The organism is Geomonas ferrireducens, assembly GCF_004917065.1.
In the GTDB taxonomy this organism is placed as follows: domain Bacteria; phylum Desulfobacterota; class Desulfuromonadia; order Geobacterales; family Geobacteraceae; genus Geomonas; species Geomonas ferrireducens.
Window position 1 is genome coordinate 56,623 of record NZ_SSYA01000002.1, and the last position, 55,694, is coordinate 112,316.

At 63.0% G+C, this 55,694-nt stretch carries 57 protein-coding genes (2 of these 57 only partly in view); 16 read left to right on the forward strand and 41 right to left on the reverse strand.

Going from position 1 to position 55,694, the window contains the following annotated elements; genetic code table 11:
• The 6 genes from E8L22_RS09115 to E8L22_RS09140 all read right to left on the reverse strand — a co-directional run.
• Positions 1-742: the 5' portion of a DmsE family decaheme c-type cytochrome gene (locus tag E8L22_RS09115; protein ID WP_136524898.1), read on the reverse strand. Its footprint begins 266 nt before the window's first position; the window shows 742 of its 1,008 coding nt (coding positions 1-742); it begins with the start codon at positions 740-742; its stop codon lies beyond the left edge, outside the window.
• The gene (locus E8L22_RS09120; RefSeq protein ID WP_135870805.1) at positions 743-1,576 is read right to left on the reverse strand and encodes an ABC transporter ATP-binding protein; all 834 of its coding nucleotides are present in this window, start codon (positions 1,574-1,576) and stop codon (positions 743-745) included.
• Positions 1,577-1,872: 296 nt separating this feature from the next.
• A complete protein-coding gene (locus tag E8L22_RS09125) occupies positions 1,873-2,277 on the reverse strand; it encodes a CoA-binding protein (protein ID WP_136524899.1) in 405 nt (134 codons plus the stop codon).
• A 140-nt stretch (positions 2,278-2,417) separates the two neighbouring features.
• Positions 2,418-3,362, reverse strand: coding sequence for a hypothetical protein (locus E8L22_RS09130; protein ID WP_136524900.1), 945 nt, complete (start codon positions 3,360-3,362; stop codon positions 2,418-2,420).
• Between the two features lie 22 nt (positions 3,363-3,384).
• Positions 3,385-4,191: a hypothetical protein gene (locus E8L22_RS09135; RefSeq protein ID WP_136524901.1), complete on the reverse strand. Its 807-nt coding sequence runs from the start codon at positions 4,189-4,191 to the stop codon at positions 3,385-3,387.
• Positions 4,169-5,326 (reverse strand): acetoin utilization protein AcuC, encoded by a 1,158-nt coding sequence (locus E8L22_RS09140; protein ID WP_136524902.1) that lies wholly within the window; start codon positions 5,324-5,326, stop codon positions 4,169-4,171. The genes E8L22_RS09135 and E8L22_RS09140 overlap by 23 nt, the downstream gene beginning before the upstream one ends.
• A gap of 237 nt (positions 5,327-5,563) precedes the next feature.
• Between E8L22_RS09140 and E8L22_RS09145 the strand changes: the two genes are divergently transcribed.
• Together E8L22_RS09145 and E8L22_RS09150 are read left to right on the forward strand one after the other, a co-directional pair.
• Positions 5,564-6,784, forward strand: coding sequence for an ammonium transporter (locus E8L22_RS09145; RefSeq protein ID WP_136524903.1), 1,221 nt, complete (start codon positions 5,564-5,566; stop codon positions 6,782-6,784).
• Between the two features lie 136 nt (positions 6,785-6,920).
• Positions 6,921-7,766: a response regulator gene (locus tag E8L22_RS09150; protein WP_136524904.1), complete on the forward strand. Its 846-nt coding sequence runs from the start codon at positions 6,921-6,923 to the stop codon at positions 7,764-7,766.
• A gap of 56 nt (positions 7,767-7,822) precedes the next feature.
• Here the strand turns inward: E8L22_RS09150 and E8L22_RS09155 are convergent, their stop codons facing one another.
• Entirely contained in the window at positions 7,823-9,124 is a 1,302-nt protein-coding gene (locus tag E8L22_RS09155; RefSeq protein WP_136524905.1) for an aminotransferase class III-fold pyridoxal phosphate-dependent enzyme, read from the reverse strand.
• Between the two features lie 198 nt (positions 9,125-9,322).
• Here E8L22_RS09155 and E8L22_RS09160 point away from each other — a divergent pair, with 198 nt between their 5' ends.
• Entirely contained in the window at positions 9,323-9,595 is a 273-nt protein-coding gene (locus tag E8L22_RS09160; protein WP_129126860.1) for a PilZ domain-containing protein, read from the forward strand.
• A gap of 56 nt (positions 9,596-9,651) precedes the next feature.
• On the opposite strand, the gene hypE is transcribed toward E8L22_RS09160, so the two are convergent.
• The 15 genes from hypE to E8L22_RS09235 form a co-directional block, all read right to left on the reverse strand.
• Positions 9,652-10,662 (reverse strand): hydrogenase expression/formation protein HypE, encoded by a 1,011-nt coding sequence (hypE, locus tag E8L22_RS09165; RefSeq protein WP_136524906.1) that lies wholly within the window; start codon positions 10,660-10,662, stop codon positions 9,652-9,654.
• 69 nt (positions 10,663-10,731) lie between these two features.
• On the reverse strand, positions 10,732-11,823 hold the full coding sequence (hypD, locus tag E8L22_RS09170; RefSeq protein ID WP_136524907.1) for a hydrogenase formation protein HypD: 1,092 nt from the start codon (positions 11,821-11,823) through the stop codon (positions 10,732-10,734).
• Complete coding sequence (locus tag E8L22_RS09175) at positions 11,820-12,050, reverse strand: HypC/HybG/HupF family hydrogenase formation chaperone (protein WP_136524908.1); 231 nt, start codon at positions 12,048-12,050, stop codon at positions 11,820-11,822. The genes hypD and E8L22_RS09175 overlap by 4 nt, the downstream gene beginning before the upstream one ends.
• 72 nt (positions 12,051-12,122) lie before the next feature.
• Positions 12,123-14,399, reverse strand: a complete 2,277-nt coding sequence (gene hypF / locus E8L22_RS09180) for a carbamoyltransferase HypF (protein ID WP_136526070.1) — start codon at positions 14,397-14,399, stop codon at positions 12,123-12,125.
• A gap of 21 nt (positions 14,400-14,420) precedes the next feature.
• A complete protein-coding gene (gene hypB, locus E8L22_RS09185) occupies positions 14,421-15,269 on the reverse strand; it encodes a hydrogenase nickel incorporation protein HypB (protein WP_136524909.1) in 849 nt (282 codons plus the stop codon).
• 18 nt (positions 15,270-15,287) lie between these two features.
• A complete protein-coding gene (locus E8L22_RS09190; RefSeq protein ID WP_129126854.1) occupies positions 15,288-15,461 on the reverse strand; it encodes a twin-arginine translocase TatA/TatE family subunit in 174 nt (57 codons plus the stop codon).
• A gap of 38 nt (positions 15,462-15,499) precedes the next feature.
• Positions 15,500-15,985, reverse strand: a complete 486-nt coding sequence (locus E8L22_RS09195; RefSeq protein WP_136524910.1) for a HyaD/HybD family hydrogenase maturation endopeptidase — start codon at positions 15,983-15,985, stop codon at positions 15,500-15,502.
• A gap of 270 nt (positions 15,986-16,255) precedes the next feature.
• Entirely contained in the window at positions 16,256-17,935 is a 1,680-nt protein-coding gene (locus E8L22_RS09200; protein ID WP_136524911.1) for a nickel-dependent hydrogenase large subunit, read from the reverse strand.
• 41 nt (positions 17,936-17,976) lie between these two features.
• Positions 17,977-19,311, reverse strand: coding sequence for a Ni/Fe-hydrogenase cytochrome b subunit (hybB, locus tag E8L22_RS09205; RefSeq protein ID WP_136514529.1), 1,335 nt, complete (start codon positions 19,309-19,311; stop codon positions 17,977-17,979).
• Positions 19,311-20,237, reverse strand: coding sequence for a hydrogenase 2 operon protein HybA (hybA, locus tag E8L22_RS09210; protein WP_136524912.1), 927 nt, complete (start codon positions 20,235-20,237; stop codon positions 19,311-19,313). The genes hybB and hybA overlap by 1 nt, the downstream gene beginning before the upstream one ends.
• A complete protein-coding gene (locus tag E8L22_RS09215) occupies positions 20,221-21,327 on the reverse strand; it encodes a hydrogenase small subunit (protein WP_135870766.1) in 1,107 nt (368 codons plus the stop codon). The genes hybA and E8L22_RS09215 overlap by 17 nt, the downstream gene beginning before the upstream one ends.
• 215 nt (positions 21,328-21,542) lie before the next feature.
• Complete coding sequence (gene hypA, locus E8L22_RS09220; RefSeq protein ID WP_136524913.1) at positions 21,543-21,875, reverse strand: hydrogenase maturation nickel metallochaperone HypA; 333 nt, start codon at positions 21,873-21,875, stop codon at positions 21,543-21,545.
• Positions 21,876-21,941: 66 nt separating this feature from the next.
• Positions 21,942-22,862: a sensor histidine kinase gene (locus E8L22_RS09225; protein WP_136524914.1), complete on the reverse strand. Its 921-nt coding sequence runs from the start codon at positions 22,860-22,862 to the stop codon at positions 21,942-21,944.
• 358 nt (positions 22,863-23,220) lie between these two features.
• Positions 23,221-24,594 (reverse strand): sigma-54-dependent transcriptional regulator, encoded by a 1,374-nt coding sequence (locus E8L22_RS09230; protein ID WP_136524915.1) that lies wholly within the window; start codon positions 24,592-24,594, stop codon positions 23,221-23,223.
• A gap of 22 nt (positions 24,595-24,616) precedes the next feature.
• Positions 24,617-26,446 (reverse strand): MEDS domain-containing protein, encoded by a 1,830-nt coding sequence (locus E8L22_RS09235; protein WP_136524916.1) that lies wholly within the window; start codon positions 26,444-26,446, stop codon positions 24,617-24,619.
• Positions 26,447-26,662: 216 nt separating this feature from the next.
• Between E8L22_RS09235 and E8L22_RS09240 the strand changes: the two genes are divergently transcribed.
• Positions 26,663-26,944 carry a hypothetical protein gene (locus E8L22_RS09240; protein ID WP_136524917.1) on the forward strand — a complete coding sequence of 94 codons (282 nt, stop codon included), beginning with the start codon at positions 26,663-26,665 and terminating at the stop codon, positions 26,942-26,944.
• A gap of 28 nt (positions 26,945-26,972) precedes the next feature.
• Here the strand turns inward: E8L22_RS09240 and E8L22_RS09245 are convergent, their stop codons facing one another.
• Both E8L22_RS09245 and rsgA read right to left on the reverse strand, forming a co-directional pair.
• Positions 26,973-27,695 (reverse strand): spermidine synthase, encoded by a 723-nt coding sequence (locus E8L22_RS09245; RefSeq protein WP_136524918.1) that lies wholly within the window; start codon positions 27,693-27,695, stop codon positions 26,973-26,975.
• A gap of 4 nt (positions 27,696-27,699) precedes the next feature.
• Entirely contained in the window at positions 27,700-28,635 is a 936-nt protein-coding gene (rsgA, locus tag E8L22_RS09250; protein ID WP_136524919.1) for a ribosome small subunit-dependent GTPase A, read from the reverse strand.
• 278 nt (positions 28,636-28,913) lie between these two features.
• Between rsgA and E8L22_RS09255 the strand changes: the two genes are divergently transcribed.
• Positions 28,914-29,351 carry a GSU0071 family protein gene (locus tag E8L22_RS09255; protein ID WP_136524920.1) on the forward strand — a complete coding sequence of 146 codons (438 nt, stop codon included), beginning with the start codon at positions 28,914-28,916 and terminating at the stop codon, positions 29,349-29,351.
• Here the strand turns inward: E8L22_RS09255 and E8L22_RS09260 are convergent.
• From E8L22_RS09260 to E8L22_RS09285, 6 genes are all read right to left on the reverse strand, one after another.
• Positions 29,348-29,962: an HAD family hydrolase gene (locus tag E8L22_RS09260; protein ID WP_136524921.1), complete on the reverse strand. Its 615-nt coding sequence runs from the start codon at positions 29,960-29,962 to the stop codon at positions 29,348-29,350. The genes E8L22_RS09255 and E8L22_RS09260 overlap by 4 nt on opposite strands.
• Positions 29,963-29,976: 14 nt before the next feature.
• Positions 29,977-32,178: an alpha/beta fold hydrolase gene (locus E8L22_RS09265; protein ID WP_136524922.1), complete on the reverse strand. Its 2,202-nt coding sequence runs from the start codon at positions 32,176-32,178 to the stop codon at positions 29,977-29,979.
• Positions 32,175-32,936 carry a glycerophosphodiester phosphodiesterase gene (locus E8L22_RS09270; protein ID WP_136524923.1) on the reverse strand — a complete coding sequence of 254 codons (762 nt, stop codon included), beginning with the start codon at positions 32,934-32,936 and terminating at the stop codon, positions 32,175-32,177. The genes E8L22_RS09265 and E8L22_RS09270 overlap by 4 nt, the downstream gene beginning before the upstream one ends.
• An 88-nt stretch (positions 32,937-33,024) precedes the next feature.
• Positions 33,025-34,509 carry a phosphate acyltransferase gene (locus tag E8L22_RS09275; RefSeq protein WP_136524924.1) on the reverse strand — a complete coding sequence of 495 codons (1,485 nt, stop codon included), beginning with the start codon at positions 34,507-34,509 and terminating at the stop codon, positions 33,025-33,027.
• Positions 34,493-35,578: a butyrate kinase gene (gene buk / locus E8L22_RS09280; protein WP_136524925.1), complete on the reverse strand. Its 1,086-nt coding sequence runs from the start codon at positions 35,576-35,578 to the stop codon at positions 34,493-34,495. The genes E8L22_RS09275 and buk overlap by 17 nt, the downstream gene beginning before the upstream one ends.
• A gap of 17 nt (positions 35,579-35,595) precedes the next feature.
• On the reverse strand, positions 35,596-36,060 hold the full coding sequence (locus E8L22_RS09285) for a pyridoxamine 5'-phosphate oxidase family protein (RefSeq protein ID WP_136524926.1): 465 nt from the start codon (positions 36,058-36,060) through the stop codon (positions 35,596-35,598).
• Positions 36,061-36,396: 336 nt separating this feature from the next.
• Between E8L22_RS09285 and E8L22_RS09290 the strand changes: the two genes are divergently transcribed.
• Positions 36,397-36,891 (forward strand): chemotaxis protein CheW, encoded by a 495-nt coding sequence (locus E8L22_RS09290; RefSeq protein WP_136524927.1) that lies wholly within the window; start codon positions 36,397-36,399, stop codon positions 36,889-36,891.
• A 340-nt stretch (positions 36,892-37,231) separates the two neighbouring features.
• Here the strand turns inward: E8L22_RS09290 and E8L22_RS09295 are convergent, their stop codons facing one another.
• From E8L22_RS09295 to E8L22_RS09330, 8 genes are all read right to left on the reverse strand, one after another.
• On the reverse strand, positions 37,232-38,953 hold the full coding sequence (locus E8L22_RS09295) for a methyl-accepting chemotaxis protein (protein ID WP_136524928.1): 1,722 nt from the start codon (positions 38,951-38,953) through the stop codon (positions 37,232-37,234).
• A 237-nt stretch (positions 38,954-39,190) separates the two neighbouring features.
• The gene (locus E8L22_RS09300; protein WP_136524929.1) at positions 39,191-39,829 is read right to left on the reverse strand and encodes a response regulator; all 639 of its coding nucleotides are present in this window, start codon (positions 39,827-39,829) and stop codon (positions 39,191-39,193) included.
• A 142-nt stretch (positions 39,830-39,971) separates the two neighbouring features.
• Positions 39,972-40,622: a response regulator gene (locus E8L22_RS09305; RefSeq protein ID WP_136524930.1), complete on the reverse strand. Its 651-nt coding sequence runs from the start codon at positions 40,620-40,622 to the stop codon at positions 39,972-39,974.
• A gap of 3 nt (positions 40,623-40,625) precedes the next feature.
• A complete protein-coding gene (locus E8L22_RS09310; protein ID WP_136524931.1) occupies positions 40,626-41,711 on the reverse strand; it encodes a PAS domain-containing sensor histidine kinase in 1,086 nt (361 codons plus the stop codon).
• The gene (locus E8L22_RS09315) at positions 41,704-42,591 is read right to left on the reverse strand and encodes a Rossmann-like and DUF2520 domain-containing protein (protein ID WP_136524932.1); all 888 of its coding nucleotides are present in this window, start codon (positions 42,589-42,591) and stop codon (positions 41,704-41,706) included. Before E8L22_RS09315 ends, E8L22_RS09310 begins: the two co-directional genes overlap by 8 nt.
• Before the next feature lie 161 nt (positions 42,592-42,752).
• Positions 42,753-42,977, reverse strand: coding sequence for a hypothetical protein (locus E8L22_RS09320; protein ID WP_136524933.1), 225 nt, complete (start codon positions 42,975-42,977; stop codon positions 42,753-42,755).
• A gap of 99 nt (positions 42,978-43,076) precedes the next feature.
• Positions 43,077-43,361, reverse strand: coding sequence for a DUF3553 domain-containing protein (locus E8L22_RS09325; protein WP_136524934.1), 285 nt, complete (start codon positions 43,359-43,361; stop codon positions 43,077-43,079).
• 233 nt (positions 43,362-43,594) lie between these two features.
• Positions 43,595-44,464, reverse strand: coding sequence for a L,D-transpeptidase (locus E8L22_RS09330; RefSeq protein ID WP_136524935.1), 870 nt, complete (start codon positions 44,462-44,464; stop codon positions 43,595-43,597).
• 326 nt (positions 44,465-44,790) lie between these two features.
• Here E8L22_RS09330 and E8L22_RS09335 point away from each other — a divergent pair, with 326 nt between their 5' ends.
• Positions 44,791-45,351, forward strand: coding sequence for a hypothetical protein (locus tag E8L22_RS09335; protein WP_198420141.1), 561 nt, complete (start codon positions 44,791-44,793; stop codon positions 45,349-45,351).
• 91 nt (positions 45,352-45,442) lie between these two features.
• Here E8L22_RS09335 and E8L22_RS09340 read toward each other — a convergent pair whose 3' ends face one another.
• The gene (locus E8L22_RS09340; RefSeq protein WP_136524936.1) at positions 45,443-46,360 is read right to left on the reverse strand and encodes a PLP-dependent cysteine synthase family protein; all 918 of its coding nucleotides are present in this window, start codon (positions 46,358-46,360) and stop codon (positions 45,443-45,445) included.
• Positions 46,361-47,019: 659 nt separating this feature from the next.
• Here E8L22_RS09340 and E8L22_RS09345 point away from each other — a divergent pair.
• Positions 47,020-48,195, forward strand: a complete 1,176-nt coding sequence (locus tag E8L22_RS09345) for a peptidoglycan DD-metalloendopeptidase family protein (RefSeq protein WP_162604813.1) — start codon at positions 47,020-47,022, stop codon at positions 48,193-48,195.
• On the opposite strand, the gene E8L22_RS09350 is transcribed toward E8L22_RS09345, so the two are convergent.
• Both E8L22_RS09350 and E8L22_RS09355 read right to left on the reverse strand, forming a co-directional pair.
• Complete coding sequence (locus E8L22_RS09350; protein WP_136524938.1) at positions 48,160-48,852, reverse strand: MarC family protein; 693 nt, start codon at positions 48,850-48,852, stop codon at positions 48,160-48,162. The genes E8L22_RS09345 and E8L22_RS09350 overlap by 36 nt on opposite strands.
• A 54-nt stretch (positions 48,853-48,906) precedes the next feature.
• A complete protein-coding gene (locus tag E8L22_RS09355) occupies positions 48,907-49,371 on the reverse strand; it encodes a DoxX family protein (RefSeq protein ID WP_136524939.1) in 465 nt (154 codons plus the stop codon).
• 236 nt (positions 49,372-49,607) lie between these two features.
• Between E8L22_RS09355 and E8L22_RS09360 the strand changes: the two genes are divergently transcribed.
• From E8L22_RS09360 to E8L22_RS09395, 8 genes are all read left to right on the forward strand, one after another.
• On the forward strand, positions 49,608-50,018 hold the full coding sequence (locus E8L22_RS09360) for a YbjN domain-containing protein (RefSeq protein WP_162604814.1): 411 nt from the start codon (positions 49,608-49,610) through the stop codon (positions 50,016-50,018).
• A gap of 40 nt (positions 50,019-50,058) precedes the next feature.
• A complete protein-coding gene (locus E8L22_RS09365; RefSeq protein ID WP_136524941.1) occupies positions 50,059-51,165 on the forward strand; it encodes a dipeptide epimerase in 1,107 nt (368 codons plus the stop codon).
• Entirely contained in the window at positions 51,162-52,331 is a 1,170-nt protein-coding gene (locus E8L22_RS09370; protein ID WP_136524942.1) for a DUF819 family protein, read from the forward strand. Before E8L22_RS09365 ends, E8L22_RS09370 begins: the two co-directional genes overlap by 4 nt.
• The gene (locus E8L22_RS09375; RefSeq protein ID WP_136524943.1) at positions 52,328-52,657 is read left to right on the forward strand and encodes a hypothetical protein; all 330 of its coding nucleotides are present in this window, start codon (positions 52,328-52,330) and stop codon (positions 52,655-52,657) included. The genes E8L22_RS09370 and E8L22_RS09375 overlap by 4 nt, the downstream gene beginning before the upstream one ends.
• Before the next feature lie 20 nt (positions 52,658-52,677).
• Positions 52,678-53,340, forward strand: coding sequence for a carboxypeptidase-like regulatory domain-containing protein (locus tag E8L22_RS09380; protein ID WP_136524944.1), 663 nt, complete (start codon positions 52,678-52,680; stop codon positions 53,338-53,340).
• 122 nt (positions 53,341-53,462) lie between these two features.
• Positions 53,463-53,861: a hypothetical protein gene (locus E8L22_RS09385; protein ID WP_136524945.1), complete on the forward strand. Its 399-nt coding sequence runs from the start codon at positions 53,463-53,465 to the stop codon at positions 53,859-53,861.
• Between the two features lie 221 nt (positions 53,862-54,082).
• Complete coding sequence (locus E8L22_RS09390) at positions 54,083-54,565, forward strand: nucleoside 2-deoxyribosyltransferase (RefSeq protein WP_136524946.1); 483 nt, start codon at positions 54,083-54,085, stop codon at positions 54,563-54,565.
• Positions 54,566-54,626: 61 nt separating this feature from the next.
• Positions 54,627-55,694, forward strand: the 5' portion of a protein-coding gene (locus E8L22_RS09395) for an MFS transporter (protein WP_136524947.1). The gene runs 174 nt beyond the window's last position; the window shows 1,068 of its 1,242 coding nt (coding positions 1-1,068); the start codon lies at positions 54,627-54,629; the stop codon falls past the right edge of the window.

Here is a 55,694-nt window from a genome sequence, read left to right on the forward strand (position 1 = left end):
GCTTCTCCATGTGGCACCTGGTGCAGGTCTCCTTCGGGGTGTTCCCCTTGAGCAGGCGGTCCTGCGTGGAGCCGTGCACCTCGTGACAGTCGACGCAGAACATCTTCTTCTCGCGGATGGGGTGGTGCGAGAAGAGCGAGTTCTCTGCCTGGACCTCGGGATGACAGGTGAAGCACATCTCGGACATCTGCTGCGGGCTCACCTTCTGCTGGGGTCCCTGGTGCAGCTTGTGGCAGTCGAAACAGCTCACGTCGTGCAGCGCGTGCGCGCTCGCCTTCCAGTGGCTCAGCACGGGGATCGAGGCGGCGGCGTGGCATTTGAGGCAGATGAGGGACTGGGCCTGGGCCGGAAGATGGTTGATGTCGAGGAACTTCGAGGTGTCGCACTTCCTCTTTTCCCGGGTGTTCTCCTCGCGGTCGTCGCTTAGGTGCGCGATGGCGAGGCTTCCCGGTCCGTGGCAGGACTCGCAGTTCACCAGGGGGAGCCCGGTTTCCGGCTTGATCTGTTCTCCGTGGAGGCTGTGGCTGAAGTCGTCGCTGATCTTGTCGTGGGCGTGACACTTGGAGACGCAGTTACTGGTACCGACGTACTCGGCGTCCAGGCGCCCGACAATCATCTTCTCGTATTCGCGGGTGGGGAGGATGGGCTTGCTTTGCTTTAGTTCGACACAGGAAACGGAAAGAAGGGGAACGAGCGCCAAGAGGATCGCGACTTTCATGCGGCGCAACGGATGAACGTTCATCTATTCCCCCCTTATCCCCTTCGTTGTCGTGTAGATGAAACCGCGGACGATCGGGTTTTCGCTATTCTTGATCTCGCGCGGCGTGCCGATCTCGACCACGGAGCCGCCGTGCATCATGGCGATCCGGTCCGAGATGTAGAGCGCGAAGTTCAGGTCGTGCGTCACGATCACCGTGGTGTTCTTGGTGCTTTCCTTGAGCTTCAGGATCGTGTTGGCGAGCTCGTCCGTGGTGACCGGGTCTAGCTCGGCGGTCGGCTCGTCGTAGAGGATCAGGTCCGGGTTCATGGCGAGGGACCGGGCGATCGCCACGCGTTTTTTCATCCCGCCGGAAAGCTCCGAGGTGCGCAGCTCCTCCTTGCCGACGAGCCCCACCATCTCCAGTTTCTGCTTGATGATCTCGCGGATCTGCTGTTCCTTGCAGACACGCTTCTCCCTGAGCCACAGCCCCACGTTCTCCCCTACGGTGAGGGAGTTGAAGAGGGCCGAGGACTGGAACACCATGCTATAGCGGTAGTCTCTGGCGGCCGAGTCGGGCTTCGGGCCGAACAGGGGCAGGTCGTCGATGTAGATCTCGCCGCTGTCCGGGGTCTCCAGCTTGACGATGTGCTTTAAAAGGACGCTCTTTCCGGTACCGGAAGGTCCTATGATGCAGAAGGTTTCGCCGGCGCGGATTTCCAGGTTCACGTCCTTTAGCACGTGATTCGGGCCGAACGACTTGTTCAGTTGGTCGATCCTGATCCCGACGCCCCTGGTGTCCTGCAGATCGACGGGGCGATTGCCGTTTTCAGGGTGAAAGAAGGAGCCGGGCAGGCCGTGTTTTAGCTTCTCGAACATCCGTATCCTTTTGAGAGCGATTCTGCGTGATTGAGGCGCCGCACAGAACACCGGCTTTGCCAGTAAATTCTGTCATCTGCCGTCGCGAAGAAGCGCGCACATACTACCAGAGATGTGACTGTGCTGGCAAGGGGGAATATTTGAACACACTTAACGTTTACACAAGGTCCGAGCCCCTGTTCCGGCTCGGTGAAGGCGGGGGCAGTGACGTCAGGAAATACGAAGCGGACGGGCAGGTCGTTGAGCGACGTGCATGGCCGCGGGCAGGAGGCGACGCCCCCCGCCCGCCGCGATTTTCAGCGTTTCATCGTCTTTACGTGTTCCTTCAGCATGCAGCGGTCCATCACCACGAGGAGCCCCGCCTCGCGGGCGCGCTTGGCGGCCTCCTCATGAACCACCCCTTCCTGCAGCCAGAGCACCTTCGCCCCCTTGGCAATCGCCTGCTCGACGATCTCGGGGACGAACTCGGAACGGCGGAAGACGTCGACGATCTCCACCGCTTCCGGGATATCGGTGACGCTCGCATAGCTCTTCTCACCGAACACCTCGGGGACCGCGGGGTTCACCGGGATGATGCGATAGCCGGCCCGTTTGAGGTAGGCGGCCACCTCGTGACTTGGCTTGCCGCTATCGGGGGAAAGCCCGACGACGGCGATGGTGCGGTACTTGGTCAAGATCTCTTTGATGTCAGGAACCTGCATGAGCACCTCCCTTAGAGCTGTATTTTTACCGCTTACGCATCCCGCTCACGGCGACGAAGAAGAAGATCACCCCCATGACGCCGGCGATGAATATCCAGTCTGCCGCGCTGAATCCGAACATAATGCCTCCTTGGCTGTCTCTATGGTTCCAGCTGTTCCAGGGCGGTCTGCGCCTCGGAGAATTCCGGGTTGATCCTGAGCGCCTGACGCAGGTAGAAGCGCGCGTCCGCTGCGGCCCCCAAGTCCTTGCAGCAAAGTGCCAGGAGGTAGGGGATCTCCGCCATGGGGAACTCCAGCGCGAACCAGGCGTCCGCCATCACGTCGTTCAGGATCGCCGTCGCCTCCTGGTACCCCCCCTCTTCCCTGAGCGCCATGGCGCCCGCGATCGCCTCGAGGTAATCGACGGCAGGCACACGCGGCACCTCTCCCCTGTCGATCCGCTCCAGGCGTGCCTTCAGCTCGGCCTTCGCCTGCTCCTCGACCTCCGGGAGCAGCGCGCGCCACAAGGAGGCCGCCTTGTCGTATTTCCCCAGCAGGAAGGAGACCTCCGCCAGGGTGGTCAGGCAGCGCGGCTGATCACCTGCCAGCTCGCGGGCACGGTCCAGGTACTGTTCCGCCCTGAAAAGGGCCGCAGTGGAAAGGTGCAGGGCCGAGAAACGGCACGCCTGATCGAGCAGGGTGACGCCGATCTCCAGCGGGAAGTGGGCGTTTTCCGGCTCGAGGAGCGAGAAGATGCGCAAAAGCTTCACCCTGCGCTCCAGGTAGGGAACCTCGACATCCTTCTCGCCGAGCATCAGGATGTAGCTCGCGAGCTCGGAGACGTAATGGGGGTACCCCTTCAGCATCTCGGCGTAGCGCTCGCAGTAGCGGCACCCGGGATCCTGGCGCAGCGCATGGTAGACGCCGCGTCCCACCGCGTCGTACCCGGGCACCTGCCCCGCGAGGGCGCGGTAGTCCTCGTCCAGAAGCGGGATCGGTTCGGGGCCAAGCGAAAACACCACCTTGCCGTCCAGGCCGCTCACCTCGCTCCCTGAGGGGGGGCGATAGTAGGTAACACCATTGATGGGGGTCATATCCCTTTCCATTAAGCGCACTCCTTTTCCCTTGTTACCGCTCCCGATGCGGGAACGTGTCCACACCGGCATGCACGCCGATAGTCTTGTAGATCCTCACGTCGTCCCACGGCTCATCCATGATGCCATCGTGGATCGCCCAACTGCGCCCGAGGACGCTCTTTTCCATACCGGGGCGCCTGAAGGGGGTGGAGCCGTCCAGCCTCCGGAACAGCACGCCCCCCGGGGCGAACCCGGCGTCGATCTCCTGCATGAGACGCTTTCCCACCACGTAGTCGAAACCGTACCCCTCGTAGCGGATCGCGTTGTCGTAGGTTAAGGGCTCGGCCACGATGAGCTGCATGCCGAGCCCCGCGACCAGGCGCTCAAGCAGGGGGAGGAACTCCCCGAACATCCTCAGGCCGCGCCGGGTCTGGTTCGGGAAGAGCCCCGCCTCCATGGCCCGCACCTCCTCGGGGAGGTTGCGCCCGAGCGTCGCGAACAGGTTGTTGCGCCCCTTTTCGTCGAGGTCGACGTCGTAGCGCGGCGCCGTCGGGTCGGCGATGGTGCAGTAGGAAAGCTCCATCTGGCCGTGATGCGTGTCGCACAGGTCCAGGATGAAGGCGGGATCCTGGTCGTCCGGGCTGCAGCGCGTCACGAGGCGCAGAAAGCGCAGCCCCTCCGGCGCGATCACCTCGATTACCCCGCCCCCTTTCGCCACCATGGACAGCAGACGCTCGGGGAGTAGCGACCGGTAAATCGCCTCCTTCTCCGCGGAGGGCAACCGGTTGATGTCGTTCAGGGAGAAGAGCTGGCTTCCCCCCAGGTCCCTGAGCGGCTCATGTGAGGTGTCGTTTGCCATAGTCGCCGATGAGGACGGGGAAAACGTGTTTGCGCACGTAGGCGATGCTCTTCTCCACCGCGTCGAGCGCACGGTTGCGGTCGTCATCCTGGGCCCAGTGCATCGCGTCCAGGAGCATCCGGTGCGGGTAACCAAGCTGCGCGATGAGCTTCACGAAGGAGGCGGGGAGCCTCGGGGAGACCTCCCGGTCATTCATGATACCCCAGGCGATGGTCCAAGCCCTGGCGACGTTCATCTGGTCGTACCCTCCACCACCTACCCCTACCCAGGGGATCTCCAGGGCACGCAGCTTTCTCATGATGTAGGAGTAGGCATGCGTGGTGACCTCGAGCCTCGTTAGCGGGTCGGTCCTGAAGGTATCGGCACCGAGTTGGGTCACCATGACGTCCGGGTTGAAAGCGGCGATGAGCGGGAAGGCGACCTCGTCGAAGGCCTTCATGAACAGCGCGTCGTCGGTGTGCGCCAGAAGCGGCAGGTTCACCGAGTACCCTTTCCCCCTCCCTTCGCCGGTCTCGTTCTCGAAGCCGGTGCCGGGAAAGAAGTAGACCCCGCTTTCGTGCAGCGAGATGGTGAGCACCCGGTCGCAATCGTAGAAGGCGTTCTGGACGCCGTCGCCGTGGTGGGCGTCGAGGTCCAGGTAGACCACCCGTTTACCCCGCTCTCGCAGGTAATTGATGGCGACCACGGCGTCATTCAAGTACGAAAAGCCGGAGGCCCTTCCCTTCTGGGCGTGGTGATACCCGCCAAGGAGGTTAAAAGCGGCGGTGAAACCTTCCTCGGTCACCAGGCGCGCCGCCTCCAGGGTACCGGACACCCCGAGACAGGCCCAATCGTAGACCCCGGGAAAGATGGGATTCTCAACGTCGCCAAGTCCGTAGCGGAAGTCGGCCCTCGGTTCCTGGGCTTCGCTGAACTCGCGCAACCGGTCGAGGTACTCGGCGGAGTGCGCCCCAAGGAGCTCCTTTTCGTCCACCGGGCGAGGACGCACCTCGGACATCCCCGGGAGATCCAGAAGCCCGTACGCCGCCATGAGATCGCGTGCCAGACGGTAGCGCTGCACCTTGAATGGGTGCTGTTCGCCGTAGCAGAACCCGCTTAGGTCTGCGCAGGCGATGAGAGCGGTTTTGCGGGACAACAGCCACCTCCGGCCGAAATTCTGCACAAATTTACCCGCTGGCCGTTTACAGGTCAACAGTTAATCCTGCCTATCCCTTGGGCAGCGTCGCCCATTAATTGGGCACCAAGGGGCATCCTTTTCATTAGACCCGTGAGGCGACCAACGTAATTCCAAGCAGATATGGATTTGGCAGAGACCTTGCTATGACTCGGCGTTCTCCAACGAAGGGGGGCATTTACCAACGGAGGTAATGGAATGAACGGGATGTCGACGATGACAGGTCTTGTAAACAGCAGCGATGTGCTCTTCCTCATGTTAGGCGCCGTCATGGTCTTCGCCATGCACGCCGGCTTCGCCTTCCTCGAGGTGGGAACGGTACGCAAGAAGAACCAGGTGAATGCCTTCGTGAAGATCCTGACCGACTGGTCCATCTCGACCGTGGTCTACTTCCTCGTCGGTTTTCCCATCGCCTACGGCATCAGCTTCCTGAAGCCTGTTAAAGAACTCCTGGGCTCCAACCAGGGGTACGACATCACCCACTACTTCTTCCTGCTCTGCTTCGCCGCCTGCATCCCCGCCATCATCTCCGGCGGCATCGCCGAGCGCGCCAAGTTCTGGCCGCAGGTGATCGCCGGCGCCGTTTTCGCCGGTCTCACCTACCCCCTCTTCGAGTCCCTCATCTGGGGGCAGAACTCTTCCGCGCTGCAGGGCCTCTTCAAGTCCATCGGCGGCGCCGAGTTCCATGACTATGCAGGCTCCGTTGTGGTTCACTCCATCGGCGGCTGGCTCGCCCTCCCCGCGGTCATCATCCTCGGGCCCCGCATGGGGCGCTACGTAAGGGGCAAGTCCCACCCGATCCCGATCAGCAACATCCCCTTCCTCGCCCTGGGCTCCTGGATCCTCGCCGTCGGCTGGTTCGGCTTCAACGTGATGAGCGCCGGCCACCTCGAGAAGATCTCTGGTCTCGTGGCGGTGAACTCGCTGATGGCCATGGTGGGTGGCGTGCTCGCGGCCCTCATCGCAGGCAGGAACGACCCCGGCTTCGTGCACAACGGCGCCCTTGCCGGCCTCATCGCCGTCTGCGCCGGCTCCGACATCATGCACCCGCTCTTCGCTTTCGTAACCGGCGCCGTAGCGTCGGTCATCTTCGTCTACGGCTTCCACCTCGAGCAGGAAAAGCTCAAGATCGACGACGTCTTAGGCGTTTGGCCGCTGCATGGCGTGATCGGCTCCTGGGGGGGGATCGCCGCGGGCCTCTTCGGCGGCGAGGCGCTCGGCGGCCTGGGCGGGGTGACCTTCCTCTCCCAGCTTCTCGGCTCCCTCTCCGCGATCGTCTTCGCCCTTGTGAACGGCTTCGTCATCTACGGCATCCTCAGCAAGACGGTAGGGATCAGGCTGAGCCAGGAGGAAGAATTCAACGGTGCCGACCTCTCCATCCACAGCATCGGCGCATACCCGGAAGACCATATCCGCTAGGTATCGAATCTCACTTCTCAGAAAGATCAGGAGGCCCGGAAACGGGCCTCCTTTTTTTTATTTTGAAATTTCCTACGAAGTATGTATTATTTGCGATGTTAAAAGCTTCTCATTACCGTTAAAGGCGTACTCTATCATGAAGATACCCTTGGGACAGTTGCTGGTTCGATCCGGCATCATAACGGTAAAGACCCTGGAGCGGGCACTGGCGCGTCAGGCAACTTGCGGCAAGAGACTTGGAGGGGTGCTCCTTGAGATGGGGGTGCTGACCGAGGACGAGCTGCTGGAAGCGCTGGGGCAGCAGTACGGCCTCGACACGGTCCCCAGGCTCTTCACGGGACAACTCCCTGCCGAGCTACTGGCACTGGTGCCGGCGGACCTAGCCATCACGAGACCGCTTCTGCCGCTGCGGCTGGAAAACGGTGCGCTCTTTGTCGCGGTCAGCGACCCGCTCGACGGGGAGACCGTGGCGCTTCTGGAGCGGCACGGCTCCGTGAGGGTAACTCAGTTGCTTTGCCGCCCCGGTGAGCTTGCCGCCGCTGTGAAACAGCAATACCACCGTGACCAGGGGGGGAGCGACATGAAGATCCTCGTGGTCGATGACCCTGCCGCCATGAGCGATGTAGAGGGAGCACTCCGGAGGGAAGGTTACCAGGTGTTCACGGCGCGCGACGGGGTGGAGGGGTTGAGGATCGCCTTCTCCCAGAAGCCCGACCTGATCCTGTGCGACGCCGCGACACCCAGGATGGACGGCTACGCCCTCATGCGCGCCGTCAAGGCGAACCCGTCGAGCGCGGGAACGCTGATGATCCTGCTCACCTCGAAGGCCTCACCCGAGGAGGAACACCGGGCGCTCAAGGCCGGTTTCCACGACTTCATCGGCAAGCCCATGATGACGATACGCGTGGTCTCGCGCGTGAGGCGCGCCTTCGAGATCATTGATAAAGTGCGGGTACAGCAGCCGTCGCCCTCATCCGCCTGATCCCAACTTACCAGCCCGGCGGCACCAGCACTGCGATGCCGCAGCCCGCGCCCCCCCTACATTCTCACCTTGCCGGAGAGTTCGTGCAGCGCGTCCGCGAAAATCGCCATCCCCTCGTCAAGCTCAGCATCGGTCACGTTTAACGGCGGAATCAGGCGCACCACGTTTCGCCTCAGTCCGCATCCGACCAGGATGAGCCCCTTCCCCAGACAGTTGTCGATCAGTTCCTGACAGAGCCTGCCGTCAGCCGCCCCCGCCTCGTCGACGAATTCGACGCCGATCATGCACCCCATACCCCTGACCTCGCCGATACGCGGGTTCTGCATGGCAAGTTCCTGCAGGGAAGTAAGCACGCGCGAACCGGCAGCCCGTGCCGCTTCCAGCAGCCCTTCTTCCTTGATCACCCTGAGGGTTGCGCGGGAGGCGGCACAGGAGACGGGGTTCCCTCCGACGGTGGAGCCGTAGACGGGCGGACCCCATAGCCGCATGAGCCCCGCAGGCGCGAGCACCGCTCCCAGGGGGAAGCCGGAGGCGACCGCACCGGCAACGGTCACGATATCGGGACGCACCCCGGCATGCTCGCAGCAGAACCATCTCCCGGTCCTCCCCACCCCGGACTGCACCTCGTCGAAAATCAGAAGGATGCCGTATCGGTCGCAGATCCTGCGCAGCCCTTCCAGGTAGCTCTTGGGCGCCGGGTAGTACCCACCCTCGCCCAGAAAGGGCTCGACCAACACGGCGCAGACGTCCTCCGGGGGTACTTGATACTGGAACAGCCTTTCTATTTCCTCGAGACAGCGGTCACCACACGCCTCGGGGTTCATCCCGCACGGGCATATGAAGCAAGCCGGGTAACTGACGTGGTGCACGAAGGGGAGCAGCGGTTGGTAGCGGCTGCGGCATGCCGATGAACTGCTGGTGAGGGAAAGAGCACCCAGGGTGCGCCCATGAAAACCGCCGGTGCAGGCAATGACGGACTGGCGGCCGCTGGTGTAGCGCGCAAGCTTGACGGCGTCCTCCACCGCCTCGCTCCCCGAGTTGCCGAAGGAAAGCATGTCCAGCCCATCGGGCGCGATGGAGAGCAGTTCCTCGGCGGCAGCCACCGTCACCTCGCTGTAGTAGATGCCGCCGGCATGGACATGACTCTTCAGTTGCTGCTGCACCGCCTCCATCACCTTCGGGTGGTTGTGCCCAAGGTTTAGGACGGCGAGCCCGGAGGTGAAGTCGAGGAAGCGTCGTCCATCCCTGGAGGTGACCACGGTCCCCCTTCCCCGCCCGATCATGATCGGGTAGCAGGGATGCGCCGGCGGCGCGATGACAGCCTGTGCCCTTTGAATCAGTCTTTCGTCCTCGTCCATGGCGCACCCCAAAGCGTTAGGTTTTACACATGAACAAAGGATGGTATCACCGACTTGAATGCCTGCAAGGATGTGGATCGAGAGGAGCTTTGGAGAAGTTTTTCCACGGTTCTTGCAAACAAAATGGATTAGATTACACTAATGCCTGTTTTGCAAAACGCCGGTCAAAAAACCAGGGCAGGACACAAAGGAGGGGCGATGTACAAGGAAAAGAGGAACTTCGCCAGACTGGCCTTACACGCGAAAGCGAACATCCACCAAGGGGAACGGACCATCGAGGGGGAAGTCGAAAATCTGAGCATGAAGGGGGTTTTCGTGACGGCAGCGCGGCGGCTGGAGATCAACGACACCGTCGCCGTGACCATCTACCACACCCTCACGCCGCAGGTGCTCTGCGACCTGAGGGCCAAGGTGGTACGGGTCACCGACCACGGCATGGGGCTGCAGTTTGAGAAGACCCTCCTCGACTGAGAAGGGTCCCGCAGTACCCACCTGAAAACGGTGAACGGCCCGGGGCGACCGGGCCCTCAGCAGATGCGCGGAAGCTGCTCTCCCGCGAGCATCTCCACTCCCCTCATTCCACCAACGAGGGTTTCCATCTGCACCTTGCCTGCCGAGGTTTCGGTGACCTCGCCGATGACGGCAGCATCCCTTCCAAGCGGATGACGGCGCATGATTTCCAGCGCCTCATCCGCCCTCTCCGGCGCAACCATCGCAAGAAGTTTACCTTCGTTAGCAACGTACAGCGGATCGAGCCCCAGGATGGAGCAGACCCCTTTCACGCCCGGGTTTATGGGGAGGCTCTCCTCGTTCAGGGTGACGGTGACACCGGACTGCAGGGCGATTTCCTTGAGCGTCGTGGCGACACCGCCGCGGGTGGGGTCGCGCAGCACGTGCAGCGCGGGGCCGAGCGTCAGCAGGCCGGTGACCAGGCCGTTCAGCGGAGCGGAATCGCTCTTTATGCCGCTGTCAATCTCGAGGCCCTCGCGGGCGGAGAGGACCGCGATGCCGTGATCGCCGATGCAGCCGTTGACGATGATCTTGTCGCCGACACGCGCCGAGGCGCCGTCGATCTGCAGGTTATGCTCGAGTGCGCCGATCCCCGAGGTGTTGATGAAGATGCGGTCCCCCTTCCCTTTCGGGACCACCTTGGTGTCGCCGGTGACGATGGCGACGCCGGCTGCATCGGCGGCCTGCCGCATCGAGGCGAGGATGCGGGAGAGTTCCTCCTTGGAGAAGCCTTCCTCGAGGATGAAGCCGACCGAGAGGCACAGCGGGCGGGCGCCCATCATGGCAAGGTCGTTCACCGTGCCGTTGATGGCGAGGTCACCGATGTTCCCGCCAGGGAAGAAAATGGGGTCGACCACGTAGGAATCGGTGCTGAAGGCGAGCTTGACGCCGCCGATGTTGAGCAGAGCCGCGTCGTTTTGCCCCTTGACCGGGACACTGGAGAGCTGCGGTATGATCAGGTCGTCCAGGAGCTGGTGTGAAAGCCTCCCGCCGCTGCCGTGGCCAAGGAGGATGAGATCGTTGTTCAAAGGGTTCTCCTTTTCTGTCGGACCGGTCTGACTAGTCTGACTGATCTGACGTCGGACGGTTTGTTTTGCCTAGCGCCCGTACTTGTAGGCGGCGGCGCAGGTTCCTTCGGAGGAGACCATGCAGGCGCCGACCGGGGACTCGGGGGTGCATTTGCCGCCGAAGAGCGGACAGTCGAAGGGCGCCACCTTCCCCTTCAGGATCTCGCCGCACAGGCACCCCTTGTGCTCCTTGAGTTCCTCTACCTGCACCGGTATGGCCAGCTCGGCGTCGAACTCGGCGTATTTATCCGCGATCCTAAGCCCGCTCCCGGGGAGCACGCCAATGCCGCGCCACGGTGCGTCGAATGGGGTGAAGACGTCGGCAAGCATCGCCTGAGCCTTGGCGTTTCCTTCCCAGCGCACCACGCGCGAATACTGGATCTCCACCTTGCTCTCGCCGGCGATCGCCTGGCGCACCAGCATCTCCACTCCCTGCAGCACGTCGGTCGGCTCAAAGCCGGTCACCACGCAGGGGACCTTGTACTCTTCGCAGAGGAATCGGTAGGCATCGGCGCCGATGATCGCGCTCACGTGGGCCGGGCAGATGTAGCCGTCCACCTGGAGCTCCGGGTCCGCGGAAAGGATCGCCATCGGCTGCGGCATGGTCTTGTGCGAGGCGAGCACGAAATAGTTGGAAAGCCCCTGCGCCTTCGCCGCCAGGATACTACCGGCGATGGTCGGCGCGGTGGTCTCGAAGCCTACCCCTAAGAACACGACGCGCTTATCGGGGTTCTTGGCGGCAAGCTGCACGGCGTCGAGCGGCGAGTAGACCACCCTGATATCAGCCCCCTTGGCGCGCTCCTCCATGAGCGAGGAACTGGAACCGGGGACCCGCAGCATGTCGCCGAAGGAGGCGATGATCACGTCCGGGAGGCGGCAAAGTGCGACGGCGCAGTCGAGGTAGCTGTTGGGGGTGACGCAGACCGGGCATCCCGGCCCGGAGATCAGCCTCACCTCGGGGGGAAGCAGGCTTCTCAGGCCGAACTGGTAAATGGCGTTGGTGTGCGTACCGCAGACTTCCATGAAGACTAACGGCTCGGTCCGCCCCCGGGTCAGTTCGGCGATGCGCTTGGCGAGCCCCTGGACCAGTTCCTTGTCGCGAAAGACGTCCGAGTAGTTCATCCCATCAACTCCGGCGAATAGACTTCGCGCATCAATTCGAGCGTCGCCTTGGCCTCTTCCTCGTCGAGCTTGGAGATGGCGAAACCGGCGTGGACGATGACGAAGTCGCCGACCTTGACCTCCTGGTCCAGCATCATGAGGCTCGCCTCGCGCTTTACGCCGTCCACTTCGGTCATGGCGAAATCACCATCAACGCTGACCACCTGCATCGGTACACCTACACACATCTTCAGACTCCTTTGAGATAAATCACCATCTCTGTTTCACATGTCCCCTCCCCCCTCCGGGGGGAGGAGAAATTAAAGTCCCTTGGTGAAGGCCCGCCCGGCGATCACCGCCTGTCCCAGGGCGAGGCCGCCGTCGTTCGGGGGCACGAGCCGGTGGCAGTAGACCTGGAAACCTTCCGTCGCAAGTTCTCCAGCCACGTCCTCGGTCAAAAGCCGGTTCTGGAACACGCCCCCCGACAGGACCACGCGCTCCTCACCATGCTCGGAGCGGATGCGCCGGCACACCTCTACGATCCCGGCGGCCACGGTCCGGTGGAAGGCGCGCGCGATGTCGGCGCGGCTTTTCCCGGCGGCGAGATCTGCGCAGATCGCGGCGACGGCTGGGCCGAACTCGAGGACGTGACTCCCTTCCCCAGCCACCAGGTACGGATACGCTTCCAAGGCGGCGCCCGTTTCGGCAAGCGCCTCCAATTCGATGGCGGCCTGCCCCTCGTAGCTGATCCGGTGCCGGACGGAGAGAAGAGCGGAAACGGCATCGAAGAGCCTTCCGCAGCTCGAAGTGAGCGGTGCGTTGATCCCCTTCTCCAGCATCTTCAGGAAAAGAGGACGATCCCCTTCCTGCACCTCTTCGCAGACGGCGAGCGGCTGACGGAACAGCTCTGCACCGTGCAGGCGATACAACGCGGCTAGCGCCATGCGGAACGGCTCGCGCACCGCGGCGTCGCCCCCCGGCATGCGCATGAGCCCGAAGTGCCCGCGCCTCGCAAATCCCGCGTACCCACCGACCAGGAACTCGCCGCCCCAGATAGTGCCGTCGCTGCCGTAGCCGGTGCCGTCGAGGATCACCCCGATCGCCTCGCCATCGAGGCCGTTCTCAGCCATGCAAGAGGCCATGTGGGCGTGATGGTGTTGCACCGCGACGCAGGGGAGACCGAGCCCCTGGCCGTAAACCGTGGAGAGGTAATCCGGGTGCAGGTCGTGCGCCACCACCTCCGGCGTGATCTCCAAAAGCCGCCCGAGATGGGCCGCGCTCTCCTCCAGCGAGGTGAGGGTCGCCGCGTTCTTCAGGTCGCCGATGTGCTGGCTCATGAAGCCCTGGCCGCCCCGGGTAAGGCACAGGGTCGCCTTCAGCTCAGCCCCCACAGCGAGCACGCGCGCCTGCTCGCCCGGAAGCGCCACGGCACGCGGCACGTAACCGCGCGAGCGCCTGAGAAAGAGCGGTTCCCCACGGTAGAGACGGATGACGGAATCGTCGGTCCGGGTATGGATCTCACGGTCATGGGTGAGGAAGAAGTCCGCGATGTCCGAGAGCATGCGAAGCGCCTCGTCGTCACGGTAGGCGATCGGCTCGTCAGAGAGGTTCCCGCTGGTCATCACCAGGGGACCATCGACGCCGCGTGCCAAAAGGTGCTGCAGCGGGTTTCCCGGAAGCATGAAACCGAACCAGCCGTTCCCCGGCGCCACCAGGGGACTGACCGGGCTCTCGGGCCGCCTGCGCATGAGGACGATGGGGCTCTCCACTCCCGAAAGAAGCCGCCCCTCGAGCTCCGAGCAGTGGACGTGGCGGCGCACCGCGTCGAGGTCGGCGGCGAGCATGGCGAAGGGCTTTTCGTCCCGCTTCTTGCGCCGCCGCAACAGCGCGACCGCCTCCTCGTTCGAGGCGTCGGCCGCGAGATGATACCCCCCCACTCCCTTCACCGCAACGATGCGCCCGGCCTTCAAGGCGGCGAGCGCCTGCTGCAGCGGGTCCCCGGCTACGGGCGCACCATCGGCATCGAAGAGCGAGAGTCTCGGCCCGCACACCGGGCAGGCGTTGGGCTGGGCGTGGAAGCGGCGGTTCAGGGGATCGTGGTACTCGGCCAGGCAGTCGTCGCACATGGGGAAGCCGGCCATGGTGGTGGCGGGACGATCGTAGGGGATGCCGGTGATGATGGAATAGCGCGGGCCGCAGTTGGTGCAGTTGATGAACGGGTAGAGGTGGCGCCGGTTGGCCGGATCGAAGAGTTCCTTCAGGCAGTCTGCACAGACGTCGCAGTCCGGGGAGACCTCGCCGCCGTGCCCTTTTTTCGCGCTGTCGAGGATGACGAACCCTTCTTCGCCCACCACGTCGAGATGGGTCAGGCGGAGCGCGGCGATCACCGCCAGGGGCGGCGCTTCCTCGCGCAGGGCGCGGCTGAAGGCGGCAAGCGCTTCCGCCTCCCCCTCCGCCTCGATCTGCACCCCCTGGCCGGTGTTGCGCACCCAGCCGGAGAGCCCCAGACGCAGGGCGAGCCGGTACACGAAAGGGCGGAACCCAACCCCTTGCACGATGCCGTCGATCTCGAGACTTGCGCGCTGCCGTGTGGTCATCCGGTTACCGTCGATCACGCCCTAGCTGCGGGCCTTTTCCATCCCTTCCTGGAGCCAGGCGTACCACTGGTCCATCCCCTCGCCGGTCCTGCTGGAGACCTCGAAGATCCTGATGCCCGGGGAGACGCGGCGCGCCATCTCCTTGCACTTCTCGACGTCGAAATCGAGATGGGGAAGGAGGTCGACCTTGTTGAGGAGCATGATGTCGGCGGCATGGAACATTTGCGGGTACTTGAGCGGCTTGTCCTCCCCCTCGGTGACGCTCAGCACCACCACCTTGTGGTGTTCGCCGAGATCGAAGGAGGCGGGGCAGACCAGGTTCCCCACGTTCTCGATGAGAAGGAGGTCCAGGTTGTCCAGGTCGAAGTGTTCCACCGCATGCAGCACCATGTGGGCGTCCAGATGGCACCCGGCGCCGGTGTTCACCTGCTTCACGGGGACGCCGGTGGCGGCGATGCGCACCGCGTCATTGTCGGTCTGCTGGTCGCCTTCGACCACGGCGCAGCGGCAGGACCCGGCGAGATCCTTGAGGCTCCGCTCGAGGATGGTCGTCTTCCCGGATCCCGGCGACGAAACGAGGTTCAGCACGAAGAGCCCCTTCGCGCGGAAAAGCTCGCGGTTGCCCGCTGCCATACGGTTGTTCTTGGCCAGGATATCCGTCTCGATCACCACCTTCTTGGCCGGCTTCTCGGCGGCTTCCTCGTGGTGATGGTGCTTGTGCCCATGATGATGATCGTGGCCGTGATCATGATCGTGGCTATGGCCGTGATCGTGATCATGGTGATGATCGTGGTCGTGGTCGTGGTGATGATCGTGATCGTGGTCGTGATCGTGCTTATGGGTCGGGCCGCAGCCGCAGTCTACGCACATGTCGCTTGAACCTCCGGGCTAGACTTCCTTCTTCTCTTCGATCTTCACGGCGTCGTCGCCGTTCAGCGCCTTCTTGAACCCCCTGATGCTGCTCCCGAGGGCCTGGCCGAACTGCGGCAGCTTGCTGGGACCTGCGACCACCAGCAGGATGACCGCCACTATGCACAACTCAGGTAAACCGAATCCGAACATGTCTTCTCCTTTTATCCGCTGACCACTCCGTGGCGCAATCAGGCTTCCTTACGTTTCAGCTCGATACCAACCTTGTCGAGTTCCTCGACCACCATTGCCGCCACCTTCTCGAGCCCTGCCTGCAGCGGCGGGGTGAGCTGGTCGCCGGGATCGAGCGACTGCGCCACGATGCCGAAGAAGGTGAGGTCGGGCTTCGGTGCGTCGCGCATCTCCGAGATCAGGAGCATCTCCTGGAGCCCGATCTGGTGCGGCGACATCTTCACCGGGATGTTCTTCAACATGATATCTTCGCGCTCGTAGCGGAAGATGTCGCCCGGCTCTCCCTTCGCCTGCACCACGTCAACCAGGATGACGCGATCGGCCTCCTCGAACTTGAAGTGGACCATGATGCCGAGGGTCCCGCCGTCGTACAGCTCGACGTTCTCGGGGATGTGGTAGTGCTTTTCCAGATGACGTACGAAATGGACGCCGAACCCCTCGTCGGAAAGGATCAGGTTGCCGGCGCCATAGATGAGGACCTGCATGTAACCTCCAAAAAGAAAGGGGCCGGGGGAAAATCAGGGCTAGGAAGCAGGACCGGGGGCTAGCAAAACAAGGCTATAAATTAAACGACTACCGGCGGCGGCACAAGCTTTTTTCACCCGCGTTCGCCCCCAAAGCCCGAATTGTTGCGACCCCCAAACCTCACATACCAAAACCGCTGTTATCCAGTACCGGCCCCTGATTCGGGGAGAGGGACCGGGAGCGAGCCGCCGTAATCCAGCCGAAGCCCCCAGCCCCTTGAACTTCTCTTTCTACAGCACCTTCACCTTGGTGATCTCGGCGCCTTCCGGGTCCACGGTGTGGACGGCGCACGCGATGCACGGGTCGAAGGAGTGAATGGTACGCAGCACCTCGAGGGGCTTGCTCGGGTCGGCGATCGGGTTCCCCATGAGGGATGCCTCGTAGGGGCCCATTTCGCCCTTGTCGTTTCTCGGCGCCGCGTTCCAGGTGGAGGGAACGACGGCCTGGTAGTTCTCGATCTTCTTGTCCTTGATCACGATCCAGTGGGACAGGGTGCCGCGCGGCGCCTCGTGGAAGCCGACGCCCCTGTACTCCCCTTTCGGGATCACGGTGTGGTTCGCGTAGGTCTGGTCGCCGGAACCGATGTTGGCGATCAGCTTGTCCAGGTTCTCAAGGGCCAGATCCGCCATGACGTGGGCGCGAGCGCCGCGGCAGTAGAGACGGCCCATGGTGGAGTGGATGTCCTTCATGGAGATGCCGAGGGTGGAGACCGCGCCGTCGACGAGCTTTTTCACCTTCGGGTTGCCAGCAGCGTATGCCGCCATGATCTGGGCCGGCGGACCAACCTGGACCGGCTTGCCATCGAGGGTCGGCGCCTTGCACCAGGAGTACTTGCCGTTTTCCTTGAAATCGGTGTAGTCCGGCTTGGTCTCGCCGTCCCACGGGTGCAGCGTGCCGTTACCTTCGTACCAGGCGTGGGTGACGTTTTCCTTGATGTTCTTGATCAGGTAGTCGTCGCGGTGATCCTTCACCATCCTCATCCCCGCGATGTTGCCCGCCATGACGATACCGCCCGGCAGCTGGAACTTGGTGTTCTTGGTGTCTTCCGGGAACTCCGGCACCGCCATGTAGTTGGTGACGCCCGCGCCGTATTTGAACCAGTCCTTGTAGGCGCCCGCGATGGCGAGGAGGTCCGGGTAGTACACCTTCTGCACGAAGTCGCGGGTCTCTTCCATGAGGGTCTTCAGGTAGATGAGACGCTCCACGTTGAGGGTCGCGATGTTTTCGGTGTTGATGGCGGTGGCAACGCCCCCCACGACCAGGTTCTGGATGTGCGGGTTCTTGCCGCCGAGGATCGCAGTCGCCTGGGAAGCCTTCCTCTGGTAATCGAGGGCCTTCAGGTAGTGGGCGACCGCCATCAGGTTGACCTCCGGGGAGAGCTTCATCGCCGGGTGACCCCAGTAGCCGGTAGCGAAGATGCCGAGCTTGCCGCCGGCGACGAACGCCTTCAGCTTGTCCTGTACCGCCTTGAACTCCTTCTCGGAGTTCCCCGGCCAGTCGGAGATGCTCTGCGCGATCGCCGCGGTCTTCTTGGGATCTGCCTTCAGCGCCGAGACGATGTCGACCCAGTCGAGCGCCGAGAGGTGGTAGAAGTGGACGATATGGTCCTGCACCGAGTGCTGGGCGATCATGATGTTACGGATGTACTGGGCGTTCAGCGGCACCTCGACGTCGAGGGCGTGCTCGACGGCACGGATCGAGGAGATGGCGTGCACCGTGGTGCAGACGCCGCAGAAACGCTGCACGTAGCTCCAGGCGTCCTCCGGGGCGCGCCCCTTGAGGATTACCTCGATGCCGCGCCACATCTGGGCGGAGGACCAGGCGTTGGTTACCTTGCCGCCGTTTGCTTCGACATCGATCCTCAGATGTCCTTCGATTCGGGTGATGGGATCAAGCGTGATTCTAGACATTTATTCCTCCAAAAGGCTAATTGCTTAATTAAATCGTTGGATTAGTGTGCCGCGGCCTCGGACTGCGGGAGCGGCTTGGACTGCTCGCCCTTGTGCTTCTTCGCGTGCCCCTTTTTCTTGTGCGCGCCGTGCAGATCCATGTTCGGCAGGACCGGGAACAGGGCGACGAACACCTTGTAGCCCAGGATCTCCAGGGCGACGATGCCGACCGTTATCATGATCTCGGCGAAGGAGGGGAAGTACTTCCACCCCTGGCCCGGGTTGAAGCCGATGAGATACACGTTGAAGCGGTAGAGGGCACCCCCGAGGACGATCATCGAAGCGGAGATGAAGAGCCAGCGTGCCGACCTTCTGCATTTTTTCACGAAGAGGATGAGCGAGCCGCCGGCTACCAGCACGAACTCGGTCATAAACCACCCGGAGTAGAAGTCACCCTTCAGCGCCGCGGCGATCTGGTTTCTGTGCGCGAGATCGCCGATGACGACGCTCAGCCAGATCACGGTCACGAACGGGATCAGGCTGGCGAGGCCCGAGAGTTCCTCGATCTCGAAGGGACGCTTGAAGGAGTAGCTCGAGATGATCGACTCGAGGATGGCGATGGAGTAGCCGATGAAGATGCAGTTCAAGAGGAACAGAAGCGGCAAAAAGCCCGTGTGCCAGAGCGGATGCAGCTTGGTCGAGGCGATGAGGAGGAGGCTCCCCAGCGAGGACTGGTGCATGGTCGGCAGCGTGATGCCCAAAACGATGAAGAAGATGAGGACCTTGTTCAGGCGCGGCTTGAGCCAGAGCGCACCGAGGCGCACCATCTCCAGTTTGTCCTCCATGGTCTTCTTGTCCGGCGCGAAACGCGGGTGGAGCCAGTTGCGGATCGCGTTCATACGGTCCCACTTGCTCTGCTCGATCGAGGTGAGGATCGCCGGGAGGAACTCGAGGATGAGCACCGTCGAGTAGGCCATGACGCAGAGGGCGACCTCGAACATGGCGGAGTTCGCCTGCCACTTGCTCGGGATGAAGAAGTTGTACGCGTTCCAGGGGCGGCCCAAGTCGACCATGACCGAGAAGCCGGCCAGACCGTAGCCGAACATGGAGGTGAGGATCGCGGAGCGGATCATCGGGTGGTACTGCATCCTGTTACGGATGTAGACGAGGATCGCGACCGCGTAGCCGCCGCAGGCGATTGCCGTGCCGGTGGCGACGTCGTAGGTGATCCAGATGCCCCAGGGGTAGCCGTCGCTCATGTTGGAGACGGCGCCGATCCCTTTGACGTAGCGCACGCCCACGAAGTAGAAACCTAAGAGCACCACGGAAAGGAGGATGAAGAAGGATTTGGTAAAGATCTTACCTTCCAGCTTTTGATATTCTTCGCTGTGACCCATTACTTGTCCCCCTTCTTGTGATCGTCGTCGTGGCTTTCGTGCTTCTTCATGTTCTTAACCGCGATGAAGCAAAGGGTGCTGTAAAGCGCCACCGGGGCGATGAACCCCTTGTAGATGGTGTGCTGGATCTTCTCGGAGAACTCGGCCGGCGCTTCCGGCTTGATCTCGGGGAGACCTAGCTTGTTGAACGGCATGGAAGCGAGGTAGAGGTGGTTGGTCCCCCCCCCTTCGTGCTCGCCGTAGACGTGCTGCACGTACTTGTCCGGCGCGTCCTTCAGGCGCTGATGCGCCTCGTCGAGGAGATCCTTTCTCTTGCCGAACTTGATGGCGCCCGCGGGGCAGACCTCGGCGCAGGCGGAGATCCCCTTCTCGCGCAGGTTGGTCGACTTGCAAAGGTCGCACTTGACGATCTGCGGCACCGCTTTCTCCCACTGGAACTTCGGGATGTTGTACGGGCAGGCGATCTGGCAGTAACGGCAGCCGATGCAGGTGTTCTTGTTGTAATCGACGATGCCGGTGATCTTCTCCTTGGTCATGGCCGAAACCGGGCAGACCGAAACGCAGGAAGGCTTCTGGCAGTGCATGCAGGAGTACTTCACGTAGCTCCAGCGCTGCTCGCTCTCCTTGAAGAGCTTGATGAGGGTACGGGTGGAGCCGGAGAGGTCGCTCGGCGCATCCCACAGGCCGTCCTCGTCGAACTTCGCCTTCTCGTAGGAGAGTGAGCCGTAGTCGTGGTTCACCCTCTTGCAGGCGGACATGCACGCCTTGCAGCCGACGCACTTGGTGGCGTCGTAGAGCATGCCGAGCTCCTCGTTGTTCACCTGGAGCCCCTCGTTGGCAAGAGCGCTACCCGCGCCGCAGGCCAGAAGACCCGCGCCGGTGGCTCCGGCCAACTTGAGGAAATCGCGTCTACTCGTCTTTTTCATGGCCACCCTCCTGCGCATCCCCCGGAAGCTTCTTGGCGAGCATCGCGCCGGCGCCAAGAGCCGCACCGGCGGCAAGGCCGACAAAGCCGGTGGTAAGCGGATCCGGCCCTTTACCTTTCTCTTTCAGATCGACCGGAGCATAGCTGTCGAACGGGGTCGGCTCGTGGATCTGGACCTTCTCGGCGATCGCCGTCTTGAAGAGTAGATCCGGCTCGGTGCAGCCGATGCAGGGGTGACCGATGGACACCGGCCAGACGCCGACGTCGTTGAAGCGCTGCACGGAGCAGTTGGCGTAGGTCGCGGGTCCCTTGCAGCCGAGTTTGTAGAGGCAGTACCCCTGGGCGTGGGTCGGGTCGCCGTAGGCCTTCGCGAAGCGGCCGGCGTCGAAGTGCGGACGCCTTTCGCAGTGCTCGTGGATCCTCCTGCCGTAGGCGAACTTAGGACGCCCCAGGGCGTCGAGCTCGGGGAGCTTCTTGAAGGTGAGGTAGTAAAGGACGGTGGAAAGGAAGTTGTACGGGCTCGGCGGGCAGCCGGGGATGTTGATGATCGGCTTGTCCTTGATGATGTCCCTGACGCCGACCGCGCCGGTCGGATTCGGGGAGGCAGCCTGGATGCCGCCGTAGGAGGCACAGGTACCGATGGAGATGATCGCGGCGGCGCCTTCAGCCGCGTGCTGCAGCGACTCGAGTGCGGTCTTGCCGGAGACCTTGCAGAAGATGCCGTTCTGCTTGGTCGGGATGGCCCCTTCGACGACGAGGATGTACTTGCCGTGGTTGGCCTTCATGGAGTCATGTAGGGCCTGCTCGGCCTGGTGACCGGCGCCGACCATGAGCGTTTCGTGGTAGTCCAGCGAGATCATGTCCAGGATCAGCGACGCGATGGTCGGGTGGGAGGAGCGCAAAAGCGACTCCGAACAGCCGGTGCACTCCTGGAAGTGCAGCCAGATCACCGCAGGGTTGCCGTTTTTCTCAACAGCCTCGGCCACCTGCGTATGCATGGCGAAGGGGAGCCCCATCATCGCCGTTGCGGTGACACAGGCCTTCATGAAGTCCCTGCGGGTTACCCCATCGCAAAACATCTCTTCTTTCATAACAACCCTCCTCGAGATAAATCGAACCGGCACGTATACGGCAACACCCGTGCCAATCCAGTAAACATTTTTCGCGAGGAGAAACTTCCGAAATCATTGAACAAAAAAAAGGGCGCCCGCGATACCCTCTCGCGCGGCGCCTCCTTTTGCTTCATTTTGTTGGGTACTTCTGTCCCGACTTTGTATCATTTTGACCCAACGCATGTCAAAACGGATCACTCGATCTCGAGCTCCTTCACCCTCAACTCCTCGCCGGAAACGACGGTTAGACCGAAGGCGCCGCAGTCGGGGCACGGGGCGAAAAGGCTTAACATGGGGAACTCGCCGTGGCAGTCCGGACAGCTCCCGCGACCGGCAACCCTCTCGATGCTGAGCTTCGCCCCTTCAAGGAGCGTACCCTTCGTGCACGCCTCGAAGCAGAACTCGACGCTCTCCGGCACCACCCCCGAGAGTTCCCCGATCTCGAGGACCACCTCGACCACCTTGCGCCCGGTCGCGTGAACCTCGCATATTTCCACCATACTCTGGGTTATGCTCATCTCGTGCATCGCCCGCCTCCCGTTTAAAAGTGCAAGGACTATAGCAGATCGTGTCGGCGCACAAAAGGGGTCTTTTCAGGTGGTGCAGGCCTGGAGGGTGAAGTAGAAGATGGCCCCCTTGTCCACCTCCCCTTCGGCCCAGATCTTGCCGCCGTGCCGGTTTATGATGCGCTGCACCGTGGTGAGCCCTATGCCGTTGCCCGGGAACTCGCTCGAGCTGTGCAGCCGCTGGAAGGCGTGGAACATCCGCTCCGCATTGGCCATGTCGAAGCCGATGCCGTTGTCCTTGAGGAAACAGGTGCCGTCCTCGCCCCCCTCCCATGCGCCGAACTCGATGCGGGTGACTTCCCGCATCTGGGTGAACTTCCAGGCGTTTCTCAAAAGGTTCTTCATGGCGATCTCAAGGAGGTTGTGGTCGCCGAAGGTGCGGATCATCGGCTGGATCACGAACTCGACACGACGCTCGGGATTGCCCAGCTGCAGATCGGTGGCGGTCTCTCTCATGATCTCGGAGAGGTCCACCACCTCCTGCTTCAGGTTCTGGTAGGAGAGCTGGGAGAGCTGCAAAAGCGCCTCGATCAGGTCGTTCATGTGCTGCGACGACTTGAAGATCCGTTCGAGGTAATCCATCCCGTCCAAGTCGAGCCTGCCGGCGTACTGTTCCTGCAGGGCACGGGTGAAGCCGCAGATCCTCCTTAAGGGGGCGCACAGGTCGTGGGCCACCGAGTAGTTGAACGCCTCCAGGTCGCGGTTGATCGACTCGAGCCTCTCGGTCTGCTCGGTCAAAAGACGCTCCACCTGCTGGGTCAGGAGGCTGATCTCCTCGTTGTTCGGACGGTCGAGGAGCATGTTGCGGATCGTTTCCAGCGAGGTGTGCACCGCGGACTTCAAGTCGACGGCGTACGACGCGTTGAGCATGCTCGATGCTATTTCCTTGTCTATCGTCAAAAACCGTCCCTCCCCGTTATGCCTTTTATCCTTGAACATGTCGGTCATGGGGCACCCCCTTTATGACCCGGACCCGGGCGGCTACCAGGCCCCCAAGCCCCCAAGCTTACCCGACCGGTTGCACCGAAGCCTTCGCTTCCCCCCGCCGGATGTTTCCCGTTTCCCAAGCGGTTCCCGCCGCAGCGCGAGCGGTCCGCTTCTTTCATACAGCAGCAACCATGCCCAACCTCTACGCATGCGGATTTCCCTGTAGTTCCGATGCGATGCGAAGAGGCGGGTCAAAAGAGATGTGATTGTCCCCCGCAACAAAGGTTTACTTCAATAGTGCTGGTGCCCCGGAACCTTTGCCGGAAGCGCTTTGCGGGGGACAACTTTCGTGGCAGGTGCAACGTCCATTGCAGGCGGATCACGCGGAGGTCGGCTTTCTTCTCAGCCGATTGTTCAGGGCCTGCCTGGAGATGCCGAGCAGGGTGGCAGCCTCACCCTGGTTGCCGTTGGACATGCGCAGCGCCTCGCTGATCAGCTGGCTCTGCGCCTGCTTGATGCTCGGAAAACCGTTGAAGGTCACCGTCACCACCTCCTGCTCCTCATCCGTGCGCAGTTCCGCCGGCGGGAGGTCGATCCTGGAGCGGAACCCGTTGAGGGAGAGGGCCCCCTTCTCGTGGAGCGCCACCGCGTCGTAGACCATGGCCTGCAGCTCCCGCACGTTGCCGGGGAAATGGTACTGCTGCAAAAGGCGCGACAGCTCCACCGGATACCATGGCTTCGCCTTCCCCATCTCCCGCGCCGCGAGGGTGACGAAATGCTCCAGCAGCATGGAGATGTCCCCTTTCCTTTCACGCAGGGGAGGGATGTGGATCCGGTGGCAGCTAAGCCGGTAGAAGAGGTCCTCGCGCAGCCTTCCCTGCTCGAGAAGGAGCTTCGGTTCGCGGTTCGTGGCGACCACGATGCCTGCGTCGGACTTGGCGGCGCTGTCACTTCCCAGCGGAAGGTACTCGTGTTCCTGGATCAGCCTCAAAAGCTTCACTTGCGAGCTCTCGCTCAGATCACCGATTTCATCCAGAAAGAGGGTTCCCCCCGAGGCCCTGCGGATGAGCCCCTCGCGGTGCTCCTGAGCGCCGGTGAAGGCCCCCTTGCGGTGCCCGAAAAGCGTGTCGGAAAAGACGGCGTCGTCCACCCCGGCCACGTTGACGGTGACCATGAGCCCCTTCTTCCCGGAGCAGCGGTGTACCGCCTCCGCGAAGAGCTCCTTCCCCACCCCGGTCTCGCCGGTGATGAGGACCGGCTGGCCGCTGTGCGAGATGGCCTGAACCCGCTTCAGGAGCTTCAGCATCTGGCGGTCCTCGGTGACGATGTCCGGGAAAGGCATGCGCCGGTTGCGCAGCCGCGTCTCGTCCGCAGTGATGCCCAGGGCGCGGTCGATGGCACAGAGGAATGTCGCGTTGTCGAGCGGCTTCAACAGGTAGTCGCAGGCCCCCGCCCGCATGCAGGCGACTGCTTGACCGATCTCGGCCACTCCGGTGATGATCAGCACGGGGAGGTGCGGAAACTCCTCGACGAGATTTCGCAACAGCTCGGCGCCGTTCACCGTGGGAAGCGCCAGGTCCAGCACCACCGCGGCCGCATCCGCGCGCCGCAGGAAGGGGACCAGCGCGTTTCCGTCCTCGAAGACGACCACAGACCCCACACCGTGCCCTTGGAGCAGGGTGCGATACACCTGCAGCATCTCCCGGTCGTCATCCACCACCACTACCGGTAGCGTTGCGTCGTTGCTTTTCATGACGATCCTCTCGCGAGCGTCGCTAGACCTGGAAGTAGAGGGTGCCCCCTTTTCCGGCCTGCTCCGCGCTCCAGATCCTGCCCCGGTGGAGGTTTATGATGCGCTGTACCGTGGCCAGACCGATGCCGCAACAGATGCGCTCTCCCTGTCCTTTCCCGTCCGGCTCTCCCGGCGCCTCGGCGTCCCTCGGGCCGTTGTCGCTCACGTAAATGCTCCGCTCGCCGCGCACCTGCGCCGTGCCGAACCTGATCACCGGATGCTTGACCCCCAGGGTCGAGTGCCAGGCGTTCTCGAGGAGCTGCTCCATGGCGAGGCGGAGCATCTCCTTGTCGCCGGTCACGGTCACCCCGTCCTCGATGCGGAAATCGACGGGGCGGCGGGCGGCACCGGATAGCTGCGCCGCGATCTCGGCGGCCATAGCGCTCAGGTCGACCTCGACGGGGCGGATGCCGGTCGCGGTCAAGGCGGTCATGCGCTGCAGCGCAGCGATCGGGCCGGCAAGCTCGGCTGCGGCTTCCTCGATGTCCAGCAGGAGCTCCCGGCACCCCGGCGCCAGTTGGGGAGCGTGAAACTGCTTGAGACGGCCGCAGTCACCGCTGATCCTCGTGAGCCTGCCGGCGAGATCGTGGCTGACCGCCTGCCCGAAGGCCTCCAGCTCCGCGGTCCGCACTTCCAGCTCCTCCCTTACGGTACGCAGGGCCGGCTCCGCCACCTTCGGAGTCACGTCGATGCCGAGGATCCAGTTGGCCCAGCCGTTCACCGGGACGTAACGGGAGATGTTGGACCAGGAGACAAGCCGCAGCGAGCCGTCCTTGCAGTGCAGGCGCCACTCCCTCCCCCGGTAGTCTCCCCCCTCGCGGGGGTGATGGGCGACTACCTCCTCACGCTGCTCGGCCTCGACGTGAAGCAGCTCCAGCATCGCCTTTCCCATCACCTCTTCGCCGCGAAACCCGGTGACCCGCTCGAACTCGTGGTTGCACGCGGCAAGGCGGTCGCCGCTGTCGAAGGCGAGCATGATGGCCGGGAGATGCTGCAGGATGGTGTACTGGCGCCTGCGGTTGGCAAGGAGCGCCTCGTCCTTCTCCTGCATCTCCTTCTCGGTCGCCCTCAGGGTGTCCTCTTCCTGCCAGTTCTCGTAGATCTTCTTGGCAAGGGCGGAGTAGGACTGTTCCAGCTCGCTCTTCAGCCTTTCCCCGTCGTCGATGACCGCGGTCAGCCGGTGCGAGGCGGCGAGAAAGGTGTCGAGCTCGCTGAGAACCGTGCTGCGCATCCGATCCGGGAGGTGGAGCGGATTTTCGCAGACCCTGCCGCTGTAGATGAGGGACGGGTGTATCCGGGCCAAGTCGAGCAGCCGCTCGTCGCCGAAGCTCCTGCGGTCGTACAGGCAGAGCAGCGCCGTCTCGTTGGCCGCGGCGAAGGCGGTGAGGTTGCGCTCGAAGTGGTGCAGCATCTGCTGCGACTTGGTGTCCCTGAGCGCCCAGGTCATATCGCACACGATGCGGGTTCCACTGAAGCCGTCGGAGGCCGCGCCGGAGCAGATATCCCTCAGAAGTTCCATGATGCGGTCCTGCTTCAAGGCAGCACCACGGAGCCAGGTCTGCCTGAGCGGCAGCAGGATCAGGGCCCCGGAGTCTTCCTTGTTGCCATCCACCGCGTTTTGCAGGACCTCCTCGAGCCGCTTCTCGGCGGCGTGCATGTAGACGCAGCGCTCACCGAGCGACAACCCGCCCTGGATGAAAGGGAGCACCGCGCCCAGCAGTTCCTCATCGTCGCGGTACATGAGACAGAGGTGGTCATGCACGTTGACGACGCCGATATCGGTGATTTCAACAGGGGATTTTTCTTCTTCCATCCCGGTCATCTCCTCGTGCGTGGCATACATTAAAAAACACCAACACAATATACTGGAATCGTCCGGCATTGCAATAACGCAAGCGGCGTTTTTCGCACCGCTTGCGGGCGAAAGGCCTATGACAAGCGCGGTTTTTTGACCGAGATCAAGGATGCGGTACGGCAGGCGTGGTAGCGTGCCCCTCGCGTTTCAATATAAGGCGACACGGGAGGAAGGATGTGCGATTGCGGATCGGGTAATTCCAGAGGGGGTGGGCCCTACGCCACCGGCAGGGAGTTGGTGGAGTTCGTGCTGGCGGCGCACGGCGGACGGGTGGCATGCTCGCCGCTGCCGAGCGCGCTCCAGGTGGAGTGCCAGGAGTGCGGCAAAGACTTCGTGCTGCGGACCTTCGTGCAGGGGTGTCCCTCCTGCGGCGGGGTGCACGCGATCTCCCCGCCGAGGGCGAACGACCCGGCGGCGGTGCAGTATGCGGGCGCTGATTTCGGCGCCGCGGCCTAAGGCGAGATAAAGGAAGAGGGTGCCGGCCTTAGCGGCGCGGCGCCCGTTTCCGCCCCCGCTGCGGCACCCCCTCGGGACGGGCCTCAAGGCGCGCCAGGTACACCACGTGCCTTAAGCCGCCGCGCCCGGGACGCTCGCAGCTAACCGCGAAGCCGGCCTGGCGCAGGCGCTTGTCGAAGCCCTGGTCGTAGTTTTCGCCCCAGACGGCGAAGACCCCGCCCGGCTTCAGCGCCCCCTTGGTGAGCTCTATGGCGATCTCGCCGTAGAGGGGGTCCATGATCTTGTCGGTCTTCGCGTGCGGGCCGGTGTACAGATCGAGAACGATGGCGTCGAAGCGGCTTTTACCCATGGCGCTTCTCCTGATCACGTCGGCCACGTTGGCGATCTCCACGGTGACGCGCGGATCGGAGGCGGCCCCGGCTGTGATCGGCGCAAGCGGGCCGCGGCACCACTCCAGCACCACGGGATTGAGCTCCGCCACCAGGACGTCGGCCCGCTGCGGCATCTGGTCGAGGACCGCCCGGAGCGTGATCGCCATGCCGAGCCCTCCCACCAGCACCTTCGGTGCCTGCGCCTCCTTCAGGTGCCCGCAGGTCACCTCCCCCAGTGCCACTTCGGAGCGGTGCAACGAGCTGTTCATCAGCACGAGGCCGTTTACCGTTATAAGAAAATCGCGCTCACCGCGCTGCCTCAGTTCGAGGGTACCGTCCGCGGTCTGCACGCTCTGCAATACTTTCCATGGCTGCGCCATCTGTTTACCTCTTCTCCTTGTTGCTTCTCCAACTGCGCTTAAGCGCCTCTTCCTCCAGGGCCTCCACCTCGGTCAGGAGCACGAGGTAGGTGCGGTAGCGCTCCTCGCTGATCCCCCCGCTCTCCATCTCCTCCCGGACCGCGCACCCCGGTTCCTGCCGGTGCCGGCAGTCGTTGAAACGGCAGTGGTGCGCCTCCAGGGACTCGAAACCTGGGAACCGCACGGCAAGCTCCGGGACGGTGATGTCCACGAGACCGAAATCGCGAAAGCCCGGTGTATCGACCAGCTCTCCCCCCTCGGGAAGTGCGTGCAGCGAAGAGACGGTGGTGGTGTGCTTGCCGGTCCAGTTGTAATCGGACAGCTCCCCGACCTTCAGGTTCAACTCCGGGCAGAGGGAGTTCATAAGCGAGCTTTTCCCGACACCGGTGGTGCCGACGAAGGCGCCGCGGTGCCCGTCGCTTAAAAAGGCGCGCAGCGGGGCGATCCCCTCGCCGGTCGCCGCGCTCAGCGTGAAAAAGGGGAGTATGCCGCCGTAGACGGCGCGCACCGCCTCACCCAGTTCCCGCGCCTCGGGTAGATCGCACTTGTTGATGACGATGAAGGGGGAGAGCCCCGCGGCCCGGGAGGCGACGATGGCACGATCGAGGAATCCCGGCGGGGTGCCGGGTGCGAGGACCACGCCGAGGACGTCCAGGTTGGCGGCGACCAGGTGGATGCCGCCGCGGGCGTCGCGCCTTGAGAGCTCGGTCTTCCGGGGATGCCGCGCCAGCACCTCACCCTCGACCGTCACATGGTCGCCCACCACGTGGCCCGAGTTGCGCTTCACCTTCACCATGCGGCGCTCGCCGCTTTCGAAGAGCACCTCGACCGCCACGCCGAAATGGGAGACTATGAGGCCTTCTTCGCCCCTTTCCCTCCCCTGTTTTCCCTTGCTCCCCATACCCCTCCAGTGCGCCGTTCCGGGCAGTTGTCCCGGCTTTGCCGCCCGGGCCGAGGCCGAGAGTACGGCAGGAGGCGGATGATTGTCAACAAAAGCGTGGAACAGCCGATAAGTGGAGCAACGCACTGTTGACAGCGTGCGGCTTATGAACGATATTTTCCATTATGTGAAAGCGTAGCAAACAGGTACACAAAGCTCGTTTCCCTACAGGATCAAGGGGGTCTTCAATCCCACCAAAAACTGGAAAGGGGGCGCCGGTGCGACCGGAGGTGGCAGCCATGAGCAAAGAGAGCGTGGACGAAGCGATCAGCATGTACATAGAGGAACGGATGGCGAAGGGAAGGGAGCTGGCGATTACCCATTTCCTGGCGAGCCTCTACCTGAAGGAACACAGCGAAGGGATCATCGAGTGCATGCGCCGCGTGCGCGGGCTCACCCGCTATTACATCGACCTGACCAAGGTGATGCTGAACCCTTTCAAGGGACCGGAAGTGGCATGGCTTTTCTCCATGCTCTTCATCGCGGTCTACGCCTGTTTTCTCATCTCGGTTGACGAACAGCGCCCCTTGGGGATTGCCCTGCTCTCCGGGACGCTCGTGAACGGCGCCTATCTGGTGCGGAACATGACGAAGAAGTGGTGCGACCTGCACGTCATGCTTGCGATCTACGACGAGATCGTGCAAATAGCGGATCACGAACTGGAGGGACTTGCCTAACGCAGCGCGAGCGCGAGCTCCGCGAGGCTCCCCACCGCGAGGTCGGTGAGCTCGGGCCAGCGGAAGGTGCGCGCGGGATCGACATGGATGGTGCCGGCCCCGGCAGCGCGGCCGGTGAGAAGATCGAAGGCGTAATCGCCTACCATTACCAGTGCCGCTGGGGATACCCCCCAGCGGCACGCTAGTTTATAGATGCCATCAGGGTCCGGCTTCGCCAGGGCGTCGTCCCTGCCAAGGACGTCCTCCGCCGCTATGTAGGGCAGAAGGCCGATGCGGTTAAGCGTGGCGAGCGCGTTTTCCCTGGTGTTCCTGGTAAGTATCCCCATCCGGGTGCCGCGGCCGTGCAGGAGCTCGACAAGCTCCAGCGCCCCCTCGGCCGGCTCGGTCCGCCCCGCCAGTTCTTCCTCTATCGCCTGCAGGATGGCCCGGGCCCGCGCCGCCTCCCCTTCGGGAAGGGCGTCCAGATGCCCCAGTATGTCGCTCCCCTCCGGGACCCCGAGCACGCTCCTTATGTGGGTGAAATCGTGGATGGCGACGGTGAGGGTGCCGTCGAGATCGAAGATCCAGTGCCTGCTGCGCAGCATGTCGTTGCAATCACGCGTTTTTTCCATGGGTAAGAAAACCTCTACTTTGCCTGGGCGGTGTCCCGCACCGGTGCCGGCCTGGGCGCCTCGGCGCCCCCCTTCATGATCCCTTCGATGAATTCCCACACCGCGGCGTGCACCTCGCCCGCCCCCTCGCCGGCCAGGATGCCGTGGCGCTCAAGTGGGAAGCGCCGATAATCCTTCCGGGTGCTCCCCAGCATCTCGAACAGACGCTGCGAACCGCGCGGGTCGACCACCGGGTCCCCCTCCGCCTGCAGCACCAGGGCGGGAGCACAGATCGTCGCAAGCCTCGGTTCCAGCTCGGCCATGAAGCGCTCCATCGCCCGCAGCGCGGCGATCGGGATGCGGGCGTAGTTCAATTCCGGCCGCTCCGGGACGCTCTCGACGAACTCCTTCTTCGCCCACTGATAGCTGAAGACGTCCATGACGCGGTTCCAGACCGTGACTGCGGGGGCGAAGCGGGAGGAGACGTCTAGGAGCCGCTGCGGCGGGCAGACGGCGAAGGCACCGGCCACCTTGCCGACCCGGCCGGCGCAGTCAAGCGCCACGCCGCCGCCGAAGGAGAACCCCCCCACCACGACGCGCTCACAGATGGTGCTCAAAAGGGCGTAGCCCAAATCCACCGACTCCACCCAATCACCACCGCTGCGCCGGGCGAGGTCCTCCGGAGAGGTGCCGTGCCCCTTCAGGCGCACAAGGTAGACCCAGAGCCCCTTTCCCTGCAGGTAGCGGGCAAGCTCCATCATCTGTGCCGGGACCGAGAGGAGACCGTGCACGAGCACCACGCCCAGGGCGCGCGACCTTCCTTCCAAAAGGGCGGGTGCGCCGACCTCGATCCCCTTGCTCTCCCCCTCACGGAAGAAGGTGGCGTAATCCTCCCGGTATTCCTCCAGCGCCTGCTCCTCGAGCAGTCCCGCCACCCTCCTGCGCACAAGCCACGCGGGATGCCACGCCATGAGGTGCACCTCGCGCTGCAGCGTGGTGAGCGGGAGCACCTCGTTGGCGATGACCCCGACCGGGTTGTCGATCCGCGCCCGCTGCATCTCGAAGGGGGCCGAGAACTTGCTCCTGTCCTTCACGAGCGTCCCGTCGCGGCGCACCGCCACCCCCTTCTCGATGGCGAGCTCGCTGAACTCGCGGTACTTGTGGTAGCGGTCGTCGGTCAAAAGGGGAACCTGCCCGGTCCTGAGGCTTTGGTGCAAATGGCAGGTGGTCTCCTGAAGGCATTGCGTCGCGAGCAGGAAAACCCGGCGGCGGAAATCGTCCTCGTTGATGCTGAGGAAGGGGTAGGCCCGAAGCATGGAGGCGAACAGGTGGTCGTGGTTCACCGTGGTTAGATCGTAAATACTGCTCATGCAGCGCTGCACGAGTCGGTTCGCCTGCCGCTTCATCTCGGGCAGCGAAGGGAGCTGATCGTCGAAGCCGTAGCTCGCCGTGGAGAGTATGTCCGACTCGATCTCCCGGCCGGCCAGGTAGGCGGAGGGATCGATGGCCCTGCCGAAGCGGATGTCGATGTCCACCCCGGAAAGGAGCATGCTCCCCTCGGTGAGGATCTCCTCCTTAAGGCGCGGGGAGGCATCCGAGAGGAAGAGCTCGGAAAGCCTGCTGAGGGCGTTCTCCCTGGCCCTCAGAGGATAGTAGGTGATGTTCACCGGGACGATGTGGCACGGCCCCTTGGCGAGGGGAGCAAGCCCGGTAAGCTGGAACATCCCCTGCAGGCGCGTCACCTCATCCGGGGCCACCTGTTGCAGCCTCAGCATGCGCTGCCGGTAGAACTCAGTGCGCAGGGCGAGGGTTGCAGCCCCCGAGCGCGGGCGCACGCCGCTGGAGGGAAGGAGCACGCGCTTTCTGAAGAGCTCCTTGTCCTTCACCATCCTCCCCTCGGGGAAGACGATCCAGCTCGCCTCTCCGGTCAAGAGGGTCTTCACCATGACCCGGTCGCGGTCGGGATTCTTCGTCGAGACCGCCCCCATCATGTCGAGAAAGCGCCCGAGAGGTCCGGAAAAGAGCGAGGCGTCGGCGAGCGACCAGACCGGCACGCGGGTCAGGCGGTGGATATGGTAGGGGAGGAGCACCGTCTCGATGCGGGTGAAGTGGTTCACCACGAAGATGACCGCCCCCCCGGGGATATTCTCCTTGCCGTGCACGTTCACGCGCAGCTTGGAGAACCCCTGCAGCATGGCGATCATCCGGCCGGTGGCTAGGTAAGCCTTGCGGTTCATGATCGCTCCATCCGGCGCTCAAGTGCGCCCCTTAGCCAACCGGGGCGGTTGGTCATGATGGAGTCGACGCCGAGACCGCAGAGCCTTTGGGCGGCGCGGGCAGCGTCCACGGTCCAGACGTGGAGCTCGAGCTCCCGGTCGCGCAACTGCCGAACGAAGGGGGCATCCAGAATGGCGCGGTCCCTGCTCGCGAGGCCGTCGGCGCCGATCTCTTCGAGGGTCGCAAGCACCTCGCGCTGCGAAGGGTGCCATGCTCCACGCCAGCGGTAGTCGCACAGCCAGCAGGTACGGTAGGCAGGGAGACGCTCTCTAAGGGATACGACGAGGTTGCGGTCGAAGGTCAAAAAGCGGATCGCTTCCGGGGAGACTTGGGCGCGTTCGAGGTCGAGCGCCAACTCCTCGATGATCTCGGCGCCGCACTTTATCTCGATGAAGAGCCTTTTACCTGGGGGAAGGAGCGCGAGCACGCCGGCGAGGGTCGGGATGCGCTCGCCGCGCCAGGCCTCCCCCTTCCATGCCCCAAGGTCGAGACGCTCCAGCTCGGCAAGCGAGGCGCCGGCCACGGTCAAATCGCTCCCGGCGGTACGGGCGAGCCCGGCGTCGTGCAGGCAGACGACCCTGCCGTCGCGGGTGAGGCGGAAATCGGCCTCAATGCCGTCGGCACCCTGTTCGAAGGCCAAGCGGAACGAGGCGAGGGTGTTCTCGGGTGCGTCGCGGGAGGCGCCGCGGTGGCCGATGATGAGCGGGGTGGTGGGCATGGCGTTTCTCCGTCGTGGTCAGGACGTTCATTAGCATACCCGGCTGTGAGCGACAACGCAAACGGGAAAGGCGACCGATTCCCGCCCTTTAGACGGTCCGCTGCAGGTAATGGCTGTAGAGCGAGCTCGCGCAGATGGTGAGGAACTTGGTGAGGTCGCTGTCGCTTCTGGAGGTGAGGATGATGGGGGCCTTCGCGCCGAGCACCACGTTGGCCACCTCGGCCCCCATGGTGAAGACCCAGCTCTTGTAGAGGAAGTTCCCCCCGGAGATGTGTGGGACGACGATGATGTCCGCGCGCCCGGCCACGGGATTCCCTTCGAGCCCCTTCTTCGCCACCGCGTCCGGGTAGAGCGCGAGGTCGTAGGAGAGCGGGCCGCTCACCTCGGCATGCGGCCACTGCCGGTTCGAGAGCTCCTGTTCTAAGAGCGTGGTCGGGATGTTCTCGGAGGGGACCTCGTTCGCCTCGAGGAGCGCCACCTTGGGGCGTTCCACGCCCAGGGCGCGCGCCACCTGGACCGCGTTGTCGATGATGTCGATCGCGGAAGACGCCTCCTGGTGGGCGAAAAGCTCGGGGTTAATGGCGGGGTCGGTAAGGAAGATGAGACGCTCGACGCCGGGGAGCTCGAAGATGCTCACGTTGGAGAGCCGCCTGCCGGAACCGATCCCTTCCTTCCTGGAGAGCACCGCCTTCATGAGGACTGCAGTGTTGAGCGCCCCCTTCATCAGGAGGTCCCCCGTGCCGGAGGCGATGAGCTCGACGCCGCGGCGGGCCGCTTCGCGCTCGACATCGTCGCCGGTGACCGGGACGAACCGGTACTGCTTCTCGAAGATAAGAAGCGACGCGCAACTCTCGCGCACCCGTGCGGGGTCCCCCACCAGGAAAACCCGCTCCAGGATCCCTTCCTCGATCCCCTTGTTCACCGCCTTCATCGAGGCGGCGTCGGGTGAGACGAGCACCAGGCTGCGGCGCGGGGCGAGCCTTGCCGCCTCGATCACCCTCTTCATGCCGTGCCCCTTGGTGAGCTGCAGCATCGACTCGCCCTTGTAGAACGCGGCAACCATCCGGCAGTGCTCGCTCAGGGATACCAGCGCGTGGGGCAGCACCGAGTCGAAGTAGAGCGAGTCTCCCTCCTCCAGGTGAAAGACCTCCCCGTCCACGGTGACCTGCAGCGTCCCCGACAGGACAAAGAGGAACTCCTCGCCGGGGTGGCGGCTCACCTCCGGGGGGGCCTGGGCGCGGTACAGGTCGACCACGAAAGGTTCGATGTGGCGTCCCGCGAAGGCATGCGCGAGGCTTTCGTAGTGGAGAAACTCGCGCCGGTCCACACCGACCCGTTCGTTCCTGCCGGTCTTCACCGCCCGCCTGGCGCGTTCCTCCTCTTCGCCGAGGAGGCGCGAGATGCCGACGCCGAGCCAGGTGGCGAGCCGCAAAAGCTCAGAGATGCCGGGAGAGAGCCGGTCCGAGAGCACCCGGTCCAAGGTGTCGGCGTCCCACCCGAGCGCCTCGCGCACCTCTTCCTGCGCCACTCCCTTCGCCGCGAGAACCGCCCTCAGATTAGCCCCGATGTTCATCGGTTCCTCCCGCGTAGCGCCGCGCCGCCTCCACCCCGGAGAGGACCCGGAGCGCGCCGTCGACGAGCGCCTCGATCTCGAACTCCCCCGGCCGCACGAAAACCGGGGCGATGAACTCCACCCTCCTGCGCACCCCTTCCACCACGGCGGCACCGAAAGCGAGCCCGCCGGTCAGCACGATGCCGTCGACCGCACCGGAAAGCGCTGCGGCAAGCCCGCCGATCTCCTTGGCGATCTGGTAGATCATCGCCTCCTGCACGAGGCTCGCCTCGGCGTCCCCCTGCTGCGCCCGCGCCTCCACCTCGCGCATGTCGACCGTGTTCAGGTAGGAGTAGACGCCGCCGCGGCGTGCCACGATCCCCTTCAGTTCACCGGTGGTGAAGGCACCCCGCTCCACGAGCTCGAGCACCCCGACCACCGGGAGCCCCCCGGTCCGCTCCGGCGAGAACGGCCCGTCGCCGTTCAGTCCGTTGTTCACATCAACGACGAGCCCCTTTCGGTGTGCGCCCGCGGTGATGCCGCCCCCCATGTGCACCACGATCAGGTTTAATTCCGCGTAGTCCCGCCCCAGTTCCCGCGCCACGTCACGCGCCACCGCCTTCTGGTTCAGTGCATGGAACATGCTGCGCCGCTCGATGCCGGCCATGCCGGAAAGCCGCGCCACCGGCCACATCTCGTCGATGACCGGGGGATCGACCACGTATGCGGGAACGCCCTTGCCCGCTGCCATGGCGTGCGCAAGAACGCCACCCAGGTTGGCCGCATGCTCACCGCTCACCCCGTCCTCGAGGTCCTTTATGAGCGGCTCCTCCGCCAGGTAGACGCCGCTCGGGACAGGACGGATCAGTCCCCCGCGCCCCACCACGGCGTCCCAGGCGACCCCGTCCACCCCGGTCTCGCGCAGGTACGCGCGGATGGCGTCCATGCGGTAGCCGAGCTGGTCCATGACGCGCGGAAAATGCTCCATCTCGGCGCGGGGATGCTCGATCGAACCCTTGGTGAGCGTTCCGCCGCGAAAGACGCCGATCTTCGTCGAGGTGGAGCCGGGGTCGATGGCAAGGATGTTCATGTGACCCTCGCGTCGGATCAGTAGTTGCTTTTGGCGGTCATGGATTCAATGTCGACGACGAAGACGGTGGTGGCGGCCATTCCGGCCTGGGGAAATTCGAAGGCTTCCGGCGCGTACTGCGCCATGATGATATCGAGCGCTCGGGACTTTTCCTCGTGCCCCTCCACCAGGCGTGCCGTTCCGTAGCCGACCACGCTGCGGTACTTCATGGTGAAGTCGCAGGCCTTTTCCGAGGCGACCAGCTTGGTATCGGCGATCACGGTGAAGCAGACGCGGCTGTTCTGACGCAAAAGTTCCAGCTTCTTGCCCGCTCCGGCGCAGTGGAAGTACAGGGTGGTGTCCCGGTAGCCGTAGTTCATGGTTACCAGGTACGGTTCGTCGTGGGCTGCAAGCGCCAAGTGGCAGATCTTACCCTGCGCCAGCAGATCATTGGCAGTCTGGGCGGAAAGCTGCCGGTCCTTTCTCCTCAGCATGTCATCCATAAAAACCTCCACTGTTGCTCTTTCACAATGCTGTGAAGAAGGCATGCACTATAACAAAAGTTGAGCGCGCCAATATTGCCTTTACTCGGTCAGAATGTCTAGGGATTTTAGAGACTGAGCGCTATGGATAATCGCTTTGCGCGGCCTCTCTGAAGCGCTTGGATCCGGTGGCCATAGTATACCCGCGCCGGGGAACATTATAACTATCCAATCATCACACATTTTTCTTAAACAAGTGTCGAAGATGTCGATAGATATGCATGAGACAGAGCGGGCACCCCGGCTCGTCGAACCTGAACACGACAGGTTGTGTCAAACAAAGAAAGGAGAGCAAACATGGCGGTCGAGACTATCACGGAAACAACCCAGTATCTCACCTTCAAGCTCGAGAACGAGCTGTTCGCCCTGGACATCGGCAAAGTACGGGAAGTGTTGGATTTCACAACCATCACCAAGGTCCCGCAGACCCCCGACTACATGCGCGGCGTCATCAACCTGCGCGGCAGCGTCGTTCCCGTCGTCGACCTTCGCCTGAAGTTCGGCATGGCGATGGCGGAGCAGACCGTGAACACCTGTGTCATCATCGTCGAGGTGGAACTCGAAGGTGAGAAGGTGGTCATGGGGGCGATGGCCGACGCGGTCCAAGAGGTGATGGACCTGGAGCCGGACCAGATTGAGCCGCCGCCGCGCATAGGGACCAAACTCAACACCGACTTCATCAAGGGGATGGGGAAGCACAACGAACAGTTCATCATCATCCTCGACATCGACAAGGTCTTCACCAGCGGCGAGCTGGAGTTGGTCCAGAACCTCGAGGGACAAGCGGCGTAACAGAAAAAAGATCATCGACCGCAAAGGGGCAGCGCGCCGGAAGGCGCCTGCCCTTTTTTCGTGATGCAAGGAGTCGTAGATCGACTGCGGTCATGAGGGCGTTCCGCGGGAATAGCCACGGAGGAGTCGGCCTGAGAGGAAGGAGCAGGCAGCTCGCATCCCGCCCCTCACCTTTCCGCCCCCCCTCCCGTCCTCCCCTTCGGGTGCGAGGCGCGTTTTATCCCAGGCAAAGCGTTTCAACGCACGCGTTGCTGAGTGGGATAAAAAAAAGCGCCTCGCTAGGAGGCGCTGATCGGAATCGTATGGCAGGCAACCCTCGGGCCGCCGATTAAAGCGGGCATCAGTAATGCTCGAAATCGGAGTCGGACATCTCTTTTGCATCGGTGAGGTCGATGTCGTGCCCGACCGCCTTCTTGGCAACCCCCTTGGAACCGCCGGCAACACCCTTAGAGCGGGTCATTTTCTTACCCTGCACCGCGGCGCCGTTGACGCTCCCCTGTTGAGCCCCGCCTACCCTCGCGGACTTCGCGGCGACACGCCTTGCATGGTCGTCGATCTTGAAAAAGGCGACTGCCGTCTGCAGCTGCTCCGCCTGGCTCGAAAGTTCCTCGGCGGTGGAGGCCATCTCCTCGGAGGCGCCGGCGTTTGCCTGGATCACCTGGTCCAGTTGCTGAATGGCGCGGTTGATCTGGTCTGCGCCGGTATCCTGCTCCCTGCTTGCCGCGCTGATCTCCTGTACCAACTCCGCCGTCTTCTGGATGTCCGGAACCATCTTAGCGAGGAGCTCGCCCGCCTTCACCGCCACATCCACACTGCTGGCGGAAAGATCGCTGATCTCGGCCGCGGCCTTCTGACTCCTTTCCGCAAGCTTTCTCACCTCGGAGGCGACCACGGCGAATCCTTTGCCGTGCTCACCCGCCCTGGCCGCCTCTATGGCGGCGTTCAGCGCCAGGAGGTTCGTCTGCCGCGCGATCTCCTCGATAATGGTGATTTTTCCGGCGATCTCCTTCATCGCGCCGACCGTCTCCTGAACCGCCTGCCCCCCCTCGCGGGCGTCCTGGGCCGATTTCACGGCGATCTTCTCGGTCTGCATGGCGTTGTCGGCGTTCTGGCGGATGTTGGACGACATCTCTTCCATCGAGGACGACGCCTCCTCTGCCGAAGCCGCCTGCTCCGTGGCCCCCTGTGACATTTCCTCGGCCCCGGAGGAAAGCTGCTGGCTTCCGGAGGCGACGTTGTCGGAGGCGCTCTTCACCTCGGCAACGATCCCCCTTAGCTTCGCCACCATTCCGTTCATCGCCGCAGCTAGCTGCCCCACCTCGTCCTTGCTGTCCACGTCGATAGTCTGGGTCAGGTCGCCGCTTGCGACCGCCGAGGCGAACTCGACGCCGCGCCTAAGCGGCACGCTGATCATCCTGGAGATGACGATCCCGAGGATCAGTCCGAGCAGCACGCCGCCTGCCACCAGTCCGACCATCGCCTTCATGCTCGACTGGTAGATCCTGGTGGTCTCCTCGGACGCCTCCTTGGCGTTGGACTCCTTGAGCCGCGCAAGCTCGGTAAGGGTATCGTCCACCACCGTCTGCTTGTTCCTCGCCTCGCCGAAGGAGAGCGCCACCGAAGCGGTGCTGTCGTTCAGCTTGTCATTGGCGCCGAGCTCTATCACCTTCTGCTGGACGGCAAACCACTCCTCGTTGGCCGCCTCCAGCCGTTTCAGGATTTCCTTTCCCTTCTCAGCCGTGAACAGGGGACGCGCCTTGTCCAGCCACTCCTTGTACCCCGCCTTGTACTTGTTCATGTTGCCGAGGTACTTCTCGCGCTCCTGACGGCTCGTCGCGAGGAGGAAGTTCTTTTCGGCGCGGGAGATGTAGATCAGGTTTATGTTAGCTTCCTTGACGTAGGAAAGCCCCAGCAGCTCCTTCGCGTACATGGAATCGGCCATGTCGTTGATGGTGCCCATGTTGCGGATGCCGAGCAGGCCGACCGCCGCGGTGATGATACAGACTGCTACGAAAGCCGAGACTAACTTGGTACTGACCTTCAGATTGGTGAACCATTTCATGTGTGCTCCGTCTTCTGCAAAGGTTTGATGATCGACCCGGAAGCGGCGTCCGGTGGTGTCGTTTGCTTCATCGACACGGGACGGGAACGATGTATCAGAAAAACACCGAGAAGAGGCGGCCTTTTGGCCGAGAGGGAGGGCGGGGCTGGAATGCAGCAGACGTGCAGGTGCGCGCCTCCGAAGCGCATACCGGCGGCGTGCGAAGAGGAACGACAAAAGCGTGGAAACGGGAAGCGGCTAGTCCAGAGGCAATAATCCTTGTCTTATCGCATACTTGGTGAGGCTAGCCACACTGTTTAAGTTAAGTTTCTTCATGATGTGCATGCGGTGGGTCTCCACCGTCTTGGGGCTTATCTCCAGGAGTACTGCCACCTCCCGCGACGTCTTCCCGCTCGCAATCAGCGTCAGAACCTCCTCCTCGCGACGGCTCAGGGGGGACTTTTTCAGGAGAGCGGTGGGAAGCTCGATGCCGAGCGACTCGGAAAGGGCTGGGCTCAGGTAAACGCGGTCTTCGGACACCACGTTGATGGCATGGAGCAGCTCCTGTGCGTCGCAGTTCTTCATCAGGTACCCCTTTGCCCCGACGCCGAAAGCCTCACGCACGGAACGGGCGTCGCCATGACAGGAGAGGATCAGCACCTTGACGTTGGGGAAGGCCGAGACGATGCAGCGGCTCGCCTCGATGCCGCCACCTTCGGGCATCACCAGGTCCATGAGAATCAGGTCCGGCTGCAGCTCGCAGGCAAGCCTTATCGCCTCCATGCCGGTAGCGGCCTCGGCCACGACTTCAATTCCGGGGGTTTTTCCAAGGATGGCGCCGATGCACTGGCGGACCAGGGCATGATCGTCGGCAAGGATAATCTTAGTTGTCTGCATCGTCGCGGTCGTCTCAGTTTAGTAAGTTGCAGTTCCCAAATGAGAAGCACTCTAACAAAATGGCACCGGCGACGATATAGGGGTTTGTATGACAGTCGAATGGGGTTTTTACTGAGTGGCGTAGACAGCTTAGGCCGGGGTATCAGTGTTCCATGCTGGTCACGCCCTCACGTATGGCGTACTTGGTGAGCTCGGCGATGGAGTGCAGCTTGAGCTTCTTCATGATCTGCTGGCGGTGGGTGTCGACCGTCTTCACGTTGATCTTCAGCAGGAACGCGATGTTCTTCGCGTTGTTCCCCTCCGCTAAAAGCTGCAGCACCTCCTTCTCCCTCGGGGTGAGCGCGGGGCCCGCCTGCTCGAAGGAGTCGGGCACCCGCCTTATGTAGTCATCGATGACGACGCCGATGATGCCGGAGCATACGTACCGCTCCCCGGAGGCCACCGTCCTGACGGCCTTAACCAGCTCTGCCGAACTGCAGTCCTTGAGCAGATAGCCGCGCGCCCCCGCCCTGAACGCCTGGGCGACGAAGCGACGGTCCTTGTGCATGGAGAGGATGAGCACCTTGACGGCGGGAAAGAGATCGGCCATGCGCTGCGTGGTCTCGATGCCGTTCATCCCGGGCATGCTCATGTCCATGAGCACCACGTCCGGCGCGGCACCTGCCGCGAGCTCGAGCGCGACCCTGCCGTTTTCCGCCTCGGCGACGACCTGGACGTCCTCCAATTTTTCCAAAAGGATCCGGACCCCCTCCCGAACGATCCCGTGATCATCGACTATCATGACGCGAATCATCGCCTACTCCTCTCCCCCTGCAGCGTCGACCGCCCCCGCGGGGACCGCGATGGTAACGCTCGTGCCGCCGGCTCCGGAAGTCACCGTTACCTCGCCCCCCAGGTGCTGCACCCGTTGTCTTATGTTGAAAAGACCGAAGCCCCCGCTTGCGGAGGAGGCACAAGGAGAGATCCCCTTGCCGTCGTCCTCCACGATGACCTCGATGCGCCCGACCCGCCGCCTGATAGCTATGCGTACCTGCCGCGCTTCGGCGTGCTTCACCACGTTGACGAGGAGTTCTCGCACCGCATGGTACAGGGTGGAACTCAGCTCCTCCTCCAGGGGGGACGGGACCGGCGCGCTATCCAGGGATACGCGCAGCCGGTACTTCGCTTCAAACTGCTCCGCGAGCCACTCCACCGCGGCCTCGAACCCCACCTCGTACAGAAGGGGTGGGCTGATCTGGAAGGTGAGTGTCCTCACTTCGCGTATTGCACGTTCCAAGAGACCCACCACTTCACGGACCGTCCGCGCCGCGCCGCCGGGAAGCTTCTCCTCCGAACCGATGCCGCTCAGCTTGAGCTTCGCGAGCGACAGGCTCTGTCCGATCTCGTCATGGAGCTCCGAGGCGATGCGACGCCTCTCCTTCTCCTCGGCCAGGGAGAGCTCGATGGCCAGTTCCCTCAGCTGTTGCTGGTGGACGAGCAGCGCCTCCTGCGCCCCCACCTGTTCGGTTATCTCGCGCGAGATGCTGAAGAGGCCGGTGACGGCGCCGTCATGGTCGAAGAGCGGCCCCCTGGTGGCGAGGAAGATGCGCTCGACCCCGGCCGCGTCGGTGAAGGTTTCCTGCACCGTCGCGTTTTTCCCGGTGGCGATGACGTGGTGGTCGTTTTCCCGTATCACCTGCACCACCTCGTCGGGAAAAATAGCGCTGTCGTCCGCGCCCACAATCGCCTCGGCGGGCCTGCCGTACATCCGGGCAGCCTGCTCGTTGATGAAGAGGTAGCGTCCCTCGAGGTCCTTGGCATACACAAGGTCCGGCGTGCCTTTAAGCATCGCCTGCAGGATCTCGTCGCTTTTTCTCCCCCCTCCCCCTGCCATCTCAGGCATGGTCCTCCCCGGTGCCGGCCAAAAGCGCCTCGATCCTCTCGAGCCCTGCCTTCCCTGCCTGACCGCGCCGACGCGACAGTTCGAGAGCGACCGCGCCAAGGGAGCGGTAGACGAGGGCTACTTCCGGGTCCCATTCGTCCAGGGCGTGCAGTTGCCTTCCCACTACGGCCGCGTCTCCGCGGGCGATGGGGCCGGTGAGCGCCGCGACGGTCCCGGAGCGGAAAACGTTTTCCACGGTACCCCGCACCAGCGGTTCCATCACCTGCAGCGCGGTCTCGCGGTCAAGCCCCCCCTTCCCGTATGCCTTGACCGCCACTTCGAGGAGTGCGGTGAGGCAATTGCACGCGAGCACGGAGCCGGCATGGTAGATCGCCTTGAAACGGGGATCGATGGAAAAAACGCGCGCGCCTATCGCCCCGAAGAGCTCCCCCATCTGGTCCGCCGCCCGCCGGTCCCCTTCCACGCCACACCAGGTGCCCGCGAAGTCGCCAACGGCTGCCGCCGGGTCGGCGAAACTCTTGACGGGGTGAACGCTCGCCACCAGCGCGCCGAGCTGCGTCGCAGGGTGCAGCACCTCGCTCCCCAAGGCACCGCTTACGTGGCACACCAGGGCCTGCGCACCGAGTGCTCCGCTTGCGCACAACCCACGCACGCAAGGGGCGATGGCGTCATCGGAACTGGTGATCAGGTACAAATCGGCTGGCTCTAACTGCGCAAAGCCGGTCACCGGGCGTCCCGCCCCGATGAAAGCGGCCGCGGCGCGTGCCGTCGCCTCTGAGCGGGTAAGCACGTCCCTAAGCTCAAGCACTCCTGACTCATGAAAAAGGCGCCCAAGCGTCTTACCAACCGCGCCGCACCCAATGATACTGAAGGTTTTCATCCCGAACTCCTCATGAATTGGAACAGACGCGCTAAAGGTTACGCAAGTTATGCTGGGGTGTCAACGCACCTGAGGAGGGGGAGTATGGTGGAGAGAAAAACTGCACAAAAATAAAAAATCCCCCTTCGGAAGGGGGATTTGTTACCGAGCCGGAGCGGCGGTCACGACTCGCCGTCCATGTTCAGGCTGTAATCATCCCCCTCGACGCATTCACTTTCCGCCTGGAGAAAGGACTCAGCCTGCGAATCGCGGACGATCTCAATGACGCCGTGGTTGGCCGACCAGACCGTGCCGCAGACGCTGCACTCGGTGATTCCCTCTTTGAACCCTTCTGACTGTAGGTTGGTGTCGACCTGCTGATGGTTTTTGCACACGGGGCATTTCATGGCTCTCCTCCTGTCACGAAAAACGGCGGCCTATGGTTTTCATGAAGAAGATTATGACGGCATTTCACGGCGTCGCAAGTGCCGCCCCCCCCATGGGCATCAGGCACCGGGCTGGCGCGTGGCCGGTTTGGCCGCCGGCTTCTTATCCTTTGCCGTCTTCGTGCGCACCCGCGTCACCTTCGCGCGTCCCTTAGCTTTGGTGGGGGGGGTGTAGGTGGCGGGATCAGCTGGGCGCAGGTCAGTGAAGTGCGAAGAGATGATCTTTCTGACCATGCCGTCGCTGAAGCGTATGGTGGCCTTATAGTCGTTCACCTCGACCACCTTGCCGGTTCCCCATTGCTGCGCCATCGCATGACTGACCACACTGCCGCGTTTGACGTTCATGTCGAGTTCCTCGCTGGAATAGTTGTGGCCACGCCAGGACGCGCGGATCCACTCGGCCGGAAGGACGGGGTCGATGGGTTGCTTAACCTGGAGTGGAGCTGATTGCCGAAGACAGATCAAACGATCAGAGACGTGACTAGGAGCTGCGGGAAGCTTGCCTGAAATCAGGCACGGTTGAAACTATACACCTGAATCGTGAATTGCACAGATGAGAGGATTCTTTTTTGAAAAATTCACCGTTGCGGCTCGGGCCCGCCCGGCATCTCGGGCGAGGCCGCAGCGTCCGGTACGGGCCTCAGCTTTTCGGGCGGGATCTGCGGCTCGCCCATGATGATAACCATGGGGCCACGCACCCGCTGTAAGGCCCCGGTGTCGCCGCTGCCGACCGCCCAGCGGTACAACCTCTTCGCGTCCATGAGCAGCGGCTTGGCCGGTTCGCCGTAATACTCGAGCTGCATCTCCTCATCGTAAAGGCCGATACAACCGTGGGAGGCGGGGTACCCCGGGAGGTCGCGCCCGTGGATCCAGTAGGAGGTCCAGCCGTCCCCTCTTTTCTCCACATGGAAGCGGAGACCGTAGTGCATCGGATAGGGGCGATCGCTCCCCTCCACCGGGAAAAGGCTCGATTCATGGCGGGGGTCGACCGCATCGACACGGTAGGAGCCGTTTTTCAGGCGGAACTCCTCGACGCCGACCGCGACCGGAGCCGAAAAAACCAGGGTCCCGAACTCGTAGGCGCCGAGAAACATCTCGTTTTGGTCGATGAGGATTAACTGAGGCTCCTTATCGGCCTCGAGGTAGAAGGGGGGCATCGGGTTGAACTCCTTGATGTCCTCCATCTGTTTGGGGACCTTCACCGACATGCCGGCCAGGAAGTGGCGCCGGTCCATGCGGTTGAAGCGCAGACCGTCCTGCCACTGCTTGCCGAAAATCTTGTAAGGGGAGTCTTTGCTCGTGACTTTGACGCAGTCCCACTCATAGAGGTAGTCGGTTGGGTAATGGATTTCACATAGGGATCTGATTTTGTCGGCTGCGAGACAGGGGATACTGGTGATACCGAGGAGAATCAGCAGGGTTAAGACTGCGCGGGTCAGGACTCTCATGGTGCGCCTCGTTCCTTAGCCAGTGAAGCGGCTGGCCACCGGTTGTGAGACGATTTCAGTTTACCAGATGGCTAATGAAAGATAAAGGCGGCTCCACTAATTGGACCTCTCCCTCCCGCGGGGATTTGACGCACGGTCCAAGTCTTTTGCCCCACCTACCGGAGCTACCCCCTGCCCTATCGCGCGAGCCGTTCCAGCCAAGTTCCCGATTTGGCGACGACTCTGTTGCACATGGTTAAAAGCGTTCCAATACGGGCACCCCTCTTGCTATTCAAAGTAAAGATAGAGAGTATCGTTTTTATCGATATTCAATCAAAGGAGGCTTCGTGAAAAACGATCTTTTGGGGGAGCTCCCCGAGGAAAAGGTGAACCTGATCGAGAAGTACCGCCTGGAGCCGTGCCTGATCAACGGCAAGGTGTACTGGGCCCGGAATTTCGGCAACCGGCCGCCCAACGCCTATGTCACCCACCGCGGCATGAAGAAGTGTCCCACTCTCGACCTGGTCTTCAGCTTCTACGGACTATGCGTGGCAAAGATGACGTACTTCCGCAACAACATCACCGATTACCTGCCGTGCAAACAGCACCTTGTCACCGGCGACATGACCGAATGCGCCCTGTGGGACATGGAATTCCTGGTGCAGCGCGCCACCGGCATCCGCATCGACCTGCGCAATCTGGCGGCAATCAAGGAGATCGAGACGTTCCGGTCGATGTGTGCGTGGTTGGAGCGAAGGTTGAAGGAACGTCGAGAGCAGCAGGAACGTTATGAACGGGTTCCGGAAAGGGAGGTGGCACCGGTAACTGCCGCACCGGCTTTGAGGATGGCCATCGTACCGATCAGACGACGCCCAGTGCAACGGAGGGACCGGGAGTTCAGCCTGTGAGTACGCGCTGAACACAGGTCTGTGCACGAAAAAAAAGCCCCGTCGGCAGTGACTGCCGCGGGGCTTTGTCGTTTCAGAGGGCGCCGTGCGGCTAGGGGGGGCACTGGGCGCACATCGATTTGAAGAGGTTGGTGCTCAGGTAACGGTCGCCACGGTCGGGAAGGATCACCACGATGGTCCCGGAGGAGAGCTCCCCGGCGAGCCTCACCGCGCCGAAGACGGCGGCACCGCCGGACATGCCGCAGAAGATGCCGTGGTGCGCGGCAAGACGCCTCGAGGTCTCGAAGGCGTCATCGTCCTCGACCACGATCTTTCTGTGGTAAGCGTCGGGGTTGTAAATGGGGGGGACGATGGCCTCCTCCATGTTCTTGAGTCCCTGGATCTTGTGCCCGAGCACCGGCTCGATGCCGACTACCTGGACCTTCGGTGCGGTCTCCCTGAAGAAGCGGGAGAGCCCCATGAGTGTGCCACCGGTTCCCATCCCCGCCACCATGTGGGTGATGGTCCCGCCGGTCTGGCGCCAGATCTCCGGCCCGGTGGTTTCGTAGTGCGCGAGGACGTTGTTCGGATTGGCGTACTGGTTAGGCATGTAGTAGCGGTCCGGGTGGTCCTCGTAGATCTTGTGGGCGAGCCGGATGGCGCCGTCGGTCGCCTCGCAGCCCGGCGAGAGGACGATCTCGGCGCCGTACGCCTCTAGCACGCTGCGCCGCTCCACGCTGACGCAGGCGGGCATCACCAGTTTGATGCGGTAGCCGCGCGCCGCGGCGATCATCGCCAGCGCGATGCCGGTGTTCCCGGAGGTGGGCTCCAGGATCACCTTGTCGGTCGTGAGCTCCCCGCTCTTCTCGGCGGCGAGGATCATGTGACGCGCCGGACGGTCCTTCACCGACCCTCCGGGGTTGTTTCCTTCAAGCTTCACCATGATCTTCACGGCGGGATTGTCGACCAGAGAGTCGATCTCGACCAGCGGTGTCGAGCCGATGGAATCTATCAAGCTTTGCCCTTTCAACGTGCCCCTCGCTTTCTATCGGTCTAAAAAGACCTGCTTTCTCAGCTGGGCAGAGAGCATACCACGCCCCATATATAATAAACAACCGATAACTGCGCCAGCCCGCACGACCAGACCGCGACTTGCGGTAATAAGAAAGGGTTGCTACCGGCCGGAACTGTTACCCAAAAGAGAATCCAGCTCGCCTCATTCCTTAGACGGCTGGCTCAGCGTCCTGCCGCTCATTGTGCTGTCGCTTTGGCTCGCCGTGGACGCCCTGCGTTCCCGGCAGGCACAGGATCGACGTCAAGCGGGATCATCGCGGGCAACTTCGCCACCGATCTCGACCAGTGCCTCGCCGCGAGGACCGGTGCACTGCAGATGCTGGCAAATCCCCCCTGATCGACGATCAGGCGCGATGGGGAGAGCTGTACCGGGAGGCACAGTCCTACGTCAGGGTCTTCCGCACGCGGTGCGGATGGAACACTCATCGGTCGGGAAGTCGCCCACTTTTAGCGCCCGAGGGACCGGAGGGGGGCACCGGTCCATGAGGGTCGCCGCGCGAGCGCCCCCTCTTTTTAATTTACATCACATGAATGGTCGCCTATATTCGCCTCTTCCTCCCGTCGCAGGCAGGCGGTGAGGAGACGGGAAGCTCCCGCTGCGCGGGAAGATTCGTTTTGGAGAGTACTGCTGTGGTGAAATGTGGCGGATGGCTGGTGTTGTTGTGCGCGCTCTTCTCGCTTTCGGGGTGCCTCAGCGCCCCGGGTTCCCCCAAGGGGAGCTGGCCTTGGGAGTATGGCGGAGATCACGCAAAGGCGCAGACCGGAAACTACGGCTACATAAGCGGGGCCGTGGCCGACTTCGGGGAGGCCCCGGGGAAGATGAAGGCGGCTAGCGATGAGACAGCCGGCGCTCCCCCTTCCGCGGCACCGGCGGCACCGGCGGCACCGGCGGACAAAGTCCCCGCCGCCGCGCAGGTGCCTGCCCTAGCCGGGACGAAGCCACCCGGCACCGCTCCGGAGTACGACTTCATCCTTAAGGACGTGGAGGTCACCCCTCCCGACTACGTTCCCGCCGGTTCGGTCGAAACCACCCACGACATCACCGCCGTCAACAACGGCCACGCGCCGGTCTCGCTCCTCTTCGAGGTCGACCGGGAAGCATCCGAGAACCTGGAAGCGGGACAGGACATGCCGCTTTACCTCGTGATCCCCCCAAAGACCCGGCAGGTGGTCTTCCATGGCAAACCAAGCGATCGAAGGAAATCGTCCCACGCAAGGTACGCCTACGCCTGGGGGATCGGCGCCCAAACGGCGGAGCACCGTTGCCCGGAGGGTTACCGACTTCCCTTCGGCTTGAAGGTCAAGGGTGAGGCCCGCCTGTTCGGCACGAACGCCCCCTACGACCGGTACGCCGTCCGCTTCAGGATACCGGCCGGGACCGAGGTGTGCGCGGCCCGCAAAGGGACCATAGTCAGGATCAGGGAAAAGGGCGGCATCGACATCCTGCACGAGGATGCCACCATCGCAAGCTATAGGCATCTCGGGCAACTGGCTGACGGTGTCACGGAGGGAAAGGCCGTTTCGGCACGGGAACCGCTCGGGGTAGTGCACCCGATGGGAAAGGAAAAACTCTCCTACCTGGAGTTCGTCGTCTGGCGCCCCCAGCCGCGCCTGAAGGAGGACCCGTCCTCCAGGGCGCCCAGGCCGGTGATGACCTCGGTCTCCTTCCCCCTGGAGTTTTGCAACGATTCCGGGTACTGCTTCCCCCTTACCGGCGACCTGCGCCTTCCCATCTCCGAACCGGCGCGGTCGCGGTCAAAGACGCGAAGGCTCGCTGGCGACCAACGCTGAGGTTTTTCCCACGGCAGGATGCAGCCGCACCGCCGGCCAGAGTTCGGTGATGCCGTTGATGACGTACTGGACCGCGATGAAGGCGAGGACGAGGCCGATGATCCTGACCGCTACCTTCATCCCGAGGACGCCCAGGACGCGGGCGAGTTCGTCGGCCCAGTGCAGCAGCAGGTAGGCGCAGAAAAAGACGACGAAGGCACCGGCGGCAAAAAGGAGGATGGAGAAGAGGTCGGGAGCCTGGCTTGCGAAGACGAGGCAGGTGACGATGGCGCCGGGTCCCGCCAGGAGCGGGATGGCGAGCGGGGTCACTGAAACGTCCTCCTTCTTCTCGGCGAGCCTCTCCTCGCTGCTGCTGGTCTGTGTTCCGGTGGGGTTACCGTAGAGGAGTTCTAGGGCGATTACGAAGAGCAGGAGCCCTCCGCTGATGAGGACCGCCGAGCGGCCGATGCCGAAATAGTCGAGGAGGGCCGGCCCGGCGATGATGAAGAGGACGATGACGAAATAACCTATGAGGCAGCCGCGTCTGGCGATCGCCCGGCGCTCACCCTTGTTGTGATGGGAGGTGATCGCGAGAAAGATCGGGACCGCTGCCAGCGGATCTACGATGACGAAAAGCTGGACGATGAAGACCGCCAGCTGATCCAGGCTGTGTTGCATCGCTTTTTCCTGTCTGCCCTCCCCTTCAGGCAAAGGAGGTGCGGGAAGGGATGATCATGCCCCCCCGGGAGGGGTCACGCGCTGCGAGATGAAGCGGTCGAGGGAGAACCTCCCGCCGCCGGCGATCGCGAGGGCAAGGCAGATGCCGACTACCAGGATGTGGTACTCGAACCCCTCGCCGGCCTGTTTGCCGCCCCAGTTCATGAAGAAACCGTTGCGGAGATGCACGAGGGAGGCCGCGACCGCGATCTCGACCCCCATGACCAGAGCGGCAAGCCTCGTGAAGAGCCCGGCCACGAGCAGCAGCGGGCCTAAGAACTCGGTGAGGACGGCGAGCAGCGCGAAAAGGTAGGGGATCCCCATGGTGTGAGTGAACATCTCCATGGTCCCGGAAAACCCCGGTCCGCCGAACCAGCCGAACACCTTCTGGGCACCGTGCGGGAAGATCACCACGGCAAGAAATATCCTCAAAACGGTGAGACTCGACGTCGGTTCTGTCGCCAAAAGCTTCCTCAACATAGTGCCTCCTTCGGGCCGGGCGTGGCGGCGCGGGCGTCCCCCCCTCCCCCTTAAGTCGGTGCAAACCAGCCAATGATATCAACGCGCCACAGCTGCGCAAGCGCCGTTTACGGCAAATTCGACGCAGAACCGCCACCAGTGCGGTTTTCTCCGCTCGAAACTGTTGCTTTTTAATTTACAACACATAAATATTCACATATATTTCCATCGACAAAATGCGCTCTCCGGAGGAAACCATGGCACAAAACGCCTCAGCGTTCGAGGAATACCTGAAAAAGCAGGGGATCACCCTCGACAAGAACACCCACGAAGACAACACCGTGTTCGTCGTCCCTGAAAAAGTGGATGGGATCGGGGCGGTTTCCCTCATGGCGCTTTTCAATGACAGCGACCGCTATGTCACCCTTATCTGCTTTAAGTACCTCACCTTCCCGGAAGAGAAGAAACCGGCCGTGCTGGAGATGATCAACACGCTGAACGCCGAGTACACCATGGTGAAGTTCGTCGAGACGGGCAACGCAGTATCGGCCCAGGTGGTGGTTCCCTTCCACGACAACTTCTCCAGCGAAGTAATCGTGGACATGATCGCCCTCGTCTTCCGTGCGATGCAGGAGGAACATCCCCGTCTCCTGAAGGTGCTGCAGTAGTGCAATGAAATGAGGTCCTAGCTCCCCGGAGGAACTGTTGATGGAGAAAGTATCCTTTGTTATCGACGACGCGGTTGCTTCGATCATCCGGGCGCCGCTTGTCACGCCGTTTCGTATCGCAACCGGCCAGCACGACGAGCTGGAAAATGTCTTTTTGAGGCTGTGCGCCGGCGACGGGACCTGCGGCTACGGCGAGGCGGCGGTAGCCACACACATAACCGGCGAGACGGTAACCGACACCCTGGACAACCTGCAAAGCGCGGCGCATGCCCTGCGCGGCCGCAGGATCGGCGACCCCGTCGCGGTCTGCCGCGAGTTCGCCCCGGCCTTCGCCGGCAACCACGCCGGTCTTGCCGCGCTCGAGATGGCGGTTCTGGACCTGAGCGCCCGCCTGCAGGGTATCCCCTTCTACCGGCTCTTCACGCCGCTTGCCCAGAATGCGCCCGCCTCCTTCGCGACGGACATAACCGTGGTGATCGGGACCGTCGAGCAGGCGCGGCAAACGGCGCGCGACTTCGCACAGCGCGGCTTTAAGACCTTCAAGATCAAGGTCGGCAGCGACGAGAGTATCGACCTCGAAAGGGTGCTCGCAGTACGGGAGGCGGCCCCCGGGTGCGAGATCGTCCTAGACGCCAACATGGGTTTCAACGCGACACGCATGCTCGCCTTCCTGGAACGGCTCGACGCCGGCGGGGCGCGCCCGGCACTTCTGGAGCAGCCGGTCCCCAAAGAGGATTGGGAAGGGCTTTGTACGATAACGAAGGCGCTCGAGGGAAGCGGCATACTCGTCTGCGCCGATGAAAGCGTCGGTTCCGTCGCCGCGGCAAGACGCGCCATAGAGATGAACGCGGTGAGCGCCATCAACATAAAGTTCATGAAAAGCGGCATCCTGGACGGCGCCGAGATCGCCCGTCTCGCCGTGGAAAGCGGCAAGCGGCTCATGCTCGGGGCGATGATGGAGAGTTCGCTCGCCATCACCGCATCGGCCCACTTCGCGGCGGGGCTTGGCTGCATCGACTTCATCGACCTCGACACCACCTTCTTCCTGGGCGGGGCGATGGCTCACTCCCCCTACCTCGACGCAAGCGGCCGGTTCGACCTGAGCGCCGCCGGCCCGGGAATCGGCGTGGAGCCCGAGTTCCCATGATCGAGAACCCGGTCCTCATCGTCGCGGTCCTCGTTGCCATCGAGGCAGTGATCCTCACCCTGTCGCGGCACGAGCGGACCGCACGCTTCTTCGACCTACTTCCGGCGGTATTCTGGATCTACTTCATCCCGATGCTTTCGGCCACCTTCGGCCTCATCGCGACCAAGAGCCCGGTTTACGGTCTCATTACCACCTGGCTGTTGCCGGCAAGCCTCGTGCTGCTGCTTTTGCCGGTGGACATCGGCGCGATCCTCCGCCTGGGGCCGATCGCCCTTGCCATGTTCTTCATCGGCGCCGCCGGCATCATGGCGGGAGCCGTCCTCTCCTTCTCGCTCTTTCGCCCCCTCATCGGCGCGCAGTTCTGGTCCGGCTTCGGCGCCCTTTCCGCCTCCTGGACCGGGGGGAGCGCCAACATGATCGCGGTGAAGGAGGCGCTCGCCGTCCCCGATGCCGTCTTCGCCCCGATGGTGATCGTGGACACCGTGGTCCCCTACCTCTGGATGGGCTTCATGATCGCCATCGTCGGGCTGCAGCCCGCCTTTGACCGCTGGAACCGCTCCGAGCGCGGCATCCTGGAACACCTGGGCGAGCAGGCGGCGCAGCATCTGGCCTCAACCGGCGGGCGCCGCACCGTCGGAGGGATCGTCCTCTCGCTTGCGGTGGCGCTGGCCGGGGGATGGGGAGCGCACATGATCGCAGAGCTGCTCCCGAAGGTCCAAGACGTGATCACCTCCTACACCTGGACCATCATCGTGGTCACCCTTTTCGGTATCGCGCTCTCCTTTTCGCCGCTTCGCAAACTCGAGCGCGCCGGCGCCTCGCGCACCGGCTACGACATTCTCTACTTCGTGCTGACCGCCATCGGTGCCAAGGCCTCCGTGGCCAGCGTCGGCTCGGCGCTCGTCCTCATCGCCGCCGGATTTTTGATCGTCGCGGTGCACGCCGTGTTCCTCGTGGTAGGGGCGCGGCTGCTGAAGGCCCCCATGTTCCTCGTCGCCGCCGCGAGCCAGGCAAACGTGGGCGGGGTCGCCTCCGCCCCCGTGGTCGCCGAGGTGTACCATCCCGGGCTCGCCTCGGTCGGTTTACTCCTCGCCATCCTCGGAAACATCGTCGGCACCTGGCTAGGTATTTTGTGCGCGCAGATGTGCAGGGGCCTCGCACCATGAACCTGCGCCGAGTGAAACTGGCACTCTGTACGGGAGAGATGGCCTGCGTCATCGCGTCCCTGGCTGCGGCGAGGGCGGCCGATATTGCCATGGACAAAAGCGGCGTCGGCGACTTGGACCGTTTCGCCTTCTGGAACAGCATCGTGGGGCTGAGCGTCATGCTGTTCTTCCTGCTTTGGGTCGCCGCTGTGCTGCTGGCCGTTTTCAGCAGACAGCGCGAATTTTATGCGTCCAAAAGGGAGTACTGGTTGAACCTCGTGCCGGACGTGATACTGCCCCCGCTGGTGATGCTTGCCGGTTGGGCGGCCGTCTTCATGCTGTTGTGAATGGAGGATTGGCAGGCGGGATGATCAAGCTAGTGGCGGTGATATGTGCGGCATGCGCGCTGCTCTTACTCGGCGCGGGACCTTCCGAGGCCGTCTGGCCGATGTACCACGAGCCTTCCTTCGACGGAAAGGTGATCGACATCGCGACCGGAAAGCCCATCGAAGGCGCCGTGGTGGTCGCCGTGTACAACAAACGTGCGCTGGGAGCCCGCAAGGGGCAGTCGTCATCGGTGATCAACGTGAAAGAGGCGCTCACCGACCGGGAGGGAAGGTTCCACATCCCCTCCTACACCACGGTGCTCGCCCTGCCGTTCACCCAAAGCGACCGGACCACCTTCCTGATCTACAAGCCGGGATACGCGAGCGTCACCCTTCCGCTCAAAAGCCTGTTCACCGGCCGGACGAAATCGGAAAAGGAGCTCTCTCCCTGGGACGATCCCGTTTTAAGCGGAAAGTACAAGATCAGGCTCTTCCCTTCCGGCGTCGTCGGGCTCCCCAAGCTGGAAACGAAGGACGAGAGGCTTAGGAACATGCCCTCACTTCCCGACAAGCTGGATCACCTGGGGAGACAGAAGACGCTCACCAGGCTGATCAACGAGGAGAAACGCGAACTGGGTGAACCGGAGATCGATCCATACCAGATGCGCAATACCCTGCTCAACGAGGTAAAAAGAGAGAAGTGATAAAGGCGAGACCGCTGTCATAGCGCCGTTTGTTCCTTCTGCAGAACTTGCAAAGAGTTTCCCTCGCTTGTCCCGTCACTATCAGGTAGAATGTCTTCGGCCTTATGACAGGAGGTGACGGCATGATTTCAGCGTTAGCGGCGTACAAGGCGATGATTTTGGGTTCCACCACCGATACCGGTTCAGCCAAGCCCTCCCATAAGAGAGACGGCGGCGCGGATGCCACCGCCGATGCCGATCTGGTCAACATCTCCACCTCCCAAGATGTCTTCACCGCGGTAGACAACTTCTTCAACCTCGGTGCCTCGAACCGTTTCGACGCCTTCCACAAACTCTCCCCCAACGACAAGGAGCAGTTCGTCCAGATCGTCGCCGACCTCGCGAAGTCCGGTTACATGGGATACGAGGAACTCGTGGTGAACAAGAAAGTGGAACGTCACGACTTGGAAAACAAGATCGGCGATGACCGCATCCGAGGCGCCAGGGTCTACGACCGCGCGAAGGAGACCCACCGCGGCTAGTACCCAAGGCTCCAGAGTTACGCTCCCACGAAGCACCGCCCAAGCCCAAGCGTCCTCCCTTTGCGAACCTTCTTCAGAGAATTCCGGGGAGTAATACAGCTGTCCACGAAGCTCTGCATGGGGCCCTAGGTTCCCCCCTTTGCGAAGTGGGGACAGGGAGGATTTGCCTTTAGTTAGCCGCCCAAGGAGCCAGGCCCCTACCCCCCTTTCATGGAGATGTCATGTCAGACAAAAAAATAAAAGTTTACCTCGCCTCCCCGCTTGGCTTCAGCCGCGAGAACACCCCCTACCGCCAACGGATCAAGGATCGGCTGGAAGCGCTCGGCTGCGAGATCTTCGACCCGTGGGAGCAAGATGAGGTGGCGAAACGGATCGAGGCAGCGCTCTTCATCGAGGAAGGGCCGCGCCGCGCGGCCGCCATCAAGGAAGCCGCCTCCTTCACCGGGGGAGTGAACGCGCAGGGGCTCAAGGGGGCCGATCTGGTGCTGGCGGTTCTCGACGGGACCGAACCGGACAGCGGGACCGTCGCCGAGGTGGGTTACGGCGCGGGAATCGGGAAGCGGTGCTTCGGCCTGCGCACCGACTTCAGGGACTGCGGCGACTTTCCTGGAGTGCCGCTCAACCTGCAGGTGATCTACTTCATCGAGGAGAGCGGCGGCCGGCTTTTCCGCAGCATCGAGGAGATCGAGCTGCACCCCTCCTAAGTGGGCACCCAGCCGGTTTCATATTGACAGCGGCGGGCGTTGCGGCTAGTTTTGCCCGACCATGAATGACACCGGCATAAATGGCGAAGAGCTCGCCGCACAGTACGACCCGCCCCGACATCGGCACACCCTGCAGGTCCTCACCTGTTGCCTCATCGGCTTCATCTGCTTCCTCGGCGCCTACATGCGCATACCGGTGCTGCCGCTGTTAGCCAGCGGCATCGGCGCAGGCACCACGGAGATCGGTCTCATCAACGCCGCCTTCATGCTCTCCGCCGGCATCCTCGCCGTTCCCGCGGGCCTCTTGTCGGACCGCATCGGCATCCGGCCGGTGCTGCTCACCGGGCTTGCCCTCATGAGCTGCGCGTCCCTTCTCATCCCCTTCTGCGGCACGCCCCTTCTGCTCGGCGTCATCTACCTCGTCTTCGGCATGGGGCTTTCCGCCTTCACCCCGACCATGATGTCGTCGGTGGCAAAGGTGGTCCCGCGCTCTCACGTCGGTCGCGCCTACAGCTGGTACACCACCGCGGTCTACCTCGCCATGACCATAGGTCCGGCCAGCGGCGGCTGGTTCGGCCGCATCATCGGCATACGTGAGGTCTTCTTCGTGTCGGGGGGATTGATCCTGCTGGCGCTGGCGGCGGTCCTCTTCTTCCGTCCCGGGCAGGGGGAGGAACACCACGCCCACGCCGAAGAGCACCCGGAGCACCTCTCCGGGGTCTTTTCGAACCGCAGGCTCATGGCCGCCCTAGTCGGGACCCTCGGAGGATGCTTCGGCTTCGGCATGTTCATTTCTTTTCTCCCGCTGCACGCCCGCGCCCAGGGGCTCAACGTTGGGGAGATCGGCATCGTCTTCGCCGCTCAGGCCCTCATGAACGTGCTGCTGCGTATCCCGTTCGGCCGACTGAGCGACCGGGTGGACCGCGGCCTCATGTCCGGCACCGGCCTTCTCGTCTGCGCCGTCGCCGTCATGCTCACCGGTCCCGCCCAAGGGATGGCCGCGCTCATCGCCTGCGCCTGCCTCCTCGGGGCAGGCATGGGGGTCTGCTTCACCGCGCTCAGTTCGCTCGTCGTGGTGGTCACCCCTCCAAAACAGCGCGGGCTGGGCCTTGGTCTCTACAACAGCTGC

Bases quoted from the DNA above. Each gene is read 5' to 3' on its own strand.
- E8L22_RS09275 (WP_136524924.1), bottom strand. From the start codon at position 34,509: ATGAACATCGGGGCTAATCTGAGGGCGGTTCTCGCGGCGAAGGGAGTG.
- E8L22_RS09320 (WP_136524933.1), bottom strand. From the start codon at position 42,977: ATGAAATGCCCCGTGTGCAAAAACCATCAGCAGGTCGACACCAACCTA.
- E8L22_RS09150 (WP_136524904.1), top strand. From the start codon at position 6,921: ATGAAGATACCCTTGGGACAGTTGCTGGTTCGATCCGGCATCATAACG.
- E8L22_RS09285 (WP_136524926.1), bottom strand. From the start codon at position 36,060: ATGGATGACATGCTGAGGAGAAAGGACCGGCAGCTTTCCGCCCAGACT.
- E8L22_RS09270 (WP_136524923.1), bottom strand. From the start codon at position 32,936: ATGCCCACCACCCCGCTCATCATCGGCCACCGCGGCGCCTCCCGCGAC.
- E8L22_RS09290 (WP_136524927.1), top strand. From the start codon at position 36,397: ATGGCGGTCGAGACTATCACGGAAACAACCCAGTATCTCACCTTCAAG.
- E8L22_RS09375 (WP_136524943.1), top strand. From the start codon at position 52,328: ATGAACCTGCGCCGAGTGAAACTGGCACTCTGTACGGGAGAGATGGCC.
- E8L22_RS09175 (WP_136524908.1), bottom strand. From the start codon at position 12,050: ATGTGTGTAGGTGTACCGATGCAGGTGGTCAGCGTTGATGGTGATTTC.
- E8L22_RS09120 (WP_135870805.1), bottom strand. From the start codon at position 1,576: ATGTTCGAGAAGCTAAAACACGGCCTGCCCGGCTCCTTCTTTCACCCT.
- E8L22_RS09305 (WP_136524930.1), bottom strand. From the start codon at position 40,622: ATGATTCGCGTCATGATAGTCGATGATCACGGGATCGTTCGGGAGGGG.
- E8L22_RS09355 (WP_136524939.1), bottom strand. From the start codon at position 49,371: ATGTTGAGGAAGCTTTTGGCGACAGAACCGACGTCGAGTCTCACCGTT.
- E8L22_RS09260 (WP_136524921.1), bottom strand. From the start codon at position 29,962: ATGGAAAAAACGCGTGATTGCAACGACATGCTGCGCAGCAGGCACTGG.
- rsgA (WP_136524919.1), bottom strand. From the start codon at position 28,635: ATGGGGAGCAAGGGAAAACAGGGGAGGGAAAGGGGCGAAGAAGGCCTC.
- E8L22_RS09370 (WP_136524942.1), top strand. From the start codon at position 51,162: ATGATCGAGAACCCGGTCCTCATCGTCGCGGTCCTCGTTGCCATCGAG.
- E8L22_RS09325 (WP_136524934.1), bottom strand. From the start codon at position 43,361: ATGAACGTCAAACGCGGCAGTGTGGTCAGTCATGCGATGGCGCAGCAA.
- E8L22_RS09300 (WP_136524929.1), bottom strand. From the start codon at position 39,829: ATGCAGACAACTAAGATTATCCTTGCCGACGATCATGCCCTGGTCCGC.
- E8L22_RS09195 (WP_136524910.1), bottom strand. From the start codon at position 15,985: ATGCAGGTCCTCATCTATGGCGCCGGCAACCTGATCCTTTCCGACGAG.
- E8L22_RS09255 (WP_136524920.1), top strand. From the start codon at position 28,914: ATGAGCAAAGAGAGCGTGGACGAAGCGATCAGCATGTACATAGAGGAA.
- E8L22_RS09310 (WP_136524931.1), bottom strand. From the start codon at position 41,711: ATGCCTGAGATGGCAGGGGGAGGGGGGAGAAAAAGCGACGAGATCCTG.
- buk (WP_136524925.1), bottom strand. From the start codon at position 35,578: ATGAACATCCTTGCCATCGACCCCGGCTCCACCTCGACGAAGATCGGC.
- E8L22_RS09200 (WP_136524911.1), bottom strand. From the start codon at position 17,935: ATGTCTAGAATCACGCTTGATCCCATCACCCGAATCGAAGGACATCTG.
- hypD (WP_136524907.1), bottom strand. From the start codon at position 11,823: ATGAACTACTCGGACGTCTTTCGCGACAAGGAACTGGTCCAGGGGCTC.
- E8L22_RS09160 (WP_129126860.1), top strand. From the start codon at position 9,323: ATGTACAAGGAAAAGAGGAACTTCGCCAGACTGGCCTTACACGCGAAA.
- E8L22_RS09215 (WP_135870766.1), bottom strand. From the start codon at position 21,327: ATGAAAGAAGAGATGTTTTGCGATGGGGTAACCCGCAGGGACTTCATG.
- E8L22_RS09155 (WP_136524905.1), bottom strand. From the start codon at position 9,124: ATGGACGAGGACGAAAGACTGATTCAAAGGGCACAGGCTGTCATCGCG.
- E8L22_RS09245 (WP_136524918.1), bottom strand. From the start codon at position 27,695: ATGGCGCAGCCATGGAAAGTATTGCAGAGCGTGCAGACCGCGGACGGT.
- E8L22_RS09380 (WP_136524944.1), top strand. From the start codon at position 52,678: ATGATCAAGCTAGTGGCGGTGATATGTGCGGCATGCGCGCTGCTCTTA.
- hypB (WP_136524909.1), bottom strand. From the start codon at position 15,269: ATGTGCGTAGACTGCGGCTGCGGCCCGACCCATAAGCACGATCACGAC.
- hybB (WP_136514529.1), bottom strand. From the start codon at position 19,311: ATGGGTCACAGCGAAGAATATCAAAAGCTGGAAGGTAAGATCTTTACC.
- E8L22_RS09360 (WP_162604814.1), top strand. From the start codon at position 49,608: ATGGCACAAAACGCCTCAGCGTTCGAGGAATACCTGAAAAAGCAGGGG.
- E8L22_RS09130 (WP_136524900.1), bottom strand. From the start codon at position 3,362: ATGGAAAGGGATATGACCCCCATCAATGGTGTTACCTACTATCGCCCC.
- E8L22_RS09145 (WP_136524903.1), top strand. From the start codon at position 5,564: ATGAACGGGATGTCGACGATGACAGGTCTTGTAAACAGCAGCGATGTG.
- E8L22_RS09190 (WP_129126854.1), bottom strand. From the start codon at position 15,461: ATGTTCGGATTCGGTTTACCTGAGTTGTGCATAGTGGCGGTCATCCTG.
- E8L22_RS09385 (WP_136524945.1), top strand. From the start codon at position 53,463: ATGATTTCAGCGTTAGCGGCGTACAAGGCGATGATTTTGGGTTCCACC.
- E8L22_RS09240 (WP_136524917.1), top strand. From the start codon at position 26,663: ATGTGCGATTGCGGATCGGGTAATTCCAGAGGGGGTGGGCCCTACGCC.
- E8L22_RS09390 (WP_136524946.1), top strand. From the start codon at position 54,083: ATGTCAGACAAAAAAATAAAAGTTTACCTCGCCTCCCCGCTTGGCTTC.
- E8L22_RS09315 (WP_136524932.1), bottom strand. From the start codon at position 42,591: ATGAAAACCTTCAGTATCATTGGGTGCGGCGCGGTTGGTAAGACGCTT.
- hypA (WP_136524913.1), bottom strand. From the start codon at position 21,875: ATGCACGAGATGAGCATAACCCAGAGTATGGTGGAAATATGCGAGGTT.
- E8L22_RS09230 (WP_136524915.1), bottom strand. From the start codon at position 24,594: ATGAAAAGCAACGACGCAACGCTACCGGTAGTGGTGGTGGATGACGAC.
- E8L22_RS09235 (WP_136524916.1), bottom strand. From the start codon at position 26,446: ATGGAAGAAGAAAAATCCCCTGTTGAAATCACCGATATCGGCGTCGTC.
- hybA (WP_136524912.1), bottom strand. From the start codon at position 20,237: ATGAAAAAGACGAGTAGACGCGATTTCCTCAAGTTGGCCGGAGCCACC.
- E8L22_RS09265 (WP_136524922.1), bottom strand. From the start codon at position 32,178: ATGAACCGCAAGGCTTACCTAGCCACCGGCCGGATGATCGCCATGCTG.
- E8L22_RS09350 (WP_136524938.1), bottom strand. From the start codon at position 48,852: ATGCAACACAGCCTGGATCAGCTGGCGGTCTTCATCGTCCAGCTTTTC.
- E8L22_RS09225 (WP_136524914.1), bottom strand. From the start codon at position 22,862: ATGACCGACATGTTCAAGGATAAAAGGCATAACGGGGAGGGACGGTTT.
- E8L22_RS09295 (WP_136524928.1), bottom strand. From the start codon at position 38,953: ATGAAATGGTTCACCAATCTGAAGGTCAGTACCAAGTTAGTCTCGGCT.
- E8L22_RS09330 (WP_136524935.1), bottom strand. From the start codon at position 44,464: ATGAGAGTCCTGACCCGCGCAGTCTTAACCCTGCTGATTCTCCTCGGT.
- hypF (WP_136526070.1), bottom strand. From the start codon at position 14,399: ATGACCACACGGCAGCGCGCAAGTCTCGAGATCGACGGCATCGTGCAA.
- E8L22_RS09365 (WP_136524941.1), top strand. From the start codon at position 50,059: ATGGAGAAAGTATCCTTTGTTATCGACGACGCGGTTGCTTCGATCATC.
- E8L22_RS09135 (WP_136524901.1), bottom strand. From the start codon at position 4,191: ATGGCAAACGACACCTCACATGAGCCGCTCAGGGACCTGGGGGGAAGC.
- E8L22_RS09125 (WP_136524899.1), bottom strand. From the start codon at position 2,277: ATGCAGGTTCCTGACATCAAAGAGATCTTGACCAAGTACCGCACCATC.